Genomic DNA, 47734 nt, shown 5'->3' on the forward strand with positions numbered 1-47734 from the left:
TTTTGTTACCTCTGTGGAAAAAATCCTGAAAGAATTTGGAGAAAACTATGTAATTAATTTTGTCTAGCTACTTAACAGATGGATGTTGATGTTCAAAGGAAAGAGGGAAGATTTTCCCAGTCTCCCAGTCTCCCAGTCTCCCAGTCTCCCAGTCTCCCAGTCTCCCAGTCTCCCACTCCCCCACTCTCCCTTACCCACTTCCTCACTCTCGTTAGAATAAGATAAGTTTCCTTGCTACCGTGAGCCCCTCAAACAAAACACCATGACTCAACAACAACCCCGGATTTGCATTCTCGGCGGAGGCTTCGGCGGACTCTACACAGCCCTGCGCTTGAGTCAGTTACCCTTCTCCAAAACCGAAAAACCAGAAATTGTCCTAGTTGACCGCCGCGATCGATTTTTGTTCGTTCCCCTGCTCTACGAACTCGTGACCGGCGAACTCCAAACCTGGGAAATTGCTCCACCATTTGCCGAACTATTGGAAAACACAGGTGTGCGATTTTGTCAAGGTACTGTCTCCGGCATTGATGTGGAGGAAAAGCGAGTGCAGTTGCACGACGGGCCAGAAATTCCGTGCGATCGCCTTGTTTTAGCATTAGGCGGCGAAACCCCCCTAGATATGGTCAAAGGGGCCGTTGAATACGCTTACTCGTTTCGTACTCTCGACGACGCCTACCGCTTAGAAGAAAGACTGCGGTTTTTAGAAGCCAGCAACACTGACAAAATTCGGGTTGCGATCGTCGGCGCCGGTTATTCAGGAGTAGAATTAGCTTGTAAATTAGCCGATCGACTCGGAGACAAAGGTCGCGTGCGGTTAGTCGAGCAAAGCGACATGATTCTGCGGACATCACCGGAGTTTAACCGCGAAGCCGCCAGCCAAGCTTTAGAAAAACGGCAAGTGTGGATCGACTTAGAAACAGCAGTAGAGGCGATCGAAGCGGACACAATATCCTTACTTTACAAAGGACAATTAGATGTTCTCCCCGTAGACATAGTGCTGTGGACAGTAGGAACCCAAGTTAGTCAAGCAGTGCGATCGCTACCCCTTAAACAAAACCGCCGCGGTCAATTAATAGTCAATTCGCAAATGCAAATTATCGACCATCCAGATATATTTGCCTTGGGAGACTTAGCTGAATGCCACGATGCAACTAATCAAAAAGTACCCGGAACAGCCCAAACAGCATTCCAGCAAGCTGACTACACCGCATGGAACATTTGGGCCTCCCTCACCGGCCGCCCATTACTTCCTTTCCGCTATCAGCCGCTAGGAGAAATGATGACATTAGGAAATGACAACGCCACCCTCGCCGGTTTAGGAATTAAACTCGACGGACAACTAGCCCACATTGCCCGTCGTTTAGCTTATCTCTATCGGATGCCAACATTTGACCATCAACTAAAAGTTGGTTTCAATTGGATTAGTAAACCGATTCAGGATTTGCTTAAAAGTTAGTTGATTGTAGACTGTTAACTGTTGACAGTTGACCGTTTATTATTGATTGTAGGACTTATGAGGGCGGTTCCGAAACCGGGTTTTTCACGAAAATACTTCACTACTACGCGCATATTTGGTAAAAACCTGGTTTTTTCTGTCGGAGTGTAGATTCAGAGAATATTAGGCACGATAAAAAATGCAAAATTCCACATTTCAACAGCCAAAAACTGAAATTCCACCGTTGATAGAGCGGGAGATTCTGTTCGGAAATCCTGAAAGAACCCGCCCCCAAATTTCCCCCGACGGCAAGTATCTCGCCTACATTGCACCCGATGAAAACAACGTTTTGCAAGTGCAATTGCGTACCGTCGGTCAAGCAGACGATCGCCAACTGACTGCCGATAAAAAACGAGGCATTCGCATCTTTTACTGGACTTACAGCGGCGAAGATATCATTTATCAACAAGATATTGATGGTGATGAAAAATGGCATTTATTCTCAGTCAATATCCAGTCAAACCTGGTTCGCGACTTGACACCATTTCAAGGTGTTCGAGCTCAGCCCCTCGCCGTTGACCGCAACTTCCCTAATGAAATTTTAGTGGAAATGAACATCAGCGATCGCCGCAAACACGATGTTTACCGCATCAACCTCCAAAACGGTGCAGTTGAACTCGACACCGACAACCCTGGTAACATCATGGGTTGGACTTGGATTGCTGACGCCCAATTTCAAGTGCGGGCGGCGACAGCCACAAATGCCGACGGCAGTACAGAATTGCTATTTCGAGAAACTGCCGATAAGTCTTGGGAAAGCTTGCGACGCTGGGGCCCCGACGACGAAGGCGGCGCGGTCATGTTCTCAGAAAACGGCAAAATTCTTTACATCATCGGCAATCACGATGCTAACGCCAAACGTTCGATCGCACTCGACTTGGAAACCAAACAAGAAACTGATATCGCCTCCGATCCAGAATACGATGTCGGCGATATTGTCGTACACCCCACGAAGCGAGAGATTCAGGCCGTTTCCTTCTACAAGAACAAGCAAGAGTGGCAGATTTTAGACCCAAGCATAGCAGAGGATTTTGAGGAACTCGGCAAATTTCGCCCCGGCGAATTCTCCATTACCAGCCGGAACCTCGCCGATACCACTTGGCTAATCGCTTACAGGACAGACGACGGCCCAGTTTACTACTATGTGTACGATCGCACTTCCAAAACTTTCACCTTTCTGTTCAGCAATCAACCCAAACTCGAAGGGCTACCACTATCATCAATGGAACCCATTTCTTACACCGCAAGAGATGGTTTAACCATTCACGGCTACCTGACAAAACCGGTTGGTGTCGCCACACCCGTACCGACAGTCTTGCTAGTACACGGTGGCCCCTGGGCACGCGATACCTGGGGTTACAATCCACAAGCCCAATGGCTGGCAAACCGAGGTTACGCCGTTTTGCAAATCAATTTTCGCGGTTCCACCGGCTACGGCAAAGCGTTTCTCAATGCCGGCAATCGCGAATGGGCGGCTAAAATGCACGACGACTTGCTAGATGGGGTAAATTGGCTGGTAGAAACAGGAATTGCCCTACAGGATAAAATTGCGATTATGGGCGGTTCTTACGGTGGTTATGCCGCCTTAGCGGGATTGACTTTTAGTCCTGATGTTTTTGCCTGCGCCGTCGATATTGTCGGGCCAAGCAATTTGATTACGCTGCTGCAAACTATTCCCCCTTACTGGGAACCGAGAAAAGCAAGTCTGTATCACCGCGTGGGCAATTTGGAAACAGAACCAGAGTTTTTGAAATCGATCTCGCCTTTATCTTTTGTCGATCGCATCCAAAAACCTTTACTAATCGCCCAAGGTGCCAACGACCCGCGAGTGAAAGAATCAGAAAGCGAGCAAATTGTCAATGCCATGAAGCAAGCCGGCAAACCTGTAGAATACGTGCTTTATACAGACGAAGGACACGGATTTGCGCGCCCCGAAAATCGCCTGCACTTTTATGCGATCGCCGAAGAATTCCTAGCCAAATATTTAGGAGGCAGATTTGAACCGGCGGGCAACATTGCCAATCATTCTGGTTTAGTGAATCCACAAACAACTCATTAGAAGGAATAAGGAAAAAGGAAGAATAAAGAAGGAATTACTCAAATCTCTTTTCTCTTCTCTTCTCTTCCTCTGTGTTCTCTGTGTCCTCTGTGGTTAAATCATTCCGATGCAACCGGATGTGCGATAAGTCCTCTTTCCTCTTCCCTTTTTCTTCTCAAATGACCAAAATTATTTTTCTCGATGCCGCCGGTACACTATTTGATGTTCGCGGTAGCGTCGGCGAGGTATACGGACAAATAGCCCACAGGTTTGGAGTAACAGTTAAGAGTGAAGAGTTAAATGCAGCATTTTTCCAAAGTTTTGCCGACTCAAATCCGATGGCATTTCCCGGAAGAGAATTATCAAAAATTCCCCAACTAGAATTTGAATGGTGGCAAACAGTTGCCGCGAAAGCTTTTCAAAGAGCAGGCGTTTTCAATCAATTTTCAGACTTTCCCAAATTCTTTGTCGAACTCTACGCTCATTTTGCCACCGCCGAACCTTGGTTCGTCTATCCCGACGTATTGCCAGCATTAAATAAGTGGCAGCAACAAGGAATTGAATTAGCAGTAGTATCGAATTTCGATTCCAGAATTTATGCAGTATTAAAAGCACTAAATTTAGCCGAATATTTCACATCAGTGACAATTTCTACCGAAGTTGGTGCAGCAAAACCCGACTCTCAAATTTTTACCGCTGCTTTGCAAAAGCACAACTGCATTGCGGAGGATGTTTTGCATATTGGCGACAGCTTCAAAGCAGATTATTGTGGAGCCAAAAAGGCGGGATTAAATGCAATTTGGTTGAATCGCCAACAGGAAAAACTAGATTTAGCCAAATGGTCTTTTTTAATCGAGTCTCAAAAAGTTGAGGAATTTGCCAGTCTGGATTTTATATAAGTCAGGATTTATTCACTCGGACAAAGAAACTTGCTTTTTTACCTAATATGCGGGTTGCAAAGAAGTGTCTTTGTAAAAAGCCCCGGTTTCTGGACACCCATGCTAAGTCCTATAAATATGATTTTTATGAGGTCAAGGTTATGATTTTTATGAATTGACTTTGAGAGCTACTTATTGAATAATATGGATAATTTAACCACAGAGAGCGCAGAGGGCGCAGAGGAAGAGAAGAGAGGGGTGATTTATATATCTAACTTTTAACTGGAAAGAACTTTATGGAACCTCGACTTACTCAAACTCAATTAGCACAGGTGATCGCTGAGATCGACAAGTTATCGCAGCAGCGCGAGTTAGAATTGGCCTCAGATCAGGTAAGAGAAATTTTACGAGAGTTGAATCTTCCTGATGAGCTTTTAGAAGATGCGATCGCCCAAATGCGCCGCCGCGAAGCCCTAGAAAAACAGCAGCGACGCAACCGTTGGATCGCGATCGCCTCGACAGTTGTTGTTATTTCTGCGATCGGTATAGGCGTACTGTTCGGGCAAAATCAGCAGCAGCAAACTGCTCAAATTGTCGCAGGAGAAGATCGAATTGCCCTATCTCAAAAGGGCGGTGACAACCTTATTCAAGTCAACCGTCAAATCAATCCCCGCATCTACTACCAGGTGACGTTGAAAAATGCTCCGATCGGCATTCAGTTGTCTCTGCAATGCGATTGGATTAACCCCAGCGGTGACATTGTTCATCAGGGCAGGTATCAAACTCGCACGATCGATACTGCGGTTTGGAATACGCACTGCTTTTACGATCTCGGATCTGCTGCAGCCCCAGGCAAATGGGAAGTTCGGATGTCCCTGGATGGGCGCGTGATTAGCAGTGAACCTTTCACGGTGAAATAGATGGGTGCGATCGACAAACCTTCACATTTTATCGGCTATTGGGGACTGGACGATTGCACAAAAACGCTCAGCCGTTTAGTCCCAGATTACTGCATTCGACAGGGCAAATTATCAGACTGGGCGATCGCCTCTGCATCTGTACTCACGGCTGACACAGTGACGCTGAATGCTTGCGGGCGATGTCAGCCAACCGATTTACCGGGAGATGCTTGGGCGGCGATAGAAGCGAAACAGCTACGGCTGGGGCGCGATCCTTTTGGGCGAGTGCCGCTTTACTGGATGCAGTTGGGAGAAACGATTTGGTTTGCGACGCAAATGCAATTGCTGCTACCGCTGATTGCTTCCCCTCAAATTAGCCCGATCGCCCTACACAGTTATGCTTGTTTTTCCTACGTGCCCACGCCGTTAACGCCGATCGAGCAAATTGCATCCGTAGCAGCCGGAAGCGAGATGATTTGGGAAATCGCCGATGTTAACGATCTGCCGAAAGTACGCGCGGCAAAGCTATCCCGTAGGGAATCGCTGCCATCGGCTTGGCAAGAAGCACCCCAACTACTGCGGAGTGAGGATGAGGCGATCGCACAATTGCAAGGGCTGTTGCAACAGGCGATCGATCGACAAGTGGCCGATTTGCCGATCGACGAACCCGTGGGCGTTTTACTCTCCGGCGGCATCGATTCTTCCCTGGTGACGGCGCTGCTAGTGAAAGCAGGCTTGCAGGTGCGCGCCTATGCCCTCGATTTTGGTGTCGAAGCCTATTCCGAACTGCCCTACGCGCAACAGGTGGCGGACTTTTTCCAGATTCCGCTGATCCGAGTGGCGGCGACGGGCGATGCAGTGTTGCGCGCGATCGGGCCAACCGCCAAAGCCCTCGATTTACCCTATGGAGATGGCACAACAGCCCCGCTGTTTTTGCTCAAACAGGCGGCGGCACAAGACGTGCGAGTTGTATTCAATGGCGAGAATGGCGATCAGCTATTTGCCGGATGGACAAACAAGCCTTTGATTGCCAACGGAGTTTACAGTGCAGAACATCCTGCCGGAAAAGAAACCTTTGAAAAGCAGTATTTGCGGACGTTTCAGCGATTTTATGGTTATGAAAAACAGATTTTTTCGCCAGAAATGCTCGATCGCATCCAGTCTCACGATTTGAGCGTTTACCTGCAAGACGCGATCGATCCCGAAACCTGTCCCTCCCTGCTAGCGAGGCTGCGGCGCGCTTCGCTGATGCTCAAAGGTGCCCAAAATATTCAGCCGAGGGCCACGGGATTGGCGTTTGCTTGGGGTTTGTGGGTGCGATCGCCCTTCTGCGACCCCGACCTCACAGCATGGACGTTTCAACTCTCTGGCGAGCTGCTACTGCAAGGTGCGTGCGAAAAATACATCCTCAAAAAAGCCTCCGAACACTGGCTGCCACCGGAAATTATCTGGCGGGAAAAGCGCGGGATGGGAGTGCCGTTGAAGGTTTGGTATTACCGCGAATTTTGGGCTGCGATCGGCGATCGGCTGAATCCGAATCTGTTGCGATCGCAAAATTGCTGGCAACCTTATTTGGCCGACTCCATGCTATCGGGACAACTCGGAGTTGCAATGCGCGATCGCTATATTGGCAATAATCTCTGGCTGCTGCTGATGTGGCAGGCATGGCGAACCGAGGTTTTAGGCGAAATTCCGGTTAAGCGATCGCTGGATCATGTGTTTTGGTTGCCACCGGCGATCGGCCAACGCATTTGGAAATATCGAAGGAGGTTGACTGTTGACTGTTGACTGTTGACTGTTGACTGTTGACTGTTGATTTTACAATCTTCCCTGTTCCGAACATCCGTTAAATCCATTAAATAATCCGTTGCCGAACATCCGTTACATCCGTTACAAAATCCGTTGCCGAACTTCTTCTATATGACTGAATCTTTGCTACAGAATGAAACCAAAACACATTCGCGGCCGTTCTCGGAAGCATTAGCCAAGCGACTTTTGTCAACTTATGGTTCGCCCTTATATGTGTATCAGGCCGAGATCCTCAGTCAGACTCTTGAGCATATTACGCGATCGATCGACTATCCCCGCGTTCAGTTTCATTTTGCTAGCGTCACCAACGGCAATATTGCTCTGTTGCAATTGATTCAGCAAGCTGGTTGGGGGCTACACGCGAATACACCGGGGGATGTTTTTTTGGGGCTGAAAGCGGGTTTTACGGGCGATCGCATTGTCTACACGGGCAGTAACCTCAACAGGGCGGATATTCAGCAATTGATTGAATGGAAGATCGATCGATTTAACTTCGATAGTCTGTCGCAACTCCAGGATTTTTGCGAATATTCCGGCAGTCAACCGCGATCGATCCGTGCCGAAATTGGACTGCGCCTCAACTCACCGGAATTGACGGGAGACAGTCGGATTGGAGTGCGTCCCGCCGAATTTGAGAAAGCGAACGAAATCGCGCAGCAGCAAGGGTTTAGCATCACTGGACTGCATTTTTATCGGGGGACTGGAACTAACGCCACGAGTGCTTTTACGCAGGCGATCGATCGGCTAATTGCGATCGCCCAACAGTTGCCAGATTGGCGAACCCTTGATTTTGGCGGTGGTTTTGGCTATCCCTATCGAGGCGGTGCAGTGTTTGACTGGCGGGAGTTTGGTGCGGCGATTACTGAACGATTGAGTGCGCTATCTCGCCCGATCGAGTTGGTGATTGAACCGGGACGATCGGCGATCGCAGGTTGTGGCGTTTTGCTTGCGAAAGTTGTGTCGGTGAAGTGGTTGGGCAATCGGCAAATTGTCGGCGTGGATACGACTGTATCAAATCTATCGGTGCCTGCGGTGCACGGGGGCTATCGGGCGATCGCAACTTGGGAAACCGGCGATGTATCGCGACATGAAACGGATATTTGCGGCAACACAACTTATTCGCGGGATTATTTGGGGCGCAACTGTTGGCTACCCAAACTCAAAATTGGAGATGCGATCGCCATTTTGGATAGCGGGGCTTACGGCTATGCGATGTCATCACATTTTCTGCACCGCCCCCGCCCTGCTGAGGTGTTGATTGATGCTAAGGGCGATCGATTAATTCGACAGCGAGAAGACTATTCTATCTTGTTAAACGGGCAAATCTTTTAATCGGGCATTGGCCAAACAGGGCATTGGGCATTGGGCATAGTTTCTTCCTTCTTCCTTCTTCCTTCTTCCTTCTTCCTTCTACTTATTATCTCTCTTCTCTTCCTCTGCGTCCTCTGCGGCCTCTGCGGTTAAATCATTCCAAAACAACCGCCAACGATATAAATCCATTAAATCAATCAGGAGTAACCGAAATGGGAATGAAATGCGTCCAGTGTAATACCGACAACAATTTGCGAGATCGTACTACCAACTCAGGGCGCTGTAAGAATTGCAACCATCCCTTTGTCTTTGATCCCACTACTATCACCGATCAAAAAATCGCCTTCACCGATCCATTTTTCAAGAATGCGATCGCAGATATCTCCAGCCAAAATATGTTATTTTTTACGCCCAAACAGTTTTTGTATTTGATGGATAAACGGCTAAAAAATCGCACGTCATCTAACCTCTGGAAGTGGACTTTAGAATATTTGATCCAGAGCTTGATAATTCTAATCGTTGGCGGTTTATTCATGAGCTCTATTTTTTCTGATACTGTGGGATTTTTGATAGTCTGGGCAGTTTTAAATATTATTTGGATTGGGGGATTTTTTGCCAAAAGCAAATCTACCGAGCAAAGTGCTCGCAACAGAAGAATTAATGCCACAAATTTACAAACTTTAGGAATAATGATGTTAGTAACAGGGATTTCAGCAAGCTTGATACTGAACTATGTCCCAGGATACATCGCAGCCTCTGCACTAGGACTATTTTCCTACTGGCTGGGCATTTCACAAAAAAATAGTCCACAGATAACTGGTGAAATATTTATCGTTAATCAAGCGCAAAGCGATAAATGGCTGCAACGCTGGCAAACAGTGAATGGCACATTAGAAAAACTGCTCCCTGCACCTCGTCAAGAGGCTTTGCCCGCCACCATCGATCGCGAAATTAGCGCCTACAGCTTCGATCGCGCAATTATCTGTGACAGTGACGAAATAGCTCAATTCCTCATTGCCAACAACGTCCATTTTGAAAACAACTGCGCGATTCTTAGTATTAGTGGCTATCCCCAAAGCATCTTCAGTACCGTGATTGAAATGCTGCGGCGTAATACCGATTTAAAAGTCTATGCACTGCACAATGCGAGCCCTGCTGGAGTTGGCTTGGTACATCAACTGCGAACTAATCCAAACTGGTTTGCGAATCAAGCGGTGACAATTTTTGATTTAGGCATTTCTCCCCGTCAAATCTTAGCAACCCGCGATATGTTTGTGCAGCAATCTCAAACAGTCGCACAAACCGCCCGTCAATTACCCGACACAGTGAGGCAAGGTTTAACAGCCGAAGAACTAGCATGGCTGGATGCAGGCAATTTTGTGGAATTGGAATCGTTTACGCCGCAACGGTTGTTGCGGGTAGTGAATTATGGACTTGCTCAGAGTGGCGATCTGCAGACCAACGACGGCTTAATATTAGTGGATAATGCTGTCGGGTATGGTGGTGGCTATGTGTTTGTCTCCGATAGTTTTGGTTAGGGCGTGTTTTCAAGACTTTTTTAAACTTATTAATAATAACCTTAAAAAGTCTTGAAACTTAGTCTGAATAAGATTTTTAGCGCTGTTTAGTTAAAATCATAAAAAGCTTATCTGTGTAATGGCTTCAGCGATTTTAAAAGGAGGAGCAAAAAAGCTGAGATTAACTTGGTGAGTAAAGGTTTCAGATTTTTAAATTTCCCCCCACGGGGGGAAGTTTAGTTTAAATTGTGTGAAATTTGCCTTTAACCCGCTCTCGTCTGGTTTTGTTTGTGTAGGCGCGGTTTCTAACCACCCGGACTTGTAACGTCGTGAACTTTTTTAAGTCGTATACTCCGCATTAATCTTCACGTAGTCGTAACTCAAATCGCATCCCCAAGCTTTAGCAAAACCGCTGCCATTCCCGACACTAATCTGAATTAAAACCGTATCAGCCTTCAAATATTCTCCCTCCGCAGCCGCTTTCATATAATTACTTGCAGCAGCGCGATCGAACTCTTTAGGTTGTCCGTTTTCCATCATCAAAAAATCCCCCAATTGAATCCGCAAATTCTCTTGATCGAAAGGTACACCAGCGCGCCCAGCCGCCGCCGCAATTCTGCCCCAATTCGGATCGCGTCCGAAAATAGCAGCTTTCACCAAAGAAGAACCGACAATTGTTTTGGCAATTTTACTCGCAGAAACTTCATCCAGCGCGCCACTAACTTGCACTTCTACCAAACAAGTTGCACCTTCGCCGTCACGGGCGATCGCCTTTGCTAAATGCACGCAAACTTCTGTCAGCATCGCCTCTAATTTTTCAGCATCTGCCCCCATTTCCGTAATTGCCGGTGTGCGGGATTGACCGTTTGCCAAAGCAATTAGCGAATCGTTGGTACTGGTATCGCCGTCAACAGTAATTTGATTGAAACTTCTGTTAGCCGCCCGACTCAGCATTTCTTGCCACAAATGCGATGACACTGCTGCATCGCAAGTTACAAATGCCAGCATTGTTGCCATATTCGGGTGAATCATTCCCGAACCTTTGCAAATGCCGCCGATGCGGACGGGCCGATCGCCAAACATGGTTTCCAGGGCGATCGTTTTCGGCACTAAATCAGTCGTACAAATAGCCTTAGCTGCCGCATCGGAACCAGTTTCCGATGCCTCAGCAACTAATCGCGGAATGCCCGCCCTCAGCGGCTCCATTTTAATCCGCTGTCCGATGACACCAGTGGAGGCCAAAAGAATAGATTCTGGAGGAATATTCAGCGCTTCTCCCAACAATTTGGCACTTTCGAGGGCATCTGCCAAACCTTGTTCGCCAGTAGCAGCATTAGCTTGTCCCGCATTGCACAAAATTGCTTTCGCGCTGGGTTTAGCTTGCAAACGCTGGCGGCAGTAGTCCACACAAGCGGCCCGGACAGTGGAGGTTGTGAAGACTCCGGCGGCGATCGCGTCTACCTCTGACAAAATTAAACTTAAATCGGGCAAGCCTGAAGCCTTCAAGCCCGCTGTAATTCCCGATGCTCGATACCCTCTGGGTGCTGTAACTCCGCCGTCAATTTCTTTCCAGTCCGACATGATGACCTCCCTAGTAGCCTTCAATCTGCTGAAAGGGGATTATACCATTTTAGATTTTAGATTTTAGATTTTAGATTTCGGCGTGAGCGCTCAGTCGAAGGATTTTAGATTTTAGATTTTAGATTCCCCATTCTTTTGAACCCAATTTCCCATTCCCCATTCCCAATTCCCCATAAAACTAATCGCGGCTTCCAATCTAGAGTTAGAACTCCAGAAGAAGTCGCGACGGTTTTGTAATTGACATTATTAATTTTTAGCTGGCAAACAACAAACTCGATTCAACTATCTCGCCGTTGAAAAAAGGGGTTATTTGCGATCGATACTAGCTGGAGAACCAGCATCTAAACCAACTTCAGCAGCCACACGGCTCAGCATGGATTCCTGACGGTTTTTGACGACGTGTTGATGGCGCATCATCAGGTTGCGGGCTTGTTCTTGAGTTGACATAACTGATTTCTCCAAATTATAGGTAATAACTTCGTAGACAATTGTCGAAATTGAGTTTGCCCTAGCTCATAGTGGCGTTGCTGCGATCGTAACTGGCTTGAAAGCTGGGCTGCGGTTTGCCTTGAATGTGACCCCAGTAGTGCGTATCTTCCATCCCGACTTCGGTGGCGGTGCGGTTGAGCATGGATTGCTGCCGGTTCTTCACCAGTTGGTGGTGGCGCATCATCAGAGAGCGAGCTTGATTTTCGGTAGACATATGTGGTTTCTCCGTATTCTTTAGATTAATGTTGAGCTGGTTTTTTCTTCTCTTTTATCACTATAACAGACAATTCTGTATCTAAAGCTACCAAATGCAAATTGTCACAAAACTTTACAATTTGGGCTATGGGGCGAGAAGCTCGATCGAGGTTGCAGGGAGTGCGATCGGGCTTTGGCTCGTGGATTCAGGCCCAACCCCAAGCAGCACTTGGCAAAATTTGACCATATTCGTCTTCTAAGAGCCACATTTTAGCGACTACGTAATTGCTAGTGGCCAAAATAACTTTATAGTTTGGTTCAGAGTTATAGATACAGAATTTTGCCTCTCAAGAAAGTCAAATTTGCCTTAGCTAACAGTAAATTTAATAAGTAGCTAATCACAATTAGATTTACAATGATTAAGCAGCTATGCTCAGGCATAGTCAAGTTTTTTGTAGTCAACTAGATAATAGATTTGGGCTAAGTGAATCGCCCTCGCCATCCTCAAAAAGCGAGCTTTCTTTGTTGATAAAAATAGATTAAGTCCCAGCAGCCTCCCCACAAAAAAGAGCGATCGTCCTCCCCTAGAAAAACAATCGCCCATTCACCTATAATTTTAATTAACATCAAGTCCCGCCTTTAAGAAACTATGTTATACCCACAACTACAGAGCTCCCCCAAGCCACTTTTTCAGGAGGATGCCAGGGGGAGCGAAAAGCTCTGACGTTAGTTTTTCAAGTTGTGTGTACAGGGTAGCCCTTAAGAAATGCGTGCCGGGGAATAAGCGGCCCTAATCGTCAGACAGTAGACTGGTACTACATAAGACGTTAAGTTGACACGACGGCTACTCGGCGACTTCCGCTTCCGCTTCCGCTTCAGGTGCATCTGGCACATCTTGCTTGATTGTCAAATAGCGAATCACTTCTTCGCTCAGACGCATCGCACGCTCTAGGGTAAAAATTGCAGCGCCCGGAGCTGTATAGTTCATTTGAACGTATACTCCGTCCCGGTGCTTGCCGATTTCGTAAGCCAAACGGCGCTTGCCGCGGTGCTGAGTTTCTATGTTTTCAGCACCTTGATCGCGCAAAATAGTTTGATATTTAGCGATCGCCTGGTCTGTCATTTCTTCACCCAAATCAGGGCGCAGAATGTACATAGTTTCGTAAATAAACGGTTTCATGGCAATAATCCCCTTATGGACAACAAGGCTTCTCACGAAGCAAGGACTTATCATCATATCCCAACAATGAACAATCTCAAAACTAAAAAATCAAATTCCCCAAACCACACTCCCTCGCGGTGGAGAACCCTGTGGACGTACAGCCTCATGAGCGCGATCGCACTTTTAATGCTGTTTCCCTTGCTGTGGCTGCTCAGTACCTCCCTCAAATCCCCCAACGAAAACATCTTTCAATTTCCCCCGCAACTGTGGCCACAACAGCCAACCCTCGAAAACTTCATCAAAGTTTGGCAAACCAACCCCTTCGGCCGCTACCTGTTCAACAGCACCCTAATTGCCGGCCTCACAGTTAGCATCAACGTCCTCTTTTGTGCCCTCGCCGCTTACCCCTTAGCCAGACTCAAATTTCGTGGCCGCGAAGCCATTTTAATCACAATCATTTCCACAATCATGATTCCTTTCCAAATAGTCATGATTCCCCTATATATATTGACAGTACAACTCGGACTAAAAAATAGTTATTTAGGCGTAATCTTTCCCGGACTAGCCTCAGCCTTCGGCATATTTTTATTACGACAAGCATTTCTAGCAGTTCCCAAAGAACTAGAAGAAGCCGCCCGCATCGACGGCTGCAGCGAATTAGGCATTTGGTGGCACGTCATGATTCCGGCAATTAAGCCTGCTTTAGTTACTTTAGGAATTTTTGTATTTATCGGTTCTTGGAGCGACTTTCTGTGGCCACTGCTAGTTTTAGACAGACCGGAATATTACACTTTACCTTTAGGGGTAGCCAATTTAGCCGGGACATTTTCTTTAGATTGGCGTTTAGTTGCGGCGGGTTCGATTATTTCTATTGTTCCAGTTTTAGGACTCTTTTTGGTCTTGCAAAAATACATTGTGCCAACAGAAACTGCTGCTGGAGTCAAGGGATAGAATCAAGATAAACAATCGGCATTTATCCGCGTTCATCTGCGGTTAAAAATTAAAATCTTTTGAACTCACAACTCACCAAATTTATTGGTGATGTAGGAATGACCAGAAATCGGCTGGATTGTTGACCGCGCTACGGTTGTAGATACTATCATCGCTTTTGCAAATGCGATCGATGCCCCAGACTGGCAAAAATTGCGATCGCACCTAGCTGGCGAAAGAGATATCGACTCTTCGGAATTTTGAGGAATCAAACGACCTGTGTTAATTGTCAGCGACAATCCTGAAGTGCATGGCACTTTGCGGGAAAAGCGCAATGAAATCTCATTCACAAGTGAAATGCGAACTGATTTTTTATAACTAAAAATTTCCGCCTACCTGGGAGTGAAAACTGCACTAGGGTAAGCAATCCGCTTGTGATTGAACTGTTCCCAAACTCGCACAAAAATCTCCGCAATTAGAGACATATCCTCCCGCGTTAAATCCGAATCAATCAACTGATTATCCTGCCAGCGAGCCCTCAAAATCTTATTAACCATACTCAAAGCCTCTTCATGAGTAGCATCCTTGAGCGATCGCAAAGCAGCCTCGCAAGAATCCGCCAGCATCAAAATCCCGGTTTCCCGCGATTGCGGAATCGGCCCATCGTAGCGAAAATCCTCCTCCCTCACTTGGCGACTTGCGATTGTTAACTTTGAATTATCCGCATCTGACAAAACCATCTTTAAATCTTCTATTTCTTTTGCAGCAATTTGCTGCGCTTGGTGGTAGAAGTAAGCAATTAACATTGTACCTTGGTGCTCGGGAATAAACGCCTGAATTGCCTTCGGCAATCGATGCTTTCGCGCCATCACCAAGCCCTCGGTAACGTGCTTTTTAATAATCTCCGCGCTCGCCCAAGGGTCATTAATTTCATCATGTTTGTTTGCCCCGCCCATTTGATTTTCACAAAACCCGAGCGGGTCGTGCATTTTTCCAATATCGTGGTATAATGTCCCAGTTCTGACCAGCTCAACATTGCAGCCGAGTTCCCGGGCCGCAGCCTCCGCCAAACTCGCCACAAACAGCGTGTGCTGAAAAGTCCCCGGAGCCTCGGCAGCCAGCCTCTTCAACAGCGGGCGGTTGGGATTGGCAAGTTCCGCCAGCCGGATCGGCGTAATCAAGTCAAAAACGTGTTCCAAATAAGGGCTGATGCCGATCGCCACAACGCTCCAAGCCAAACCGGCCAAACTTTGCGCGCCCACAGTACCGAGCACAACGTACCAAATCGCACCGACAGCGGCGCTGGCAATCAAAGTCCCCACCAGATAAACCGTGCCCTGAGTCAACCCAAGAGCCAAGCCCAAAAGAGCCAATTCCTCGCGCGATCGCAGCCGCCCGGCCATAAAAGCGCCCAGCAATCCCCCCGCCCCGCTAGCCACCAAATGAATCAAGTCCACATTTAAGCCAACGGGTAGCAGCGCCGACAGCAGCCCCACCACAGTCACTCCCACGGCCGAACCGTAGAAGCCGCCTGCTAAAATCCCGATCGCCGGCAAACTCGTCCAAGGCAGCCCCAAACTCACTAGCACCGGCGCGCTCAAAGTCAGCAGCAGCAATAGCAAATGATCTCTGCGGCGCAAGCGGTAGTGCCTTTCCACCAGCAGTACGATCGCGATTGCCCCCGCGACTAAACAAACAAAACCCGTCAGCCCCAGCCAATTCACCCCCCGCCGACTTAAACCAAAATAGTCCAGCAACACGAAATCTTGCTGCGAGATCTCTTGTCCTTGGGCAACAATTATCTCGCCCTGATCTACTGCGATCATCACGGGTTTCACCTTTTGCGCCGCTAATTCAGCTAGCTGTTTGGTTTCCTCGCGATCTCTCACCAGATTTGGCTGCAAAATCGCTGTTAAACCCTCCACCGCCAAAGCTTGGGACTCTAACGGCACTTCATCAGCCACTTGCAGCTTCACGGCTTCTTGTAAAATCTCTTTGGGCAACCCCTGCGGGATACCTTGAGCCACTATTCTTTTTGCCGCCCGACTCATACCAATTTGGGTTTTCTGCCAAGCTGCTTCGGACAAATCAAACAGCGAAGTATCGTAAATCTGGGGCAGCCCCAAAACCGACGGTTTTCCCAGCGCCTCCACAGCATTGAGATAGCGCTGGCGAGCAGAGGAAATACTGTCTGTCAGGCTTTGAAATTCTGCTGCCCGGACCGATCGGCTGTAAGCTTGCAGTTGAGCTATAGCATCTTGCTGAGACTTGTTATCTGTTGCCCCAGCAATTGCCGGGGAATCCAAACTCAATCGCTCGGAAGTTGCCCTTTTGTCACCCGCTTGCGCCAAAATAGAGCGCCACTCCCACTCGGGACAGCCCCGCAAGTAAACCTGAACCGCAAGTGAGAGCGCCGAGGTACTCGCAAACGGAAACGGGCCTACGGCCTCCCGTAGCTCGCTTCCCTGCTGCAAAAATTGTTGCAATTCTTGATAAATTTGTCGATCGACCGCCGAATCCAGCATTAATATCGCTACAGCCCCGGTCCGCGCTGCTTTCCGCTGTTCTTCAGTAGTTTTGTAATCGGGGACGCTAGCAGTAGCAGGAGCCTTAATCGTCTGAGGAGCTTTCGTGCCCACATCCAGTTTCGGCTGGTTGTAGAAGCGGTGGCCCAGAGTGCTGCTTAGGGAAACTACCGCTACCAGCGCCAACATAGGGGAACGAGCTTGATTTTTGAGGCTTGATTTGGAGGTTTTACTTGTAAATTTAGTAGTAAAAGTCTCGGGAAGAAGCCATTTCTGGCGCGACAAACGGCTCAGGAGAGGCCCGCTAGCGCGCTCGGTATCTGCTTTGCTGTCGCCATTTTGCACTTTAGCAATGTGTTGGCGCAGTGAGCGCGCAGCCCCTAGCTGCTCAATCTGCCGCATCAATGAGGAGAGCGTATTCATTTGTGTCGAAGATATATCACTGTTATCCAGCAGCTTTGTCAGAATTTCTGACTATGCATCTTGATTGATTTTATCCGAACTACCCTGGCTGAATATTCAACCCCCCAGACTACTTTGCCTGACTATCGCCATCAGTTGACTTTCCTAACGGTGGCCAACAACGCAAGCAGCTTATTTGCTTCCCTTGTCCATATTGAATGGAACTCGCGCGCGAGGGCTAAAAACCTTGTTTCTCCGTAGATTGTTCGTTTTCCAACCCCATATTCTCGTTTAAACCTGGCTTGTTGGGGCAAGCGCGTCCCATTTAATTTTTCACATTTAATTTTTCACTTTTTAATCTTTAATTGTGGCTCTCCTTCAACTTTCGCTTTTGACTTGTTAATGGCTAATTGCTAATTTCTGGTTTCCCCTTACCGTTAAAAGCTCCAAACTTTATATTTTACGAGGTCTAATGACATAAGGTGCAGCCACCGAGCGGGCTAGCGCTGCGGAATCGAGTCCGGCATCGGGCTTGTAAACTCCGGTCCAAACAGCAAACAGGTTATTTGCTAACTCTACAATTTTTGCATCGCTTCCAGTTCCCCAGAGCGAGGGTTCTCGGCCCTCGGCTAGCTGCAGCGAATTAACTTCAGCCGAAGATACCTGTCGCCATTCTACAGGAATCGCACCAACGCCGTTATAGGCTCCAGACAAAGCTCCTGTCAAAGCGCAGGTTATTTGTCCAGCTATGCCACAGCGGGCAGCGCGCACCACTGACAAGCGAAAGTCTTCTGGGGTGTTCAAAAAGCAGTAGAAAGCTAAGGCAATGGGAATGAAATTTCCAGGGTTGACAATTGACTCGGTTTGTAATTTTTTTTCACCTTCGCCCTGTCTTTCTCGCAAAGCTGTGGCGCTTTTGCACAGATGAGTGGCGGCTGTTTCTAAATCGGCTCCTTTTTCTAGTAGTATTTGCACTTGCAGCAGCAGCTCTGTTAAGGCATTATCTGTTTTCAAATAGGCAAGTGTTTGCTCGATCGCTGTCGCGGGGTCAAGTCTTTCTTTGAGAGATCGGGCGATCGTATATGCTACTGCTAAAATTGCTGTTTCCCATTCTGGCTGGTTTTCGTTGTGCCAAACCTCTATCGCCAGCATGATTTTTTCTCGCAGCTTGGCTTTATTTTCGTGAAAAAACATCGCGGATGGCAGCGCAGCAACAGCAGCTTCACCAGGGTTAAGCAGGGTTTGAAACTCACTGTTGCGGGGATGGTAGATTTCCGACTTGGCAAATGCTTCCCAAGTATCGCGCCAATCTTTTAAATCTAAACCCCTACACTGAATTAAACTTTGAACACACGCTACCGCAAGTCTCCCGGATGCGGATGAGTCTCTGCGAGTTGGGATTTTACTGTTGACAGAATTCAACGCCAATGTTGCGCCACTTACGGTCAATTGTTGGTGTTTCGTCAGTTGTAAAATCGGCTGCAAGTCTTCTGTTTGGGGGGGAATACCCACGAGTTGCCTCTGGTATTGCAGGCCTATAGAGTCTCCTAAAACTGCCCCTAGGATGGTTCCTTGAAACTTGCTCAACAGGGAATGCCGCATTTGAATTTAACTCAAGTTGTTAGTAATTGGTAATTGGTAATTGGTAATTTAGAATTCTTCGTGTTTTCCTTCTTTGCGTAACTTTTGTGATTAATTTGAATTAAACCCAAACATATAAGGGCTGGTTTTCCATCTAAAACCTGCCCTTATCCGATCGCTACAATCGGTAAATTTCTAATTTTTAATCAGGTAACTAACTAGAGCTTGCAGCCCCAGCCGATAACTTTCTGAGCCAAAACCGCTGATTTGCCCGATCGTCACCGCTGCGATAAACGAGTGATGCCGAAAAGCTTCCCGCCGATAAATATTGCTCAGATGAACTTCTACCGCAGGGATATTCACCGCGGCGATCGCGTCTCTAATTGCCACACTCGTATGAGTATAAGCTCCAGCATTAATCAATAAGCCTTGGTGCTGCCCTAACATCGAGTGAATTGCATCCACCAATACCCCTTCATGATTCGACTGCTGAATTGAGACTTGCACCTGGAGGGCTTGCGCTTCTCGTTCTAGCAACTTGTTGATATCATTTAAAGTCGCAGAACCATAAACTCCAGGTTCTCGCTGACCCAATAGATTCAGATTAGGGCCGTGAAGTACCAGGATATTTAACAATTTTAAAATTTCCAGCGCAACAAAAATTATGAGAGTTTTGACATGGGATTTAGAACCAGCCTGCCACCTCAAACGTCAAACCTTAAACCTCAAACTTCTAATTCACTCCCGACTACCTGCGATTCCTTGGTTGGTTGACAGGAATACGAATCGGTTCAAGTTCCGGTTCAGGATCGGGACTCAGCAGTCCTTCTATCAGCTTGCGAACCCATTCTTTAATTTCTTCCAGCACCTTTTCAATGTCTTCCATTGAACGGATAGCTCCTTTTTTTATAGTCTAGATTGCTAAACCGATGGCTAAATATCTGAAAATAAGCAAGCACGACTTTGAAACCAAAGGTCAAACTTGCTTTCTCGCTTGCTGGTTATTTTGAGCAATGGAGAGATTCAGTATATTGGCCAATCAGTCCTATCTTATTATCATAACGAATCTTTACAGATAATCAAGAGGCAAAAGGAAAATTGCCGAATTATATCAGAGTATAGAGTGTTAAATAAAGCTTAAGCTTAGGGTTGACTGTTGACAATTGACCAATCGTAGGATTTTTTCTACGCTTTTGGCAGCAATAATTTACGCCGGAGCCGATCGAGCGCCGTACAGCTACTCAGATTCCGAATCCAATCGCGGCCTCTGGCATCGCCAAAGCGGTATTCAAAACTTTCTGCGTCGCCGTGGGGCCCCGCTAAACCGACATAAACCAGTCCGACAGGTTTAGCGTCTGTGCCGCCTCCGGGCCCGGCGATGCCTGTAATGCTCAATCCCCAATTTGTATTGAGGCTGGCGCGAACTCCCGCAGCCATTTGTTTTGCCACTTGGTGGCTGACTGCCCCAAACTCGGCTAAATCTTGCGGATTAACAGCTAATAATCCTTCCTTAACCCGATTGTCGTAAGAAATAATCCCGCCTAAAAAGTAGGAAGAACTGCCGGGAACACCAGTCAGCATCGCCCCCAATCCACCTCCCGTGCAGGATTCAGCCACGCTAAGAGTTTGCCCCGCATCGAGCAACAATTGACCCACAGTCGAAGCGAGGGTATCGCTATCAGCACCGTAACAGTCTAAGCCAGCAATTTGTCGCAATTGTTGTTCGATCGGCTCAATCAAGTTTTTCGCAGCCACAGACGACTCCGCGCGGGCCGAAATCCGCAGTTTGACTTCGCCGTGATTGGCGTAGGGAGCCACAGTAGGATTAGTTAAATTCAGAAAACTATCTACTTTTTCGGCCAATGCCGACTCAGCAATCCCCCAAAATTTTAATGTGCGGCTGTAAATAGTTGCGCTGCACCAGCCGCCATTTTTCAGGTAAGGAACGGCGGTTTCTTGCCACATCAAGTGCATTTCCGCCGGTACGCCGGGAAATGTCATCACTGTCACGTTAGAAACCGGTTGCCAAATAATGCCCGGTGCAGAACCGCTGCGGTTCGGCAGAATATCCGCACTTTCTGGAATTAAAGCTTGTTTGCGGTTGCTGGGACTCATGGTGCGTCCCCGCTGGGCAAATTTGTATTCGATATCTGCGATAATTTCCGGTTTTTCTATTAAGGGAACCCCAAAAAAATCGGCTATCGTTTCGACGGTCAGGTCGTCTGGTGTGGGGCCCAGGCCTCCGGTGAAGAGCAAAAGCTGCGATCGACTGACGGCGATTTCTAACACTTGTTTGATACGTTCTGGATTGTCCCCCACCACTGTTTGATAGTAGTGAGGGATTCCCAGACTCGCTAATTCTTTGGCTAAGAACTGGGCATTGCTATTAAGAATATCGCCTAACAGCAATTCAGTGCCAACACAAATAATTTCAGCAACCATTCAATTTTAGATTTTAGATTTTGGATTTTAGATTGGGGAATTGGGCATTGGGAATTGGGCATTGGGCATTGGGAATTGGGCATTGGGCATTGGGAATTGGGCATTGGGCATTGGGAATTGGGCATTGGGCATTAGAAATTATTTTTCTTCCTTCTTCCTTCTTCCTTCACCTAGCGTGTCTCCAAACTTTCCAGCTAGCATATCCCAGCAAACTTGTTGCACCCATAGCGTAAATTACGCCGCTGGGAAGCGAAAAAGCTAGGGCTAAACTTCCCACCCACAGTGTCAGTGAGTAAATAAATAAAACCGCAAATCGATGGGATAGTCCGGCTTGTAGAAGTCGGTGGTGGAGGTGGCGCTTGTCAGCAATAAACGGTGACTTGCCGTTGCGAAGTCGATCGAGAATCACCGCCGACATATCTAAAATCGGTACAGCTAAAATTAAATATGGCAGCAACACAGAAGTAACAGCCGTAGTTTTAACTAACCCAATTACTCCCACTCCAGCAAGAGTAAACCCGATAAAATAAGCCCCGCCATCTCCCATAAAGATTTGAGCCGGATTGAAGTTGTAGCGCAGAAATCCCAAGGCCCCGCCAGCTAAAGCCGCTGCAATCAGGGCCGCCGCCGGTTGGTGCATCGCCAGACTGACAATCAGCATTACAACTGCTGCAATCCCTGAAACTCCGGCCGCTAAACCGTCCAAACCGTCAATCCAGTTGATGGCATTCGCCATGCCGACGAGCCAAATCACGGTAATTGGCAAGCTCAGCCAGCCAATATTAGTCAGTCCCAAGGAGGGAACTGTCAGAAACTCAATCTGTACGCCTGCCATCCAAACGATGCTGGATACGCCAATTTGCATGAGCAAGCGTTTTAAGGCCGAGAGCGAAAATAGGTCGTCTGCTAAACCGATGAGGAAGAATCCGATGCCGCCGAGGGTGACTCCCCAAATTTCGTATTCGTCTTTGGGATTGAGAACTTGTCCGTTAGCATCAATGAAGCCTCCTGAGAGCCAGACAAATAAGAGGGCAGTGATAGTGCCGAGAAAGATGGAAACTCCTCCCAAGCGCACCATAGGGCGCTTGTGGACTTTTCGCTCGCCTGGCCGATCGACTCGCCCGCTTTTGAGACCAATTTTTTTGACTATTGGCGTACTCCAGAGGACGATGATCGCAGAAACCAGAAAAGCGAGTATGTGGTACAGATACTGGTACGGCATCTGAAATCAATTTTAAATAGTGCGGGGCAATTAGTCTGTCAGGCAGAGTCTACTACATTTCAGATGGCTTATAACAAGGAAACATCTTGAAGAGCGACTGGGGGTTTGGGAGTCGGAGATTGGCCGCAATGGCAGTTGCCCTGGGGCGAATTGTCAGGTTTTTCATTCATAACTCTCGAATTAACGATTTGAAATATAGACTTTTTCGCGAGCAAAAAAGTTGATATTTGTCGAGCGGGCCCAGTTGAGCGGTATCTTTCGCAACCGACAAATACCGTTAGTCAAACCAGCCCCGCCCGATAAATATCTTTACTAAAAACCGTATTGGCGAGCGATATTTTTGGTGAAAACCGCTTGTCAATATCGCTACCGGCAACTCTCAATCTTTTCCTGCTCTTTTACCCTTTTACCCGTACACTTCCAACTACCAATTTCCCATTGCCGATCAGGAAAATTAAGCTAATGCCGGCACTTTCAAGTACAAGTGGGGATATAAGGGGAAGCGATCGCACAGTGCTGCTACTCGACGCAGGCAGTCTGCTGCGACGCTTTCATCATCTGGATTTAGCAGGCGATCGGCAATAATATTGCCAATCTCGGTAAATTCTGCTGTTCCCATTCCCCTGGTGGTCATCGCCGGCGAACCGAGTCTCAAACCGCTGGTGACAAATGGCGATGCCGGATCGAAAGGCACGGTATTTTTATTAGCAGTAATATTCACACCGCTGACTAATTGGTCCGCTCGCTTGCCTGTCATATTTGCCGATCGCAAATCAACTAGCATTAAGTGATTGTCCGTGCCGCCGGAAACGAGTTTTAAACCCCGCTGCTGCAACTGTGCCGCTAAAGCCCGTGCATTTTCAATTACTTGACCGGAATAAGTTTTAAATTCAGGCTTTAATGCTTCGCCGAAAGCTACTGCTTTGCCCGCAATGACGTGTTCTAAGGGCCCACCTTGAGTACCGGGGAAAACTGCTTTGTCAAACTTTTTACCTAATTCCGGGTCATTGGTCATAATCAAGCCACCACGGGGGCCCCGCAGGGTTTTGTGAGTGGTGGTGGTGACTGCGTGACAGTGGGGGAGGGGGTTGGGGTGATGCCCTGTGGCGACTAACCCGGCGATGTGCGCGATGTCGGCGAGCAGGTAGGCTCCGATTTCGTCGGCGATCGCTCTAAACTTCTCAAAGTCGATAATTCGCGAATATGCTGAATAGCCACAAATTAGCAATTTCGGTCGGTTTTCTTTAGCAAGTGCCAAAATTTCGTCGTAGTCGAGCTGTTCTGTTTCTTGGCTGACGCCGTAGTGAAAAGCTTTGAACCATTTGCCGGATACGTTGACTGGTGAACCGTGGGTCAAGTGGCCGCCGTGGGACAAATCCATGCCCATAATTCCGTCTCCGGGTTCCAGCAAGCTCAAAAATACTGCAAAGTTGGCTTGAGCGCCGGAGTGGGGCTGGACGTTGGCGTGAGCAGCTCCAAATAGCTGTTTGGCGCGGTCGATCGCGATTTGCTCGATGCCGTCAATAAATTCGCAGCCGCCGTAGTACCGTTTCGCTGGCAGTCCTTCGGCGTATTTATTGGTCAGCACTGATCCTTGAGCTGCCATTACCGCTGCGGAGGTAAAGTTTTCGCTGGCGATGAGTTCTAGGTGGTCTCGCTGCCGCTGGAGCTCTTGCCCGATTAAATCGGCAATTAGCGGATCGGTTTTGGAAAGGAATTCTAAGTTAGTGTCCGTCACAATAATCAACCTCTTGACAGTTTTGGGATTGGGAATTGGGGATCTTATACCGTACTACGGATTTCGCACCATTGACATAAATATTACGTTGTGTTCAGGTTAAGCGGTTTGTCCCCAACTCCTGACATACAATGAAATTACTGGTGTGAAACCTGCCGGAGGTATCAAATGTTAGTCATTTTAATGGAAAATCAGATGCTTGCCCCTCAGTGTGTTTGCCAAAGTTGTTTGCTGGCAGATCGCACTGGGCAACCGCGCTGGAGTGGTGGAGAGCTTCGCTGTGGACATCCAGTTGCTAAACCTACGGAAAATTTGCCCGATCGGTACGAGTGTCAAATGGGCTTCGTCATTGCCAATATTAAATAAGAAAGCCTGCCCTTGGTAGTTGAGGCTGCTCCCCGCTGAGTAAAAAGCCAATTCCGGGCGAGTCGGAACACAAACCCTGCTGCTGCGTTATCCTGAGTTTAATGGAATTAATAGTTAATCGATCGACTCAGGAGAGTTCATTATGACTTGGCGCGGATCTACAACTGTTCCAGACCGGATTTTTGCTTCTTTGCCTTATTTGCTTCCGTTGGTTGACGGGCTTGCCTTTGGCAGGTTTCTGTTTACACAGTTTCCTGTCTTGCAACTGTTGTTGATACCGCTAGCTCCATTGATGCAAATTTATAGTTTGCCCTTTGCTAGCTTGATTATCTTCTTTGCTCTGTATTTAGGAGTAGTTAGAAACGAAAACATCAGTCACTTCATTCGTTTTAATGCGATGCAGGCGATTCTTTTAGACATTGTTTTGATGCTCTGTGGTCTGGTTTTGCCGATCTTTTCTAACGGCGTTCAAGTCGCATTTATTGCGGAAACTCTGTATAACATGGTGTTTTTGGGCGCTTTTGCTGCATTTGTCTATGCAGTCGTGCAGTCGCTTTTGGGACGCTATGCAGAGATTCCTCCGCTTTCGGATGCTGTTTATATGCAGGTTCGTTAGTTAGTTGACCGTTGTTGGTGATAATTACCAATTACCCATTACTAATAACTACTGTATTTTCAAGACTGCCGATGCCTTCAATTTCGATGCGGACTCGATCGCCTATTTGTAGCGGCCCTACTCCTTGCGGCGTTCCCGTCAGTATCACATCACCGGGAATTAGGGTCATAATTTGACTAATGTAGGAGACGAGAAAGTCTGGGGAAAATACCATGCGATCGATCGGGGATGACTGTACCGGTCGCTCGCTCTCATTGATAAAAGTCTGCAATTGTGCAGCAGGACTCAGTTCGCGGACAATCCAAGGCCCCAAGGGACAAAAAGTATCGAACCCTTTGGCCCTCGCCCACTGGTTGTCCCGCTTTTGCAAATCTCTGGCTGTTACGTCGTTGGCGATCGTATATCCCCAAATTTTGCTGTGTGCTTGTTCGGGAGTGCAGTTGGTACAATGTTCGCCAATTACCAGGGCTAATTCTCCCTCGTAGTCTACCCTTTCCGACTGCTGCGGATAACGAATCTCTGCACCTGCTGGGATGACGGCACTCGGAGGCTTGAAAAACAGCAGTGGTTCTTCCGGTACTGGGGTTCCCATCTCGGCGGCGTGATCGACATAATTTTTGCCTACGGCTACAATTTTTGAGGGAGAGCACGGGGCGAGAATTTGGTAAGTATCTGGTGAAAGTTCCAAATCGGTTGGTTGTCCTTTTAACCAGGGAGGTGCATCAAATACTTGAACGCTGTGGCTGAGTTGCAGTAAACCGTAATGGATGTGTCCTTGTGTTGTTTTTACTCGAACGTAGCGCTGGGCCATACTATTTTAGATTTTAGAGATTTTAGATTTTAGATTCTAGATTCTAGATTAAGAGGATATAGGCATAATTGCGGAAAATTAATTTGTTTATGCCCGTTTAAGATTTTCGCTGTGCACTTTTGCAACCGCTTTCTGTACAAATGCCGTGCAGCGGTAGATCCCAAGAGTCAAATGGTAGTTGGGCGACCAAGGCAAATTCAAAGATAATGCCGATCGCAATTTTTGATTCCCACTCAGCTAAACTGAGCATTCGATCGTAATAGCCGCCGCCGTAGCCCAAGCGATAGCCGCGAACATCGCAGCCTACTGAGGGTACGAGCATTAAATCTACTTCTGAGTGGTCGATTTTAGGAGCATCGGGCAGGGGTTCGAGTATGCCATAAGCTCCAGTATGTAAAGCATCTCCTGGCTGCCAGATGTGCCAGGATAGCTCTTTGCCGACACAGCGGGGAAATCCCCATTTGCGGGGAGTTACAAATAGGGGACTTAAATCTGGTTCTTGGCGACAACAGAAGTAGGCGAGGATTGTTTTTGCTTGGGTGAATAAGGGCGACTTTTGCAGATGATTGCAGATGCGATCGCTCTTTTGTCTCCATTCTTGTGCTGATAGGGATTTGCGGGTGTTGAGGAGCGATTTTCTTAATTCGGTTTTAGTTAATGAAGGTTCAGCAGTATTCATATTTGCGATCGAATCTCTCGTTTGACTTCCAGTCCGACAGGGGTTTTCAACCCCTGTCTCACAGCGAAAGTCCTCTAAAAGAGGACTACAATTAATTGCATTTCCATCACACTCTGCAGTCGGTTTTAACTGATATCTTGCACCATTCTCAATTAGCCGTAGGGGCGGGTTCGCCAACAGCCTTAAAGCTTGCAAATAGGTTCTATAAACCCGCCCGACCCACGAAAAATCCTCTTATTGATATTGCTGCAAGATATCAGTTTTAACCGACTTTAGCTTTGAGGCAGGGGTTTCAACCCCTGCCGGACTGTCGGGCTGTCGGGCTGTCGGACTGTCGGGCTGTCGGGCTGTCGGACTGCCGGACTGCCGGACTGTCGGACTGTCGGAAAGTATCAACAAACTGGATTTGAGAGCACATATTGTCTCACCACAGGACAAACGCTGAATAGCGTTTCATTCTCCTGTTCTTCTATTTCAACTAACGATCGCCTCCCCAAAGATTGCAGCCCGTCGAATAAGTCGGAGGGCGGTAAATTGGCATCTTGTCGCAATTGCTCTATTGAAACTGAACTTGCTTCGCGGCTGAGGCGGCAGATTAGTTTTTTTTCTAATTCTGACAAACGATTTATCTGCGGGTGCAATGTTGCTGCCAATTCTTCACCTAAGAATAGCATATCATATTTCAAAAATTCTGCAACCCTACCTCGGAATATTTCTTGAATGGTGGTGGCGACTATTTTTAACCACAATGGATTGCCTCGGTAGGTGTTAATTAGGTTTTCCCATGTTTCGGGATTGAGTAAACTTTTTTGTCGGAAAATTTCGGCTGCTGCTGCACCTATGCCTTTGACTTGTAAGCTGCGAACTGGTGATTTTTCTCCTTTTAACGCGGTAATTTCTCTGGGTGGTTCCCAACTATTGAGGATTAAACAACTGTTGTGGGTTGTTTCTCCGATTTGTCTGAAAAGGATGCTGTAATTTTCGCATTCTGGGCGGTAATTTCCTGCTAATTGTCCGCTGCTGAGAATGGTTTGCACGTCGTCGAGAATAATGAGACAGCGATTTTTTCGCAGATATTCCATTAACAGGGAAAGTCGATCGGGTATGCTGCTAGGGAGTTCGATTTCGGGTTTATTTAAGAGAAATTCTAGGAGATTTTTTAGGGTAGTTTCTAACGGTGGGGAGTGGCGGAGACTTCGCCAGATGACGCATTCAAAGTTATGCTGAATTTTTTGGATGAGGTGGAGAGAAAGTGCGGTTTTGCCGATGCCGCTGAGTCCTGATATGGCTGCGAGGGTGCACTTGTCTTGGACGATCCATTTTTCCAGGGTGGCGAGTTCGGATGTGCGTGAAGCGAAGCTATCGCCATCAGGCGAATCGAACAATGATGAAATATGAGGTGCGTCTGCTAAGTCTAGTCGGGTTTGGGGTTTGGAGGTGTCTGAGGTGGGGGTTGAGGGCGATCGGGTTTTTGGAATTTCTGAAGCGTGCAAACTATTATCACAGACATTTACATTACCAATCTGTAAAGAATTTTTTCCATAATTTGAAAAGTAGGCAAATTGCGACCTCTCCAATGCCGACCTAAAATTTAATTTATTGACATTTTCACCTAATACATCTGAGAGTAGTTGCCATAATTCCGATGCGACATTTCTGACATGACCTTCTGTGCAGTGAGATTCTTCTGCAATTTTAGAGTATCTTTGACCTTTCCATACACCCAGCAGGATAGCTTTTTGCAGATCCTCCAAATGTTCTCCCGTCTTGGCGAAAACCATGTCATCGGCAAATCCCAAGACTTCTTGAACGTTCATTAGTCAGGTAGGCGTGAAAGTTTTGCCTATTTTATCATATTTTTTATGACATTTTCTGACAAAGATGACACAATCTGACGTTTTCTGAGAGAGCGATCGTCTAAATTGCTGATAAAATTTGACATTTTATGACTCCGATAAATTCATAATTAGAAGATAATTATAAAAAACAAATAACTTCCTGTGGATTAAACTAGCGGGTAGCAGAATGCTATGAACATTAATTTTAGACGCTATCGGGAACAGAAAGGTATCAGTCAAGAATCAGTTGCCAGCGGGCTCGGTATTTCTGTAGATCAGGTTAAAAATTATGAGCAGTTCCCTGCACAAGTTCCGATGGGAATGGCAGTAAAATGGCTGCAAATATTAGGTGTTGACATTGCAACTGCCATGTCAGAGGAAATACCTCCACTCCCAGGAATTGAACCAGGCAGTCCCTACGCTGAACTTTATCGCCGGCTAAATTTACTTAATCAGTATATCGATGAAAATTCTTTTTTACCTTGGCTAGAATTGCCAACGGAACTACGTATACCTAACGATCTGCAAGAACAAATTAACCAGTATTATCAAAAACCAAATGTTGTCTTGACAGGAGCATTTGACTCTGGCAAATCCTATCTTGCTAATACTCTTTTAGGTCAAAAAGTATTGCCAACAGGCTATCAGCCTGCAACAAGAGTCATTACCATTGTTTGTCATGTGGAAAGTCGCCCCGAATGGTTTGATGGAAACGTGGGAATTATTGATGAAAAATTTTGGCAAGATGAAAACGGCCAGCTAAATTTTGACTTCCTATATTTAGAGGATAGGGAGCGTTGTCAGAAGCATTTTTTGCAATTCGGCTCCTTTGACCTGCTAGAAAAATATGGCGTACACCAATATGATGACTCAGACGACAGCAATGACGGCGGACATACAGCTATAGTTTATGTAGATGCTCCTTTATTAAGAGCGTGTAACCTGATTGACGTTCCCGGTTACTCTGATAAACAAGATGAAGTATCAAAGGATGTTGAGAAAGCTAATAGTGCCACCAAGATTGCTAATGTCTTGCTTTATGCTTCTCCTGCCAAGGGTCACATCAATGGTCAAGATATGGTGCGACTTCGGAATTTGCTGCGTTTGTTGCCGGCCCCAGAGAATGAATGCAACGACTTTCCGACGCTAGGCAATTTCTTTATTGTGGCGACACACGCAGATCCGAGTATCCCTGACGATGAGCTTCCCAAAATTCTCAATAAAGCTTCAGCGAGACTGTATAAAGAACTTGATGAAACTGCTATAGAGTTTCGTCGGAAGCTAACAAAGCGGGATATTACCAAGGAAGATGTGCAAAAGCGTTTCTTCACTTTCTGGTCAGAAAAGCCGGAGCGCTGTCAGCGTCTCTTTGATGATTTAACTCAACTCCTCTGCGAGACTCTTCCTAAACCAGTCACCTCTCGTATCGACCGCGAAATTAATGCGGTCAAAAAGGACAAAAACCAAGAATACGCTAACTCGATTGAGCAATATCAAACAACTGTTGCAAAAATAGAGGAGTATCGAAAAGATCTTGAGAAAGCGGAGAAAAATGAACCTGAACGTCAGCGAGAAATGCGGCAAAAACGCAGTCAAGTGAGCAAACAAATTAAGGAATTAGAAAAAGATACCCGCCAATCCTTTCAGACCTATGCGGCAAAAAAGATCGATGTAGAGTTTATAGAACAAATGATTCGCCAGAGATACGACAAACAGAAAGAGGCTCAAGAATACGCTCCCGGTTATTTAGTCGATCTGCTGCAAAGTCATTTAGAAAATCGGATTAGTGTCAATTCTGAAAAACTCAAGGCTGAGATTGACGCTTTTCTAGAAAAATACCCAGTGCCTAAACTTCCCAACAAAGATGGAATAGTAGTATCTATTCCCTTCGATACAAAAGGAGCTTTTCTTGGTGGGATAGCAGGTTTAGGTACTTATGGTGCCTTAGCCGCTTGGGCAGCAGGCCTTGGCAATCTTGGCAGCTATATCTTAGTAGCGAAATTAGTCAGTCTTTTGTCAGCACTTGGTATTAGTATCGGTGGTGGCACGGCAACAGTAATTTCTTTCGTAGCTGCGATTGGTGGCCCAATAGTTCTAGGGATCGGTTTAGCTGCTGGACTGGCTTCTTTGGTGTGGAATTTTTTTGGGGAAGCTTGGCAGAAGCGGTTAGCAAAAGAAATTCACCAACAATTCAAAAAACAGGGTGTTGTTGATAAATTCTTAGGAGGAATCGACCAGTATTGGCAAGAGACAGCCACAGCCTTTGATAAAGGTGCCGACGCAGTTGAAGCAAAATGCAAACAGTATCTCAAGCATCTGCACGAAATTACTTCAACTGATACCCAGTCAAAAGAACGAATTGAACAGATTATCATAAATCTGGAGAAACTCAGGGTTTTTTTCGCCAACATTCCTTGGGATACCCAGGGAGAATGTTTGTAAAAAAAACCAGCGGTTCTCGTGGCAAACCACCCAAACCCAATAACACGACGTATTGAGTTTTAACTAGGCGATCGCCCTTTCTTTTCCCTCATCCCCAAGTGCGATCGCCCTTCCTTAACTGAGGTACGATCGCACTTTCCATTTATCCCCTCGATCGCACTTCGTGAATTTCTGCTTCTGAATCTTCCTTCGTAAAAATTACATCCTCATAAATAGCATCAATACCTGTGCGAAAATCTACGCTAGCCAAGTGAATTTCGCTTCCTTGATTATAGGAATACAAAACCCACAACCCTTCAGCATTACGGCGAAAACACTCTACCCGCTCACGTTTTTGGCTAATTAATACATACTCTTGAAGCGTTTCTAATTCTTGATAGTCAGCAAACTTATCGCCCCGATCGAATCCTTCAGTACCATTTGACAAAACCTCGACAATTAAACAAGGATATCTTTTAAAAGATTGAAATGCCTTGTCCCGTTCATCGCACGTTACCATCACGTCAGGATAGTAGTAAATATTCTTCGATTCAATCCTAGCTTTCATGTCAGACATATAAACACGACAGCCACTACCCCGAACATGATTTCTCAAAAGTGTACATAAGTTGCCCGCCACCGTCACATGAGCATCATTTGCATCAGCCCTTCCATAGACTTCGCCCTGAATATACTCGTGTTTGAGCGGACTGAGTTCTTCTAACTTCAGATACTCTTCCGGCGAGATATAATTGTGGGTGCGATCGGCAATCATGGGCTTTCTGTGAATTTCAGTTTTCGATGATTTCAGTAGAGGTATTTATATTATAGCAGTTTTCACTCGGATGAAATACAGGACACAGCAGTAGGGACACGGCACTGCTGTCGAGTATTGTCATTGAATTATCACCCAAATTTGTATAATTTCTTAGTGCCAGAAGACGGACTCGTTTGTGTAGGATAGGTGGCAACCGGCGACTATTGTAAATGAGGTTTCTAACCCATTTAGTATTATTCCTAAAAAAACCCGGTTTCTTGAATAAACCGGGTTTTTCACACTCAAACTGCGTGTTGTCGATACCACTCAATCGTATTTTTCAACCCTTCCTTAAACTTCACCTCCGCAACAAAACCAAACTTTTCCTTAGCCCTTTGCGTATCCAAACAGCGGCGTGGCTGACCGTTCGGTTTGTCTGTTTCCCAGACAATTTCTCCCTCAAATCCCATCAATTCGCAAATCGTTTCCACTAAATCGCGAATTTTAACTTCGCTATTCGTTCCCAAATTAACCGGGTCAGATTCACTGTAAGATTGAGCCGCCATCACAATTCCCCGCGCGGCATCTGTGGAATACAAAAACTCGCGGCTAGGGCTGCCGTCTCCCCAAACTGGGAGTGTTTTGTCTCCCCTTTCTTGCGCTTCGTGGACTTTGCGAATTAATGCGGGGATGACGTGGGAACTTTTCGGGTCAAAGTTATCTTCCGGGCCGTAAAGATTTACTGGTAGCAAGTAGATACCGTTGAATCCGTACTGCTGGCGGTAGGATTGTAGTTGGACTAATAAGGCTTTTTTCGCTACTCCGTAAGGCGCGTTAGTTACCTCTGGATAGCCGTTCCAGAGGTCGTCTTCTTTGAAAGGAACTGGGGTGAAGTTGGGATAAGCGCAAATCGTGCCGACGCAGACAAATTTTTCGACTCCTGCTTCGTAGGCGGCGTGGATTAGTTGCACGCCCATCATCAAATTGTCATAAAATAATTCAGCGGGTTTGAGTTGGTTTAAGCCGATGCCGCCGACGTGGGCGGCGAGGTGAACGATCATATCTTGTTGGTCGGCGGCGCGCTTGCAGTTTTCCATGACGCGGAGGTCGCAGTCGCGCGATCGAGTTACCGAAATTTTATCAGCATCGGCCCCTGCTTTCACTAGCTGGTCGATTACCTGACGGCCCAAGAAACCGGCGCCGCCCGTGACTAGAATGCGTTTGCTGCTTAAATCCAAGCTTGTCATAATTTTAGCCTCGGGATTTTGAATAAAGGTTGATCGACAATTTCAATTCTAAAATTGTTGCTTTAGCAAAAAAAGCTTTCAGCTACAGGATGAGGTTGCCCACAAATTTGTTTTAGCTGCACCCGATAGGGACAATTTGCGCCGTTCACACCCGAAAGTTAGATATAGGGGTCGCGACTCCTCAATTATCATTTTAATGTTTTTTTTAGCTCGCACAGCCGAAAATTTTGCGAGCATTTAAGCTGGTTCTTTGAATGCCGATCGCGCTACGCTAATAGCTGTAACAACCGTCTGATCAGTTGTGAAGTGTGTGCAGGGGCTATCCCCCGGTGCGCGCCTTTCGCCAAGGGGGTAGACACGGGGCCCTACCCCGACAAATTGTTCGCACTGACGGCTTGGTTTAGCGACTTAATCAAATCCGTTGCCCGAACCTCGACCTTGCTCGTCTAAAGCTTTCATGTCAGCATCTACCATTAAATGTACTAACTCTTGAAAAGTTACAGAAGGTTCCCAATTTAATTGCTGGCGCGCCTTAGTCGAATCGCCAATCAACAGTTCGACTTCTGCCGGCCGCAAGTAGCGTTCGTCAAACTCCACATATTTTTGCCAATCTAAATTGACGTAAGTAAAAGCCAAATCGAGAAATTCCTTAATGGAATGGGTCTCGTTGGTAGCAATGACATAATCGTCAGGCTTGTCTTGTTGCAACATCAGCCACATCGCCTGCACGTAGTCTTTAGCATAGCCCCAGTCCCGCTTGGAATCGAGATTGCCCAAGTAAATCTTTTTCTGCTTGCCGGCGACTATTCTGGCAACGGCGCGAGTAATTTTGCGAGTTACAAAAGTTTCGCCACGGCGGGGAGATTCGTGATTGAACAAGATGCCGTTGCAGGCAAAAAGTCCGTAAGATTCGCGATAATTTATTGTTTGCCAGTGACCGTAAACTTTGGCACAGGCGTAAGGACTTCTGGGATAAAAAGGAGTTGTTTCCTTCTGCGGAACTTCCTGCACCAAACCAAACATTTCCGAAGAACCTGCTTGATAGAACCGCACTTCTATGCCGGTGCGGTGCTGATAGTCCCGAATTGCTTCTAGCAGCCGCAATACTCCCATCCCTACTGTGTCAACCGTATATTCCGGCGAGTCAAAACTGACTCGAACGTGAGATTGAGCGCCTAAGTTATAAATTTCTACCGGCTGAACTTCTTCCAATATCCGGCGGAGAGTAGTGCCATCCGTCAAGTCGCCGTAGTGTAGAAACAGGCGCGCACCCTCGCTGTGAGGATCGACATAAATGTGGTCAATTCGATCGGTATTGAAACTAGAACTGCGCCGGATAATGCCGTGAACTTCATATCCTTTTTCTAACAGTAATTCGCTCAAGTAGGAGCCGTCTTGACCTGTAATACCTGTTATTAGCGCTCGCTTACGTTGCGTCATCTGATTTTCCTTTGACAGGCTGTGTTAATTCACAATAAATTTTTTGGCAGAGGCTGTTGCTCTCTGCCGTATTCTCAAACTGCTTTATCAAACTTACTCAAACTTCACTTTAGTTACCTAAAGCCAGTTGAAGTTTACTTCCTACGCTGTTGGGTAGTGGGCTATCCCAAGATAAGTAGGCTATCCCCCTTAAGCCAAAGGTTATAGAGTTAAGTTTAACACCTAAACCTAAAGTAGTCTATCTAGAAGAACTGATCTTTCTAGATGAATAAGAGGTAGGTTTATTTAAGTATTTGCCCCTGTAGTTAAGCTCACAATTCTTCGATCGGCATCCCGGAACTGTTTAGTTTTGACAAAGAGTTTGTCGCTGATTGTCAGTAGTCAGCATCAGTGGTCAGTAACAAATAAAACTAACTACCGATTGCTGACTGCGGACAAAAATTAGTATGCGCCGTTATTTTTGGGAAAAATCACAACTCCAATTGTTTTGAAAACAATCCACATATCCATCCAAAGGTTTTTGTCATTTGCGTAATAGAGGTCGATTTGGACTCGGCGGGGATAGGGAATATCGTTGCGACCAGACACTTGCCACAAGCCTGTAATTCCAGGTCTTATGGTGAGAATTTTGTTGATGTGACTGCCGTATCTCGGCAGTTCTTCTTCAACTAAAGGTCTCGGTCCGACGACACTCATATCTCCTTTTAAAACATTCCAAAACTGGGGAAACTCGTCTAAACTGGTCATTCGTAAAAATCTTCCAATCCAGGTAATTCGAGGGTCTTGTTTCAGCTTGAAATTGTCCTCAAACTCTTGACGCAAATGCGGAGAATTTTCCATGATTTCTAGCAATATATCGTCCGCATTTTCCACCATCGTTCTGAATTTAAGACAATAAAACCTTTTACGGTTTTTGCCTACTCGTTCCTGTACGTAAAAAATAGGACCGGGCGAGCTTAAGGCGATTAAGAAAGCCAAAAGCAGGTAAACCGGAGCAAACAGGATCAGAACCGATAAGGAAAACAGGATGTCAAATAACCGCTTGAAAAGTTCTCCGTCGAAGCTCTGTAGAGAACGGCTTATGCGTCTATCTCCTTGCAGGACAGACCCAAAACCGCGTCTTGCGATCGCTCGAATTACCTTGCCGGAGATTAGTTGGCTGTCGGCAGTCATCTTACTCCTTCACTTCACACCACACACAGTCCTGATCATAAAGCCTCAAGACGCTTTGTTCTCTCAATTATGTTTCCAATACTCAATTTTCTGCCTTCAGAAGGCTTCAAAAGGCAGAAGGAAGAAGGAAGAGGGCTTCTGGCGGCCGAAGGAAAAAGGCACAAGGCACTGATGCAGAGGTCTTCTCAAGGCACTTATACAAAGGCAGAAGGAAGATTGTCACGCTATCGGGTTCTGGCACTCTCAAGCCCCAGACTCGGTAAAATCACGGGAGTGAAATTCCTGATAGCAGCGTTCCACAAAAGCTAGATAGCGCTGCCCAAAAACTTTGGGGGCAAACTGTTCAGCGCGCAACCTGCAGATTTCTGGGCGAAATTTGCCTTGCAACTGCTCAAATTCCTTGACAGCTTCGACTAATGCTGATGCGGTTTGGGAGGAAAAAAATAAACCAGTTCCTGTCTCTGGGTGTTGGCGAATGTCGAGCACTGTCTCCAAAGCGCCCCCTGCTGCATAGGAAATTACTGGTGTTCCGCAAGCTTGAGCCTCTACCAAAGCTATGCCAAAATCTTCGCAAGCTGCATAGACAAAGGCTTTCGCCTCTGCCATATACTTTTCAACTATGGAGGCGGGTTGCCAGCCGAGCACTTGCACGTTGGGTTTGGCGATTTGCCGAATCATTTCTAATTCTGGCCCGGTGCCGATGACAATTAGAGTATGCCCGAGTTGATTGAATGCTTGGACGATCGCACTTACGTTTTTGTAACTTACCAACCGACAAACGGTGACGTAAAAGTCTTGTTTTTGCCGCATCAAGGAAAATCGCTCGATGTTTACCGGCGGATAAATCACCTGGGCCCGCCGCCGGTAGCATCGCCAAATTCGGCGCGCCGTGTGTTGAGAGTTAGCGATGAAATAATCAACGCGGTTGGCGGAAATTACGTCCCATTGCCGCAGTCGATGCAACAAATATCGCGTCAGCAGACCCTGGATGCCCCGTCCGGCTTTGCTGCTACGCAAATAGTCAAAAGTTAAGTCCCAAGCGTAGCGCATGGGCGTATGGCAGTAGCAGACGTGCATTTGCTGGGGACTGCTGAGGATGCCTTTGGCAACGGCATGGGATGAGGAGAGGATGATGTCGTATTCTCGCAGATCTAGTTGTTCGATCGCGATCGGCAGAAAGGGCAGATATTTTTGGACACCGCTGCGGGCCTTGGGAAAGTGCTGTAAAAATGTTGTGCCAATCTGTCGGCCGAAAAGATAGCTTTCGGGATTGGCCGATTCAAAGTCGATGAGGGCATAGACATCTGCCTCGTCTACGTGTTTGAGGATTTCCTGTACTACGAGTTCTGAACCGCCAGTAGCTAAGGGCGTCAACCATTCGTGAACTAGGGCGTATTTGAGTTTTTTCACTTGTATTTGTAGCCGATCAAACGATTTGTTAGCGCCAGTGCTGTCAATATTAGTCTTAGTGAGGGATCACTTACGCAATATCGGGCCATCAACCAGGTTTCTATGTAACTATTTAGCTCAAACCAAGGATTTTGGGAATAAACGGAGTTTTTGTCAAATCAGCCACAGCCAAACTGCACTCTCCGACAGTGATTTCCCCGATTGTTGACAAGAATTACTATTAGGCAGAATATTGAAGGTGATTTGCTGGTGCCTAAATCTTCGGAACGGGCGATCGGCTCAATGTGGTGTAAGGAAAAAATGTCCAAATTTTTGTGGAAGGGACTTTTAGTTAGTCCCGCTGTATTGGCAGCAAGTTTAGTCGTATCTTCGACGGCGCTAGCAGCAGAGAAACAGGTAGAAATTGCCACCATAGCTCAAGCTGATCAATTGCAATTAGCAGGTGCTGCAACCGAGGTGGCAAAGGCTGAAACAGCAAAGGCTGAGACAGGCGAAGCAGCGTCGCTAGCTAGCAACTTGACTGTTGAAACTATTGAGAAAGAAAGTGCGAACCTCTACGAGGGCTTTCCTTCGGATCGCTTGGCTAACGCTAACGAGCCGATTGCCCCAGTTGCCGAACAAGCAAAAGCACCGGAAAACGCAGTTGCAGGGGATTTAAGCGAAACCAAACCCGCAGTCGCGCCCGCAAATTTCAGTGCCGAAGAACCTGTCGCGGAGCAAATTCCCGCAGTCGAGCCCGCAAACTTAAGCGAAACCCAACCCGCCGCTACACCGACTAATTTAAGCGCCCAAGAGCAGATTTCCCAATCGCCAAATCCAAATGCCCAACCTCCAGCACAGTCAAATGTTTTAGAACAAATCAACGAATACAGCACAGAAGGCAGTAGCAGCGAAGATGCGGCCGGCCAAGTAACCTCTGTTTCGCAACTTTCCGACGTTCGGCCCACAGATTGGGCGTTCCAAGCTTTGCAGTCTCTAGTAGAGCGCTACGGGTGCATAGCTGGTTATCCTGACGGCACTTTTCGCGGTAACCGGGCGATGACTCGCTACGAGTTTGCCGCAGGTTTAAATGCGTGTTTGGATAAAGTTAGTGAGCTGATTCAAGGCGGTTCCAGAAATCTGGCGACGCGAGAAGATTTGGCTTCTGTGCAAAGGTTGCAAGAAGAATTTGCGGCGGAATTGGCAACTTTACGTGGCCGCGTCGATGCTTTGGAAGCGCGCGCCTCTGAATTAGAAGCAAATCAGTTTTCGACTACGACTAAACTCAACGGCGAAGTGATATTTGGTTTGGCGGGTATCGCCAGGGGAGAGGATGCTGAAGGTAACGATGCCGATAAAGCGACGGCTTTTGGCAGCAGGGTTCGTATCAATTTCGACACGAGTTTCTCTGGAGAAGATTTGCTGAGAACTCGACTGCAAGTTTTGAATCTGGGTTCGTTTTCTACTAATAATACGAAAACCGCTGAAGGGGAATTGCGGTTTAATGCTGGGCCTTTTGGCGAGGCTAGCAATACCGTAGGTTTAGATGCGCTGCTTTACCAATTCCCTATCGGCAAAAGCACTACTGTAATTCTAGAAGCCAACGCCGGCGCTGCTGATGATTTTACCAACACTGTCAACCCTTACTTTGACGGAGACGGCAGCTACGGTGCTCTTTCTAATTTCGGTACTCGCAACCCGATTTACTATTTGATTGGTGGTTCTGGTATCGCTCTGCGGCATCAGTTTGGGGAAAAACTAGAGCTGAGTTTGGGATATATGGCCGGCAATGCTGCGGACCCGACGCGGGGGAATGGTTTGTTTAACGGCTCTTACGGCGGTTTGGCTCAGTTGACTTTCAAACCCAACGAGAACATGGCTTTAGGTTTAACTTACGTTAATTCCTACAACGTCGTCACCGGTACCGGCAGCAATGCTTCTAATTTCCCGGTGCGTCTGGCTTCCTTCGGGCTCGACAGCGATAGCAATGTGCCAGTTTCTAGCAATTCCTACGGCGCGCAAGCTTCGTGGCAGTTGAACCGGAGATTTGCAATTGGCGGTTGGGCGGGTTACACCAACCAGCGCATTTTATCCAACTTGGCTACTCCTACGGGTTCTGTGCAGCGGGGCGATCAAAAAATCTGGAACTGGGCAGTTACTTTGGCTTTTCCTGATTTGTTGAAAGAAGGAAATGTGGCGGGGATTGTGGTAGGTATGGAGCCGCGGGTGACGAGTTCTACTAATCGGACTTTGCCGGAAGATAAGGATACTTCGCTGCACGTTGAAGGTTTTTATCAGTTTAAGTTGAGCGATAATATTGCTATCACTCCTGGTTTGATTTGGCTGACTGCTCCCGACCACAATAAGAATAATTCTGATTTGGTGATTGGGGTTGTCAGAACCACGTTTACTTTCTAAGAGCGGGCCTTGGGGATTTTAGATTTTAGATTTTAGATTTTAGATTGGCGGTTTTAATCTAAAATCTAAAATCGCCAATCTACAATCGGTGGGGGCTTGGGTTTAAGGTTTAAACAAAAACGACCAGCTTTAGCTAAAGCTGGTCTGCACAAATAGTTAAATCCGTTGTGTTCCCACAGTGTTTTTCTCACAGTGAGGAAACCCAAGTTGCACGTTTCTTTGCAAAGGGTTCTAAAAGAAATATCATCTCTCTTAAGGGGTACTTTATCAACAAAATGTAAAGTTTTGTAATAAAACTTTACATTACAGGCGAATATAAATTGTGATATCGTTTCCGGTTGCATCGGAATGATTTAACAGCAGAGGGCGCAGAGAACGCAGAGGGAGAGAATACAGAGATGAATAATTCCGATGCTACCGGATTTGATATTAGGGGGCGAGCGCACTCCCAGTCACTTTGTATAATCAACCCTAGGTTCAAAAATCCGGTTTCTGCGTAGGTTTATCGGTTCCAAACAGGTTATTTGAGGTAAAAACGAAGTTTCGATTGCCGATCGACCCTTTTACTCACTTTATATAAATTATGCCGGAGCTTGCTGCGGTCTACCCCAGACAATCCGCTCCTGCTTGTATACAACCATACCCGGTTTTGCGCCTTTGGGCTTGTATACATATTTCGGTTCTGTATAAACCACCGGGACTTGTTCGCTGTGGCGGGCGCGACTGTAGTAAGCAGTCATGTCGGCGGCAAATTGCAAATCGGTTTCTTCAGCCACAGTACCGGGTTCCAGACGCAGCAAAGCGTGACTTCCGGGAATCTCTAGGGTGTGGAACCACAAGTCGTAGTCGTTGGCGGTGCGAAAAGTGAGTTGGTCGTTTTGGCGGTTGTTGCGCCCGATTAATAATTCAAAGCCGCTGGGGCTTTGGTAGCGGTGAAATTCGATCGCAGCATTTTTGTCGGTACTGCGGTAATCTGGTACGTCTAGATATTTTTGCTGGATCAGTTCTTCGCGGATTTCGGCGAGGGTTTGCAAATCTTGGGTGTTCCGGTAGGTTTCCAATACTGAAAGTGCGACTTCAACTTGTTCTAAATAGTCGATTTCTTCCTGTACGGCGGCTAATAAAGGTTCTACTGCTATGCGGGCTCTTTTAAGTTTTTGGTGTTTTTTGTAGAGGGCTTGAGCGTTTTGAACTGCGTTTTTTTCCGGGTTTAGGGAAATGACAACTGGTTTTTCGGTTTCAAAGTCGGGGAGAGAAATTGATTTCATTCCCGGTTCCCAATGCTGCAAAGAAGCCATCAGCAAGTCGGCTTGGGATTTGTGGGTGTCGGCGTCTGCAGATTGCTGCAATCGTTCTTTAAATGTGTTGGCTTTGAGGCGCAGTTTGGCTAGGACGTTGTTGAGTTTTTGGGTAAGCTGATGCCGCAGTTGGGCGAATACTTCTTGATTGATTTGGCCTGTGTAGTAGCTGTTAAGTATTTCTTGAACCGAAGAAGGAAGTTCGGCAACGGATTCTGTAACGGATTTAACGGATGTCAGGAAGGAAGAATTAGAGGGCGCCGAGTACGGGGGCATCGCCCGTACATTTTGATTTTCTGGTGTCGGCCAATCGATGACTGTGTAGCCTTCGGGGGTAAAACTCGGGTGAAATTTGGAGTTTTCTAGGCATTGCAGCCAGTATAGCCAGCGCTGGAATAGTTGCTGCCAGTCGTCGGGATTGAGGCTGTCGGTGGATTGTTCGGGGTCTAAAGAAGCCGATCGAATCATTGCCAAAACTAAGGCTTTACTCATCCCTCGGTAATTCTTCAACAGATTGCCCTTTAATTGCCCAGGAACAAGGCTAATTCGTGATTGCCAGCGGTTTTGAGATTCGCTCAGACTAGGCACTGCATCGGTCAACGACGGGGGCATTTCGTAGGGTTGCCCGGTTTGGATGGGACGGACGGTGGACTGTTTGGCGCTGACTTGGTGGGCGCAGGTGACAACGAGGTTGTCTTGGGCGGTGAGGATGACGTTGCTGTACTTGCCCATGATTTCGGCGTACAGGTGCCAGAGGGCTGGTTCTCCGGGACGTTTGGCGAATTGCAAGTCGATGACTCTTTCCCAGGATGAAACAGGGGCGATGGAAACTAAGGCTAAACCGCTGAGTTGGTGCCGCAGTTGTTCGCTGAAGGTGAAGGTATCGGGAATGCGGGGCGGGGGGTCGCCGACGCAGATGCGGGCGGCCACAGGATGCCAGGAAAGGTCAATCCAGCCGCGCCCTTTCATGGTACGCAGCGCCAGGGACACGGTAAATCGATCGCGCTGGTAGACTTGTTCTAAGCGCGCTGGCAGCCATTGGGCTCGCAGTTCGCTGCAAGCTGCGGTTAAAGTTGTAAAGTCTACGGGTTGCACGGTGGCCTCTTTGCGATCGAACTATCTATTTCTATGCTGACAGATATCGGTCACATTTTACTAACTAATATCAAATTATTGTTTACTCTTGGGTTCGCATCCTTCGCTATGAAAGCCCTTCAATAATCCCGTTAACAAATAACAAATAACAAATAACTAATAGACATCTCCTAAAAAGTAGGTTTTGAACAGACATCCTGCCTGTTCCACAATAATTATGGGAGATATCTAATAACAACTAACTAATAACTTCCCGAATCAATTGCAAATGTTTGTCCAAAGGTGCGATCGTATTGGCGGCGATCGCACCGCTAGCAGCAACAGCCGGCAAACCAATTCCCGGAAACGTCGAATCTCCGCAGCAATACAGCCCCGCTAAAGGCGTTGTCGGCCCGGGAAACAAGCCGTTACCCGCCCGAATTCCGGGCCCGTAGGAACCGCGATGGCGGCGCAAAAACCGTTCGTGGGTGAGGGGTGTCCCAACTAAGGTGACTTCGCAGCGCGATCGAATATTGGGGATAATTCTCTCTAAGGCTTCCCACATTACCTCGGCGCGCGCTTGTTTTTGCAGCTTGTACTCTTGGCTGGTGCGATCGAGCTTTTGCCACAAATCGTAAGGCTCGTTTCCGGGGGTATATGCGTGAATGACGTGCTTTCCCGGAGGCGCGAGGTCGGGGTCGAGCAGGGAGGGAATCGAGACGAGAACGACGTTCTGAGGGGCCGAAACGCCCATTTCCCAGTCTTTGACGAAGATGTAGTGACAAGCCAAGTCCGATCGCACTCCGGCAGCATCAATTCCCAGATGCAAGTGCATGAAGCTGTCGCACTCGGGCGTGGCCTGCCTCTCTTGCCGAAACCTTTGCGGGACAGAGGTTTCAGGCAACAGTTTCAGGGTATCCCAAACGGAAGCGTTGGAGACGACGGCTTTGTGCGATCGAATAATTTTGCCCGATCGCAGCCGCACGCCCGCAGCCCGGTTGTTTTCCACCAAAACTTCTGCAACGTGGGAATTTAGCAGCAACTGCCCTCCGTGGCGGTCTAAACCACGTACCAGGGCATTTACCAAAGCTGCACTACCGCCGATCGGATAGTCCAAAACTGCATTGGGGCGATACCAGTCGGCGAACATGAAAGCGACTTCGGCTGCGATCGTTCCGTCGGCGGGAAGTCCAGACAGCAGGAAACACAACAAATTCAGCCAATTTCGGACAAACGGATCTTTGACGTTTTTGTCCATAATTTTGCTGAAAGGGCCTGCAAGTGCGATCGCGTCGCCAGCACTTTGCAGGAAAGCCGGCGCAAATTTGCCGAGGGTAAAAACAGCGCCCAAATCGAAGCGCAAAGCCAGGGATGGCAAGGCTGTGGCAGCTTTGGCGTAGGGTTCCATGATGCCCTGGAGTTGCCGCCATTCGGCGACTGCTTCCGCGCCGCGCAGTTGTGCGAGCACTTCGCCAAATTGACTCGCACCGACGGATGTGTCGAAATCGCCTTCTGGCAAACAGCAACCCCAGGTATCGTAGGTGATGCAGGGGAGTTTTTCGCCGATCGCATCCAAAACTTGCCGCAGGGGATTCGCAGACGGGCTGTAGGATAATCCTCAGTACAGGGAGGGCCCGGAGTCGAACCTAAATCCGTCGCGTTCAAAACCGTGTGCGGCGCCGCCCGCGATCGAATGGCTTTCGCAAACCACAACCTCAAAGCCATAGTGGGCAAGCATTGCAGCGCAAGTCAAGCCGCCTATCCCGCTGCCGATGACGATGATTTCTGTGTCTGTGGGGGCGATCGCAACCATGTTTTTCTCCGCTACTTCAGCTAATATTATCAATGTCTTGCAGCTTTAGGACTTAAGCATTTAACAGATGCGATCGTCCCTAGCCCTCCAAAACACAAGGCGAGTAGGGGGTGGGACAAGAAGCTGTCAAAGCCCCCCTTAATCAGGGCGAAGCAGCAGTAAAAGTCAACCCCTAATCCCCGATTTTTTGGGGAATTTAGGGGGATATCGACTCAGCTACCACCCTTAAAATACAAATCTGTATATTATTAAATGGAAAATATATCTCTTCTAGAACAAGCTGCCCAATCTAATTCTCAACCATCTCCCGACGCTGTAGTCGCCGCCCTCCTAGAAGCTGAGAAAAACGCGAAAAAAAATAAAATTCGCTATTCTTTCGAGCAATTAATCGGCAACTGGCAACTCTGCTTTATCACGGGCACAAAAAAGACTCGACAAAAAGCGGGGATTGTGTTGGGTGCGGGACGTTACATCCCTCAGTGGATTGCGAAAATTCAAATTGCTTATGCGGCAGAACCTGTTGCTGAAGGGGAAGAGAATAGCGAAATCGGCAGGGTGGAAAATTCGGTGCAAGTTGGGGCGATTGTACTAACTCTTTCCGGGCCGACTAAGTTTTTGGTTAATAAAAATATTTTAGCTTTTGATTTTACCAGAATTACGGTGAAATTGTTGGGTAAAACTGTGTATCAAGGATTTATTCGCGGTGGAGAAGCGCGGGAGGCGGAATTTTTTAGTTTGAGTGTGGGGAAGCAGGCATTTTTTGCATATTTTCTGGTAGAAGATGGAATAATTGCGGCTAGGGGAAGGGGCGGCGGATTGGCTTTGTGGGGGAGAGTTTAGCGGTTCTTAATTGCCTGCAATATAGCCGGTAATTAACCTTGTTCATTGGGGAATTGGCGGGATATTGGTTCTGCTTGGCGGTTGACTTCTGTTGTTTACTGCATCAATATTACTCAAAGTAGTAACTTCCCCAGCGCGATCGCCCACTTCCCGCAGAATAGGTAAAGCTTGGTTATAGTATTTCAATGCTTCTTGTGGTTGGGAAATGCTGTTGTACGCAGCACCAATATTAGTCAAAGTAGTAGCTTCCCCCCTGCGATCGCCCACTTGGCGCCTAATTGGTAAAGCTTGGTTATAGTATTTCAATGCTTCTTGCGGTTGTCCGATATTGTAGTACGCTGCACCAATATTATTCAAAGTAACAGCTTCCCCCCTGCGATTGCCCACTTGCCCCAGAATTGGTAAAGCTTGGTTATAGTATTTCAAAGCTTCTTGCGGTTGTCCGATACTGTCGTACACTCCACCAATATTAGTCAAAGTAGTAGCTTCCCCTCTGCGATCGCCCACTTCCAGCCAAATTGGTAAAGCTTGGTTATAGTATTTCAAAGCTTCTTGCGGTTGTCCGATACTGTCGTACACTCCACCAATATTAGTCAAGGTAGTAGCTTCCCCTCTGCGATCGCCCACTTGGCGGCTAATTGGTAAAGCTTGGTTATAGTATTTCAATGCTTCTTGCGGTTGGGAAATGCTATCGTACACTTGACCAATACTACTCAAAGTAACAGCTTCCCCTCCGCGATCGCCCACTTCCAGCCAAATTGGTAAAGCTTGGTTATAGTATTTCAATGCTTCTTGCGGTTGGGAAATGCTGTTGTACGCAGCACCAATATTAGTCAAAGTAGTAGCTTCCCCCCTGCGATCGCCCACTTGGCGCCTAATTGGTAAAGCTTGGTTATAGTATTTCAATGCTTCTTGCGGTTGTCCGATATCGTCGTACACTTTACCAATACTACTCAAAATAACAGCTTCCCCCCTGCGATTGCCCACTTCCCGCGTCATTGGTAAAGCTTGGTTGTAGTATTTCAAAGCTTCTTGCGGTTGTCCGATACTGTTGTATACTCCACCAATATTATTTAAAGTAGCAGCTTCCCCCCCGCGGTCGCCCACTTCCCGCACAATTGGTAAAGCTTGGTTGTAGTATTTCAAAGCTTCTTGCGGTTGGAAGATTCTGTTGTAGTTAACACCAATATAATGGAGTGCTTTTGCTTCACCTATTCTCTCTTTCAATTGTCGCGCAATGGCTAGAATTTGCTGCCATGTTTCTATTGCCTGTCGGGCTTCTTGTCCTTGCTGTCCCTGTTTTATTGCTTGCTCTATGAGTTGCTTTAATTTTTCAAGCTGTGAATTTTGACTTTGCGCCCAACTCGGTTGAACCATCAGCGGCACAGTCATAGGAGTCAGAGACACACCCCAAACCAAAACACTGCTGATAATTTGTTTTATCATTTTCATAATTTACCAAATTCGATTAATAGAATAGGCATCAAACGCAGAATCTTTAATTAATATGAGTATTTAACAGAAGTCTCATTACATATAATCCTTAAAATCTTCTAATGGCTCGTCAAAATCGTCAGATATTAAAATTAAACCCCGCTTGCTGCCAAACAGTGGTACACGGCGCTTTTTATGAGGCATACCGATGATTTTCTATTGGTTGTGCGAGCGCGCTCTAGAAATTCTCCAATTTTTTTTCATTCCTCTCTGCCTTCATCTGACAAAGCTGCGAAAAACTCTTTCATTCTTTTCAGCTTCTCCTCATGGTTGACAGGGGAAACTTCCCGCACTTCAATCAGAACTTCGTAGCCGTCAGGAATGTTAAATTTGTCTTACAGTTGGATGTTTTTACCTTGTTTTATGCCTTTAACTTGGATTAGGCTCGGATTTCATCGCTTGCCTGAGATAAATTGCAGATATCAGGTCAGACCAGGTAAAGTTTTCAGGCAGTTGATCGATTAAGCTGCGGACTTCTTCTTTATGATTGATGGTTTCCATCGATTTTAGTAAAGAGAGTATAGATTTTAATTGTAGTACAAGCGATATTGAAGCGATCAAGCTTTTAGCAAAAGTTCATTCCAACTGATATTTTACATTTGTTGCAACAGTCAGGCGGGGGTTTTAACCCCCGACGGACTACGGGATTTGTGTTTTTTAATTAAGCCCGATCGCACACAACCTCAAACACACCCCCTGGAATAAACCGACACAAAGCCCTCCGCCGATCGTCCGCATCTTGGCGATTGACAAAACGCGCAATTGTATAGTGATCAGCATTCGGTAAAATTCGGACGATCGCCCAAGAATTGCGATCGCCCCCCTTTGACTTTTCAGGTGTTTTCGAGATCGAATTTGAGTTGAGTTCGATCGCGGGGCGATCGGCGATCGTCGGAGAATTTGCTTTTCTGAGAGTGTTGAGGTAGCGGGTGATCGTACTTCCGTTCAGATTCGCCCCCACGCGCAAAATTAGAAACACCGCAAAGCTTTCGAGCTCTGGCCCAGTCATGCGCGCGCGATCGGACTCAAAATCCTCATCAGAGTAGCTGCGGATACCCGACAGCAGTTGCGTGATGCCAAAATCATTCAAAGCTTGTTGATAGCCGCGGTTATATTCGCTGCCGTCGCTCACAGGCTTTACCATAGTAATTGTCTCCTTTTATGTGGATTGTCTCCTTGTATTTGGGGAACCATCAGCCAGCGCGGGCCCTGCAAAAGTTCAGCGCTGGCTTTTGACTCTCTAAGAATATAGCGCATAATGCAGCATATTGCAACACTTTGCTGCATATTCGACAAAATTGTCTAAAATACTCGACAATGACGATCGGCTTAAATAAAAAATAATTAACCTCTAATGGCTAAACGTATATCAACCTCCATAGCAGAAGGAATTTATGACCTACTTCAAGAGTGGGCAAATGAAGAACGCCGTTCAATCAGCGGCTTGTCAGCATTCATTTTGGAACAAGCTGTGAGAGAACGTCAAAAACAAATGCAAAAACAGTCCCCACCATCCGATGAGAAACAGGAGAAGAGTTGAGTGGACGCATCAAAGCCAAAGAAACCGGATTTTTTGCCGGCTGTAACGAAGTATTTCGCAAAAAAAGCCGGTTTCTGATCACCCCTGCGTCCAGAACTATATAAAATTTATCGGCATAGATTTAGGTTGGATCTCAGGAGCAAGCGGTTTGTGCTGTTTGAATTGGTAAAATAACCAATTAGAATTAATAGAGTGCGATCGCTCCGACTCACAAGAGTAAAGAATTTGGGTAACCGTTCAGGGGGTGCGCCTGGGGCGCACCACCCTAAGAGGAGTTGTAAAGAATTTGGGGAGAAAGGCGGGCGT

General features: G+C 47.0%; 39 protein-coding genes and 1 pseudogene. 15 read left to right on the forward strand and 25 right to left on the reverse strand.

Features of this window, described 5'->3' with window-relative positions:
* The first annotated feature begins 262 nt into the window (after positions 1–262).
* From QUA24_RS18400 to QUA24_RS18430, 7 genes are all read left to right on the forward strand, one after another.
* Positions 263–1456: an NAD(P)/FAD-dependent oxidoreductase gene (locus QUA24_RS18400; RefSeq protein WP_333231103.1), complete on the forward strand. Its 1194-nt coding sequence runs from the start codon at positions 263–265 to the stop codon at positions 1454–1456.
* Positions 1457–1634: 178 nt separating this feature from the next.
* Positions 1635–3554: a S9 family peptidase gene (locus QUA24_RS18405; RefSeq protein WP_333231105.1), complete on the forward strand. Its 1920-nt coding sequence runs from the start codon at positions 1635–1637 to the stop codon at positions 3552–3554.
* A gap of 158 nt (positions 3555–3712) precedes the next feature.
* Positions 3713–4432 carry an HAD-IA family hydrolase gene (locus tag QUA24_RS18410; protein ID WP_333231106.1) on the forward strand — a complete coding sequence of 240 codons (720 nt, stop codon included), beginning with the start codon at positions 3713–3715 and terminating at the stop codon, positions 4430–4432.
* A gap of 275 nt (positions 4433–4707) precedes the next feature.
* Positions 4708–5331, forward strand: coding sequence for a DUF3859 domain-containing protein (locus tag QUA24_RS18415; RefSeq protein ID WP_333231108.1), 624 nt, complete (start codon positions 4708–4710; stop codon positions 5329–5331).
* Positions 5332–7098 (forward strand): asparagine synthetase B family protein, encoded by a 1767-nt coding sequence (locus tag QUA24_RS18420; RefSeq protein WP_333231110.1) that lies wholly within the window; start codon positions 5332–5334, stop codon positions 7096–7098.
* Positions 7099–7230: 132 nt separating this feature from the next.
* On the forward strand, positions 7231–8451 hold the full coding sequence (locus tag QUA24_RS18425) for a decarboxylase (RefSeq protein WP_333231111.1): 1221 nt from the start codon (positions 7231–7233) through the stop codon (positions 8449–8451).
* 197 nt (positions 8452–8648) lie between these two features.
* Entirely contained in the window at positions 8649–9968 is a 1320-nt protein-coding gene (locus tag QUA24_RS18430; protein WP_333231113.1) for a hypothetical protein, read from the forward strand.
* A 318-nt stretch (positions 9969–10286) separates the two neighbouring features.
* On the opposite strand, the gene argJ is transcribed toward QUA24_RS18430, so the two are convergent.
* From argJ to QUA24_RS18445, 3 genes are all read right to left on the reverse strand, one after another.
* Positions 10287–11528, reverse strand: a complete 1242-nt coding sequence (gene argJ, locus QUA24_RS18435; RefSeq protein WP_333231115.1) for a bifunctional ornithine acetyltransferase/N-acetylglutamate synthase — start codon at positions 11526–11528, stop codon at positions 10287–10289.
* A 306-nt stretch (positions 11529–11834) separates the two neighbouring features.
* Positions 11835–11975, reverse strand: a complete 141-nt coding sequence (locus QUA24_RS18440) for a hypothetical protein (RefSeq protein ID WP_015176121.1) — start codon at positions 11973–11975, stop codon at positions 11835–11837.
* Between the two features lie 61 nt (positions 11976–12036).
* Positions 12037–12231 (reverse strand): hypothetical protein, encoded by a 195-nt coding sequence (locus QUA24_RS18445; protein ID WP_006631905.1) that lies wholly within the window; start codon positions 12229–12231, stop codon positions 12037–12039.
* A 101-nt stretch (positions 12232–12332) separates the two neighbouring features.
* On the opposite strand from QUA24_RS18445, the gene QUA24_RS18450 reads away from it, so the two are divergent.
* Positions 12333–12455: a hypothetical protein gene (locus tag QUA24_RS18450; protein WP_333231117.1), complete on the forward strand. Its 123-nt coding sequence runs from the start codon at positions 12333–12335 to the stop codon at positions 12453–12455.
* A 601-nt stretch (positions 12456–13056) separates the two neighbouring features.
* Here the strand turns inward: QUA24_RS18450 and rpsF are convergent.
* Positions 13057–13392: a 30S ribosomal protein S6 gene (rpsF, locus tag QUA24_RS18455; protein ID WP_015176119.1), complete on the reverse strand. Its 336-nt coding sequence runs from the start codon at positions 13390–13392 to the stop codon at positions 13057–13059.
* A 15-nt stretch (positions 13393–13407) separates the two neighbouring features.
* Between rpsF and QUA24_RS18460 the strand changes: the two genes are divergently transcribed.
* Positions 13408–14325 carry a carbohydrate ABC transporter permease gene (locus QUA24_RS18460; RefSeq protein ID WP_445242626.1) on the forward strand — a complete coding sequence of 306 codons (918 nt, stop codon included), beginning with the start codon at positions 13408–13410 and terminating at the stop codon, positions 14323–14325.
* A gap of 65 nt (positions 14326–14390) precedes the next feature.
* On the opposite strand, the gene QUA24_RS18465 is transcribed toward QUA24_RS18460, so the two are convergent.
* The 8 genes from QUA24_RS18465 to glyA all read right to left on the reverse strand — a co-directional run bounded on the left by QUA24_RS18465 (position 14391) and on the right by glyA (position 24214).
* Entirely contained in the window at positions 14391–14654 is a 264-nt protein-coding gene (locus QUA24_RS18465) for a hypothetical protein (RefSeq protein ID WP_333231119.1), read from the reverse strand.
* 42 nt (positions 14655–14696) lie between these two features.
* Positions 14697–17252, reverse strand: a complete 2556-nt coding sequence (locus tag QUA24_RS18470; RefSeq protein ID WP_333231121.1) for an HDIG domain-containing metalloprotein — start codon at positions 17250–17252, stop codon at positions 14697–14699.
* A 432-nt stretch (positions 17253–17684) separates the two neighbouring features.
* On the reverse strand, positions 17685–18833 hold the full coding sequence (locus QUA24_RS18475) for an ADP-ribosylglycohydrolase family protein (RefSeq protein ID WP_333231123.1): 1149 nt from the start codon (positions 18831–18833) through the stop codon (positions 17685–17687).
* A 174-nt stretch (positions 18834–19007) separates the two neighbouring features.
* On the reverse strand, positions 19008–19448 hold the full coding sequence (gene aroQ / locus QUA24_RS18480) for a type II 3-dehydroquinate dehydratase (protein ID WP_333231125.1): 441 nt from the start codon (positions 19446–19448) through the stop codon (positions 19008–19010).
* A gap of 112 nt (positions 19449–19560) precedes the next feature.
* On the reverse strand, positions 19561–19698 hold the full coding sequence (locus QUA24_RS18485; RefSeq protein ID WP_333081027.1) for a hypothetical protein: 138 nt from the start codon (positions 19696–19698) through the stop codon (positions 19561–19563).
* Between the two features lie 299 nt (positions 19699–19997).
* The gene (locus QUA24_RS18490; RefSeq protein ID WP_333231127.1) at positions 19998–21254 is read right to left on the reverse strand and encodes a competence/damage-inducible protein A; all 1257 of its coding nucleotides are present in this window, start codon (positions 21252–21254) and stop codon (positions 19998–20000) included.
* A 166-nt stretch (positions 21255–21420) separates the two neighbouring features.
* Positions 21421–22476 (reverse strand): glycosyltransferase family 4 protein, encoded by a 1056-nt coding sequence (locus QUA24_RS18495; protein WP_006631914.1) that lies wholly within the window; start codon positions 22474–22476, stop codon positions 21421–21423.
* 454 nt (positions 22477–22930) lie between these two features.
* On the reverse strand, positions 22931–24214 hold the full coding sequence (glyA, locus tag QUA24_RS18500) for a serine hydroxymethyltransferase (RefSeq protein WP_333081031.1): 1284 nt from the start codon (positions 24212–24214) through the stop codon (positions 22931–22933).
* A gap of 168 nt (positions 24215–24382) precedes the next feature.
* Between glyA and QUA24_RS18505 the strand changes: the two genes are divergently transcribed.
* Entirely contained in the window at positions 24383–24580 is a 198-nt protein-coding gene (locus QUA24_RS18505) for a hypothetical protein (RefSeq protein ID WP_006631916.1), read from the forward strand.
* Positions 24581–24722: 142 nt separating this feature from the next.
* Positions 24723–25196, forward strand: coding sequence for a Tic20 family protein (locus tag QUA24_RS18510; RefSeq protein ID WP_333077581.1), 474 nt, complete (start codon positions 24723–24725; stop codon positions 25194–25196).
* A gap of 31 nt (positions 25197–25227) precedes the next feature.
* On the opposite strand, the gene QUA24_RS18515 is transcribed toward QUA24_RS18510, so the two are convergent.
* The 3 genes from QUA24_RS18515 to QUA24_RS18525 form a co-directional block, all read right to left on the reverse strand.
* Positions 25228–26007, reverse strand: a complete 780-nt coding sequence (locus QUA24_RS18515) for a fumarylacetoacetate hydrolase family protein (RefSeq protein ID WP_333231129.1) — start codon at positions 26005–26007, stop codon at positions 25228–25230.
* Positions 26008–26104: 97 nt separating this feature from the next.
* Positions 26105–26686, reverse strand: coding sequence for a 5-formyltetrahydrofolate cyclo-ligase (locus QUA24_RS18520; protein ID WP_333167383.1), 582 nt, complete (start codon positions 26684–26686; stop codon positions 26105–26107).
* 392 nt (positions 26687–27078) lie between these two features.
* Positions 27079–28503: an NB-ARC domain-containing protein gene (locus QUA24_RS18525; RefSeq protein WP_333231131.1), complete on the reverse strand. Its 1425-nt coding sequence runs from the start codon at positions 28501–28503 to the stop codon at positions 27079–27081.
* A 213-nt stretch (positions 28504–28716) separates the two neighbouring features.
* Between QUA24_RS18525 and QUA24_RS18530 the strand changes: the two genes are divergently transcribed.
* Positions 28717–30966 (forward strand): dynamin family protein, encoded by a 2250-nt coding sequence (locus QUA24_RS18530; RefSeq protein WP_333231133.1) that lies wholly within the window; start codon positions 28717–28719, stop codon positions 30964–30966.
* Positions 30967–31108: 142 nt separating this feature from the next.
* Here the strand turns inward: QUA24_RS18530 and QUA24_RS18535 are convergent, their stop codons facing one another.
* The 5 genes from QUA24_RS18535 to QUA24_RS18555 form a co-directional block, all read right to left on the reverse strand.
* A complete protein-coding gene (locus tag QUA24_RS18535; protein WP_333213173.1) occupies positions 31109–31720 on the reverse strand; it encodes a Uma2 family endonuclease in 612 nt (203 codons plus the stop codon).
* A gap of 284 nt (positions 31721–32004) precedes the next feature.
* Positions 32005–32949, reverse strand: a complete 945-nt coding sequence (locus QUA24_RS18540; protein WP_333231135.1) for a GDP-L-fucose synthase — start codon at positions 32947–32949, stop codon at positions 32005–32007.
* 408 nt (positions 32950–33357) lie between these two features.
* On the reverse strand, positions 33358–34389 hold the full coding sequence (gmd, locus tag QUA24_RS18545; protein WP_333231137.1) for a GDP-mannose 4,6-dehydratase: 1032 nt from the start codon (positions 34387–34389) through the stop codon (positions 33358–33360).
* Between the two features lie 441 nt (positions 34390–34830).
* On the reverse strand, positions 34831–35562 hold the full coding sequence (locus tag QUA24_RS18550) for a sugar transferase (RefSeq protein WP_333213176.1): 732 nt from the start codon (positions 35560–35562) through the stop codon (positions 34831–34833).
* A gap of 243 nt (positions 35563–35805) precedes the next feature.
* Positions 35806–36972 (reverse strand): glycosyltransferase, encoded by a 1167-nt coding sequence (locus QUA24_RS18555; RefSeq protein WP_333213177.1) that lies wholly within the window; start codon positions 36970–36972, stop codon positions 35806–35808.
* A 300-nt stretch (positions 36973–37272) separates the two neighbouring features.
* Between QUA24_RS18555 and QUA24_RS18560 the strand changes: the two genes are divergently transcribed.
* A complete protein-coding gene (locus QUA24_RS18560; RefSeq protein ID WP_333231152.1) occupies positions 37273–39369 on the forward strand; it encodes an iron uptake porin in 2097 nt (698 codons plus the stop codon).
* Positions 39370–39950: 581 nt separating this feature from the next.
* Here QUA24_RS18560 and QUA24_RS18565 read toward each other — a convergent pair.
* Entirely contained in the window at positions 39951–41762 is a 1812-nt protein-coding gene (locus QUA24_RS18565; RefSeq protein ID WP_333231139.1) for an NFACT RNA binding domain-containing protein, read from the reverse strand.
* 238 nt (positions 41763–42000) lie between these two features.
* Positions 42001–43554: pseudogene (locus tag QUA24_RS18570) on the reverse strand (phytoene desaturase family protein).
* A 252-nt stretch (positions 43555–43806) separates the two neighbouring features.
* Here QUA24_RS18570 and QUA24_RS18575 point away from each other — a divergent pair.
* Positions 43807–44394, forward strand: coding sequence for a hypothetical protein (locus tag QUA24_RS18575; RefSeq protein ID WP_333231141.1), 588 nt, complete (start codon positions 43807–43809; stop codon positions 44392–44394).
* Positions 44395–44436: 42 nt separating this feature from the next.
* Here the strand turns inward: QUA24_RS18575 and QUA24_RS18580 are convergent, their stop codons facing one another.
* The 3 genes from QUA24_RS18580 to QUA24_RS18590 form a co-directional block, all read right to left on the reverse strand.
* Positions 44437–45840, reverse strand: a complete 1404-nt coding sequence (locus QUA24_RS18580; RefSeq protein WP_333231143.1) for a tetratricopeptide repeat protein — start codon at positions 45838–45840, stop codon at positions 44437–44439.
* 84 nt (positions 45841–45924) lie between these two features.
* Positions 45925–46032, reverse strand: coding sequence for a DUF2281 domain-containing protein (locus tag QUA24_RS18585; RefSeq protein ID WP_333231145.1), 108 nt, complete (start codon positions 46030–46032; stop codon positions 45925–45927).
* Positions 46033–46549: 517 nt separating this feature from the next.
* Positions 46550–47032 carry a hypothetical protein gene (locus QUA24_RS18590; RefSeq protein ID WP_333231147.1) on the reverse strand — a complete coding sequence of 161 codons (483 nt, stop codon included), beginning with the start codon at positions 47030–47032 and terminating at the stop codon, positions 46550–46552.
* A 210-nt stretch (positions 47033–47242) separates the two neighbouring features.
* Between QUA24_RS18590 and QUA24_RS18595 the strand changes: the two genes are divergently transcribed.
* The gene (locus tag QUA24_RS18595; protein ID WP_172188865.1) at positions 47243–47428 is read left to right on the forward strand and encodes a ribbon-helix-helix domain-containing protein; all 186 of its coding nucleotides are present in this window, start codon (positions 47243–47245) and stop codon (positions 47426–47428) included.
* The last annotated feature ends 306 nt before the right edge of the window (positions 47429–47734 follow it).

This window comes from Microcoleus sp. Pol12B5 (genome assembly GCF_036701335.1).
GTDB lineage: Bacteria > Cyanobacteriota > Cyanobacteriia > Cyanobacteriales > Microcoleaceae > Microcoleus.

What these genes read in the sequence shown, in the direction of transcription:
- QUA24_RS18540 (WP_333231135.1), bottom strand. Translation starts at nt 32,949, where the DNA reads ATGACAAGCTTGGATTTAAGCAGCAAACGCATTCTAGTCACGGGCGGC.
- QUA24_RS18595 (WP_172188865.1), top strand. Translation starts at nt 47,243, where the DNA reads ATGGCTAAACGTATATCAACCTCCATAGCAGAAGGAATTTATGACCTA.
- argJ (WP_333231115.1), bottom strand. Translation starts at nt 11,528, where the DNA reads ATGTCGGACTGGAAAGAAATTGACGGCGGAGTTACAGCACCCAGAGGG.
- QUA24_RS18495 (WP_006631914.1), bottom strand. Translation starts at nt 22,476, where the DNA reads ATGCCGTACCAGTATCTGTACCACATACTCGCTTTTCTGGTTTCTGCG.
- QUA24_RS18535 (WP_333213173.1), bottom strand. Translation starts at nt 31,720, where the DNA reads ATGATTGCCGATCGCACCCACAATTATATCTCGCCGGAAGAGTATCTG.
- QUA24_RS18560 (WP_333231152.1), top strand. Translation starts at nt 37,273, where the DNA reads ATGTCCAAATTTTTGTGGAAGGGACTTTTAGTTAGTCCCGCTGTATTG.
- QUA24_RS18405 (WP_333231105.1), top strand. Translation starts at nt 1,635, where the DNA reads ATGCAAAATTCCACATTTCAACAGCCAAAAACTGAAATTCCACCGTTG.
- QUA24_RS18515 (WP_333231129.1), bottom strand. Translation starts at nt 26,007, where the DNA reads ATGGCCCAGCGCTACGTTCGAGTAAAAACAACACAAGGACACATCCAT.
- QUA24_RS18510 (WP_333077581.1), top strand. Translation starts at nt 24,723, where the DNA reads ATGACTTGGCGCGGATCTACAACTGTTCCAGACCGGATTTTTGCTTCT.
- QUA24_RS18400 (WP_333231103.1), top strand. Translation starts at nt 263, where the DNA reads ATGACTCAACAACAACCCCGGATTTGCATTCTCGGCGGAGGCTTCGGC.
- QUA24_RS18490 (WP_333231127.1), bottom strand. Translation starts at nt 21,254, where the DNA reads ATGGTTGCTGAAATTATTTGTGTTGGCACTGAATTGCTGTTAGGCGAT.
- QUA24_RS18460 (WP_445242626.1), top strand. Translation starts at nt 13,408, where the DNA reads ATGGACAACAAGGCTTCTCACGAAGCAAGGACTTATCATCATATCCCA.
- QUA24_RS18530 (WP_333231133.1), top strand. Translation starts at nt 28,717, where the DNA reads ATGAACATTAATTTTAGACGCTATCGGGAACAGAAAGGTATCAGTCAA.
- QUA24_RS18505 (WP_006631916.1), top strand. Translation starts at nt 24,383, where the DNA reads ATGTTAGTCATTTTAATGGAAAATCAGATGCTTGCCCCTCAGTGTGTT.
- QUA24_RS18580 (WP_333231143.1), bottom strand. Translation starts at nt 45,840, where the DNA reads ATGATAAAACAAATTATCAGCAGTGTTTTGGTTTGGGGTGTGTCTCTG.
- QUA24_RS18425 (WP_333231111.1), top strand. Translation starts at nt 7,231, where the DNA reads ATGACTGAATCTTTGCTACAGAATGAAACCAAAACACATTCGCGGCCG.
- QUA24_RS18485 (WP_333081027.1), bottom strand. Translation starts at nt 19,698, where the DNA reads ATGGAAGACATTGAAAAGGTGCTGGAAGAAATTAAAGAATGGGTTCGC.
- QUA24_RS18550 (WP_333213176.1), bottom strand. Translation starts at nt 35,562, where the DNA reads ATGACTGCCGACAGCCAACTAATCTCCGGCAAGGTAATTCGAGCGATC.
- QUA24_RS18520 (WP_333167383.1), bottom strand. Translation starts at nt 26,686, where the DNA reads ATGAATACTGCTGAACCTTCATTAACTAAAACCGAATTAAGAAAATCG.
- QUA24_RS18420 (WP_333231110.1), top strand. Translation starts at nt 5,332, where the DNA reads ATGGGTGCGATCGACAAACCTTCACATTTTATCGGCTATTGGGGACTG.
- QUA24_RS18445 (WP_006631905.1), bottom strand. Translation starts at nt 12,231, where the DNA reads ATGTCTACCGAAAATCAAGCTCGCTCTCTGATGATGCGCCACCACCAA.
- QUA24_RS18470 (WP_333231121.1), bottom strand. Translation starts at nt 17,252, where the DNA reads ATGAATACGCTCTCCTCATTGATGCGGCAGATTGAGCAGCTAGGGGCT.
- QUA24_RS18575 (WP_333231141.1), top strand. Translation starts at nt 43,807, where the DNA reads ATGGAAAATATATCTCTTCTAGAACAAGCTGCCCAATCTAATTCTCAA.
- QUA24_RS18430 (WP_333231113.1), top strand. Translation starts at nt 8,649, where the DNA reads ATGAAATGCGTCCAGTGTAATACCGACAACAATTTGCGAGATCGTACT.
- rpsF (WP_015176119.1), bottom strand. Translation starts at nt 13,392, where the DNA reads ATGAAACCGTTTATTTACGAAACTATGTACATTCTGCGCCCTGATTTG.
- QUA24_RS18415 (WP_333231108.1), top strand. Translation starts at nt 4,708, where the DNA reads ATGGAACCTCGACTTACTCAAACTCAATTAGCACAGGTGATCGCTGAG.
- QUA24_RS18590 (WP_333231147.1), bottom strand. Translation starts at nt 47,032, where the DNA reads ATGGTAAAGCCTGTGAGCGACGGCAGCGAATATAACCGCGGCTATCAA.
- QUA24_RS18525 (WP_333231131.1), bottom strand. Translation starts at nt 28,503, where the DNA reads ATGAACGTTCAAGAAGTCTTGGGATTTGCCGATGACATGGTTTTCGCC.
- QUA24_RS18410 (WP_333231106.1), top strand. Translation starts at nt 3,713, where the DNA reads ATGACCAAAATTATTTTTCTCGATGCCGCCGGTACACTATTTGATGTT.
- QUA24_RS18585 (WP_333231145.1), bottom strand. Translation starts at nt 46,032, where the DNA reads ATGCCTCATAAAAAGCGCCGTGTACCACTGTTTGGCAGCAAGCGGGGT.
- QUA24_RS18475 (WP_333231123.1), bottom strand. Translation starts at nt 18,833, where the DNA reads ATGCGGCATTCCCTGTTGAGCAAGTTTCAAGGAACCATCCTAGGGGCA.
- QUA24_RS18440 (WP_015176121.1), bottom strand. Translation starts at nt 11,975, where the DNA reads ATGTCAACTCAAGAACAAGCCCGCAACCTGATGATGCGCCATCAACAC.
- gmd (WP_333231137.1), bottom strand. Translation starts at nt 34,389, where the DNA reads ATGACGCAACGTAAGCGAGCGCTAATAACAGGTATTACAGGTCAAGAC.